The organism is Bacillus sp. AFS073361, from assembly GCF_002567005.1.
Taxonomy (GTDB): Bacteria; Bacillota; Bacilli; order Bacillales; family Cytobacillaceae; genus Neobacillus.
This window is the reverse complement of record NZ_NUZU01000046.1, coordinates 1-57,671: the sequence shown is the minus strand read 5'-3', so window position 1 is coordinate 57,671 and position 57,671 is coordinate 1. Positions and strand designations below refer to the sequence as shown.

46 protein-coding genes and 1 pseudogene (1 of these 47 running past the window's edge) are annotated in these 57,671 nt (G+C 33.8%); 31 read left to right on the top strand and 16 right to left on the bottom strand.

The window, feature by feature from the left end; all coding sequences use genetic code 11:
* Nucleotides 1-296 carry the 3' portion of a hypothetical protein gene (locus COJ96_RS28885; RefSeq protein ID WP_180230239.1) on the top strand. The gene continues 181 nt to the left of window position 1, outside the view, so 296 of the gene's 477 nt are visible here — the last part of the coding sequence; its start codon lies beyond the left edge, outside the window; it ends in the stop codon at nt 294-296.
* 46 nt (nt 297-342) lie between these two features.
* Here the strand turns inward: COJ96_RS28885 and dnaB are convergent, their stop codons facing one another.
* From dnaB to COJ96_RS24175, 4 genes are all read right to left on the bottom strand, one after another.
* Complete coding sequence (gene dnaB / locus COJ96_RS24190; protein ID WP_098576360.1) at nt 343-1,665, bottom strand: replicative DNA helicase; 1,323 nt, start codon at nt 1,663-1,665, stop codon at nt 343-345.
* Entirely contained in the window at nt 1,655-1,915 is a 261-nt protein-coding gene (locus tag COJ96_RS24185) for a replicative helicase loader/inhibitor (RefSeq protein WP_098576359.1), read from the bottom strand. The genes dnaB and COJ96_RS24185 overlap by 11 nt, the downstream gene beginning before the upstream one ends.
* Nucleotides 1,908-2,435, bottom strand: a complete 528-nt coding sequence (locus tag COJ96_RS24180; protein ID WP_098576358.1) for a hypothetical protein — start codon at nt 2,433-2,435, stop codon at nt 1,908-1,910. The genes COJ96_RS24185 and COJ96_RS24180 overlap by 8 nt, the downstream gene beginning before the upstream one ends.
* 434 nt (nt 2,436-2,869) lie before the next feature.
* Nucleotides 2,870-4,660 (bottom strand): hypothetical protein, encoded by a 1,791-nt coding sequence (locus tag COJ96_RS24175; protein ID WP_098576357.1) that lies wholly within the window; start codon nt 4,658-4,660, stop codon nt 2,870-2,872.
* Nucleotides 4,661-5,146: 486 nt separating this feature from the next.
* Here COJ96_RS24175 and COJ96_RS24170 point away from each other — a divergent pair, with 486 nt between their 5' ends.
* The 6 genes from COJ96_RS24170 to COJ96_RS24145 all read left to right on the top strand — a co-directional run bounded on the left by COJ96_RS24170 (nt 5,147) and on the right by COJ96_RS24145 (nt 13,597).
* Nucleotides 5,147-6,718 (top strand): type I restriction-modification system subunit M, encoded by a 1,572-nt coding sequence (locus tag COJ96_RS24170; protein ID WP_098576356.1) that lies wholly within the window; start codon nt 5,147-5,149, stop codon nt 6,716-6,718.
* On the top strand, nt 6,702-7,862 hold the full coding sequence (locus tag COJ96_RS24165) for a restriction endonuclease subunit S (protein WP_098576355.1): 1,161 nt from the start codon (nt 6,702-6,704) through the stop codon (nt 7,860-7,862). Before COJ96_RS24170 ends, COJ96_RS24165 begins: the two co-directional genes overlap by 17 nt.
* Nucleotides 7,863-7,865: 3 nt before the next feature.
* Nucleotides 7,866-11,018 carry a type I restriction endonuclease subunit R gene (locus COJ96_RS24160; RefSeq protein ID WP_098576354.1) on the top strand — a complete coding sequence of 1,051 codons (3,153 nt, stop codon included), beginning with the start codon at nt 7,866-7,868 and terminating at the stop codon, nt 11,016-11,018.
* Nucleotides 11,019-11,163: 145 nt separating this feature from the next.
* On the top strand, nt 11,164-12,183 hold the full coding sequence (locus COJ96_RS24155; RefSeq protein ID WP_098576353.1) for a hypothetical protein: 1,020 nt from the start codon (nt 11,164-11,166) through the stop codon (nt 12,181-12,183).
* A 41-nt stretch (nt 12,184-12,224) separates the two neighbouring features.
* Nucleotides 12,225-12,485 carry a hypothetical protein gene (locus COJ96_RS24150; protein WP_098576352.1) on the top strand — a complete coding sequence of 87 codons (261 nt, stop codon included), beginning with the start codon at nt 12,225-12,227 and terminating at the stop codon, nt 12,483-12,485.
* Between the two features lie 266 nt (nt 12,486-12,751).
* Nucleotides 12,752-13,597 carry a DUF4268 domain-containing protein gene (locus tag COJ96_RS24145; protein ID WP_180230238.1) on the top strand — a complete coding sequence of 282 codons (846 nt, stop codon included), beginning with the start codon at nt 12,752-12,754 and terminating at the stop codon, nt 13,595-13,597.
* A 143-nt stretch (nt 13,598-13,740) separates the two neighbouring features.
* Here COJ96_RS24145 and COJ96_RS24140 read toward each other — a convergent pair whose 3' ends face one another.
* Nucleotides 13,741-19,311, bottom strand: a complete 5,571-nt coding sequence (locus COJ96_RS24140; RefSeq protein WP_180230237.1) for a sacsin N-terminal ATP-binding-like domain-containing protein — start codon at nt 19,309-19,311, stop codon at nt 13,741-13,743.
* A gap of 220 nt (nt 19,312-19,531) precedes the next feature.
* Between COJ96_RS24140 and COJ96_RS24135 the strand changes: the two genes are divergently transcribed.
* From COJ96_RS24135 to COJ96_RS29020, 5 genes are all read left to right on the top strand, one after another.
* Nucleotides 19,532-20,299 carry a hypothetical protein gene (locus COJ96_RS24135; protein ID WP_098576349.1) on the top strand — a complete coding sequence of 256 codons (768 nt, stop codon included), beginning with the start codon at nt 19,532-19,534 and terminating at the stop codon, nt 20,297-20,299.
* A gap of 13 nt (nt 20,300-20,312) precedes the next feature.
* Nucleotides 20,313-22,769, top strand: a complete 2,457-nt coding sequence (locus COJ96_RS24130) for a DEAD/DEAH box helicase (protein ID WP_098576348.1) — start codon at nt 20,313-20,315, stop codon at nt 22,767-22,769.
* Between the two features lie 96 nt (nt 22,770-22,865).
* On the top strand, nt 22,866-23,285 hold the full coding sequence (locus tag COJ96_RS24125) for a hypothetical protein (RefSeq protein WP_098576347.1): 420 nt from the start codon (nt 22,866-22,868) through the stop codon (nt 23,283-23,285).
* Nucleotides 23,285-24,325: a hypothetical protein gene (locus COJ96_RS24120; protein ID WP_098576346.1), complete on the top strand. Its 1,041-nt coding sequence runs from the start codon at nt 23,285-23,287 to the stop codon at nt 24,323-24,325. The genes COJ96_RS24125 and COJ96_RS24120 overlap by 1 nt, the downstream gene beginning before the upstream one ends.
* Before the next feature lie 287 nt (nt 24,326-24,612).
* Complete coding sequence (locus COJ96_RS29020; protein ID WP_218936524.1) at nt 24,613-25,056, top strand: hypothetical protein; 444 nt, start codon at nt 24,613-24,615, stop codon at nt 25,054-25,056.
* 45 nt (nt 25,057-25,101) lie between these two features.
* Here the strand turns inward: COJ96_RS29020 and COJ96_RS24110 are convergent, their stop codons facing one another.
* On the bottom strand, nt 25,102-25,287 hold the full coding sequence (locus tag COJ96_RS24110) for a hypothetical protein (RefSeq protein WP_098576345.1): 186 nt from the start codon (nt 25,285-25,287) through the stop codon (nt 25,102-25,104).
* A gap of 682 nt (nt 25,288-25,969) precedes the next feature.
* On the opposite strand from COJ96_RS24110, the gene COJ96_RS24105 reads away from it, so the two are divergent.
* The 4 genes from COJ96_RS24105 to COJ96_RS24090 all read left to right on the top strand — a co-directional run bounded on the left by COJ96_RS24105 (nt 25,970) and on the right by COJ96_RS24090 (nt 30,516).
* The gene (locus COJ96_RS24105; RefSeq protein WP_098576344.1) at nt 25,970-27,148 is read left to right on the top strand and encodes a hypothetical protein; all 1,179 of its coding nucleotides are present in this window, start codon (nt 25,970-25,972) and stop codon (nt 27,146-27,148) included.
* Nucleotides 27,149-27,160: 12 nt separating this feature from the next.
* Nucleotides 27,161-28,942 (top strand): anti-phage-associated helicase HerA, encoded by a 1,782-nt coding sequence (gene herA, locus COJ96_RS24100; RefSeq protein ID WP_098576343.1) that lies wholly within the window; start codon nt 27,161-27,163, stop codon nt 28,940-28,942.
* A gap of 110 nt (nt 28,943-29,052) precedes the next feature.
* Nucleotides 29,053-29,667 (top strand): hypothetical protein, encoded by a 615-nt coding sequence (locus tag COJ96_RS24095; RefSeq protein ID WP_098576342.1) that lies wholly within the window; start codon nt 29,053-29,055, stop codon nt 29,665-29,667.
* A 624-nt stretch (nt 29,668-30,291) separates the two neighbouring features.
* Entirely contained in the window at nt 30,292-30,516 is a 225-nt protein-coding gene (locus tag COJ96_RS24090; protein ID WP_098576341.1) for an alpha/beta-type small acid-soluble spore protein, read from the top strand.
* Nucleotides 30,517-30,835: 319 nt separating this feature from the next.
* On the opposite strand, the gene COJ96_RS24085 is transcribed toward COJ96_RS24090, so the two are convergent.
* Nucleotides 30,836-31,825, bottom strand: a complete 990-nt coding sequence (locus tag COJ96_RS24085) for a DUF3231 family protein (protein WP_098576340.1) — start codon at nt 31,823-31,825, stop codon at nt 30,836-30,838.
* A gap of 680 nt (nt 31,826-32,505) precedes the next feature.
* Here COJ96_RS24085 and ltrA point away from each other — a divergent pair.
* A complete protein-coding gene (ltrA, locus tag COJ96_RS24080) occupies nt 32,506-33,834 on the top strand; it encodes a group II intron reverse transcriptase/maturase (protein WP_098576339.1) in 1,329 nt (442 codons plus the stop codon).
* A 170-nt stretch (nt 33,835-34,004) separates the two neighbouring features.
* On the opposite strand, the gene COJ96_RS24075 is transcribed toward ltrA, so the two are convergent.
* Nucleotides 34,005-34,886, bottom strand: coding sequence for a processed acidic surface protein (locus COJ96_RS24075; RefSeq protein WP_098576338.1), 882 nt, complete (start codon nt 34,884-34,886; stop codon nt 34,005-34,007).
* A 182-nt stretch (nt 34,887-35,068) separates the two neighbouring features.
* Here COJ96_RS24075 and COJ96_RS24070 point away from each other — a divergent pair, with 182 nt between their 5' ends.
* Nucleotides 35,069-35,386, top strand: a complete 318-nt coding sequence (locus COJ96_RS24070) for a hypothetical protein (RefSeq protein WP_098576337.1) — start codon at nt 35,069-35,071, stop codon at nt 35,384-35,386.
* Nucleotides 35,387-35,455: 69 nt separating this feature from the next.
* On the top strand, nt 35,456-37,267 hold the full coding sequence (locus tag COJ96_RS24065) for an MMPL family transporter (protein ID WP_098576336.1): 1,812 nt from the start codon (nt 35,456-35,458) through the stop codon (nt 37,265-37,267).
* 254 nt (nt 37,268-37,521) lie between these two features.
* Here COJ96_RS24065 and COJ96_RS24060 read toward each other — a convergent pair whose 3' ends face one another.
* The gene (locus COJ96_RS24060) at nt 37,522-39,279 is read right to left on the bottom strand and encodes an amylo-alpha-1,6-glucosidase (RefSeq protein WP_257148622.1); all 1,758 of its coding nucleotides are present in this window, start codon (nt 39,277-39,279) and stop codon (nt 37,522-37,524) included.
* Between the two features lie 346 nt (nt 39,280-39,625).
* Here COJ96_RS24060 and COJ96_RS24055 point away from each other — a divergent pair, with 346 nt between their 5' ends.
* The 3 genes from COJ96_RS24055 to COJ96_RS24045 all read left to right on the top strand — a co-directional run bounded on the left by COJ96_RS24055 (nt 39,626) and on the right by COJ96_RS24045 (nt 43,571).
* Entirely contained in the window at nt 39,626-41,047 is a 1,422-nt protein-coding gene (locus tag COJ96_RS24055; protein WP_098576335.1) for a PTS transporter subunit EIIC, read from the top strand.
* 37 nt (nt 41,048-41,084) lie between these two features.
* On the top strand, nt 41,085-42,734 hold the full coding sequence (treC, locus tag COJ96_RS24050) for an alpha,alpha-phosphotrehalase (protein ID WP_098576334.1): 1,650 nt from the start codon (nt 41,085-41,087) through the stop codon (nt 42,732-42,734).
* 108 nt (nt 42,735-42,842) lie between these two features.
* Nucleotides 42,843-43,571 (top strand): UTRA domain-containing protein, encoded by a 729-nt coding sequence (locus COJ96_RS24045; RefSeq protein ID WP_098576333.1) that lies wholly within the window; start codon nt 42,843-42,845, stop codon nt 43,569-43,571.
* 122 nt (nt 43,572-43,693) lie between these two features.
* On the opposite strand, the gene COJ96_RS28880 is transcribed toward COJ96_RS24045, so the two are convergent.
* Complete coding sequence (locus COJ96_RS28880; RefSeq protein ID WP_180230235.1) at nt 43,694-43,840, bottom strand: hypothetical protein; 147 nt, start codon at nt 43,838-43,840, stop codon at nt 43,694-43,696.
* A gap of 106 nt (nt 43,841-43,946) precedes the next feature.
* On the opposite strand from COJ96_RS28880, the gene COJ96_RS24035 reads away from it, so the two are divergent.
* The 3 genes from COJ96_RS24035 (at nt 43,947) to bla (ending at nt 47,362) form a co-directional block, all read left to right on the top strand.
* The gene (locus COJ96_RS24035) at nt 43,947-44,333 is read left to right on the top strand and encodes a BlaI/MecI/CopY family transcriptional regulator (RefSeq protein ID WP_098576332.1); all 387 of its coding nucleotides are present in this window, start codon (nt 43,947-43,949) and stop codon (nt 44,331-44,333) included.
* Nucleotides 44,333-46,135: a BlaR1 family beta-lactam sensor/signal transducer gene (locus COJ96_RS24030; RefSeq protein WP_098576331.1), complete on the top strand. Its 1,803-nt coding sequence runs from the start codon at nt 44,333-44,335 to the stop codon at nt 46,133-46,135. Before COJ96_RS24035 ends, COJ96_RS24030 begins: the two co-directional genes overlap by 1 nt.
* Nucleotides 46,136-46,468: 333 nt before the next feature.
* Nucleotides 46,469-47,362, top strand: coding sequence for a class A beta-lactamase (gene bla, locus COJ96_RS24025; protein ID WP_373561744.1), 894 nt, complete (start codon nt 46,469-46,471; stop codon nt 47,360-47,362).
* 219 nt (nt 47,363-47,581) lie between these two features.
* Here bla and COJ96_RS24020 read toward each other — a convergent pair whose 3' ends face one another.
* A complete protein-coding gene (locus COJ96_RS24020) occupies nt 47,582-47,788 on the bottom strand; it encodes a DUF1657 domain-containing protein (RefSeq protein WP_098576330.1) in 207 nt (68 codons plus the stop codon).
* A gap of 273 nt (nt 47,789-48,061) precedes the next feature.
* On the opposite strand from COJ96_RS24020, the gene COJ96_RS24015 reads away from it, so the two are divergent.
* From COJ96_RS24015 to COJ96_RS29405, 3 genes are all read left to right on the top strand, one after another.
* Entirely contained in the window at nt 48,062-51,154 is a 3,093-nt protein-coding gene (locus COJ96_RS24015; RefSeq protein WP_180230236.1) for an EAL domain-containing protein, read from the top strand.
* Between the two features lie 88 nt (nt 51,155-51,242).
* Complete coding sequence (locus tag COJ96_RS24010) at nt 51,243-51,503, top strand: hypothetical protein (RefSeq protein WP_098576328.1); 261 nt, start codon at nt 51,243-51,245, stop codon at nt 51,501-51,503.
* Between the two features lie 654 nt (nt 51,504-52,157).
* Nucleotides 52,158-52,292 carry a hypothetical protein gene (locus tag COJ96_RS29405; RefSeq protein ID WP_257148620.1) on the top strand — a complete coding sequence of 45 codons (135 nt, stop codon included), beginning with the start codon at nt 52,158-52,160 and terminating at the stop codon, nt 52,290-52,292.
* A gap of 387 nt (nt 52,293-52,679) precedes the next feature.
* Here COJ96_RS29405 and COJ96_RS23995 read toward each other — a convergent pair whose 3' ends face one another.
* Nucleotides 52,680-53,123 (bottom strand): cell wall hydrolase, encoded by a 444-nt coding sequence (locus COJ96_RS23995; protein ID WP_098576327.1) that lies wholly within the window; start codon nt 53,121-53,123, stop codon nt 52,680-52,682.
* Nucleotides 53,124-53,595: 472 nt separating this feature from the next.
* Between COJ96_RS23995 and COJ96_RS23990 the strand changes: the two genes are divergently transcribed.
* Nucleotides 53,596-53,925, top strand: coding sequence for a hypothetical protein (locus COJ96_RS23990; protein WP_098576326.1), 330 nt, complete (start codon nt 53,596-53,598; stop codon nt 53,923-53,925).
* A gap of 401 nt (nt 53,926-54,326) precedes the next feature.
* Here the strand turns inward: COJ96_RS23990 and COJ96_RS23985 are convergent.
* From COJ96_RS23985 to COJ96_RS23970, 4 genes and pseudogenes are all read right to left on the bottom strand, one after another.
* A pseudogene (locus COJ96_RS23985) lies at nt 54,327-55,186 on the bottom strand (DUF421 domain-containing protein).
* Between the two features lie 14 nt (nt 55,187-55,200).
* Entirely contained in the window at nt 55,201-55,623 is a 423-nt protein-coding gene (spoVAC, locus tag COJ96_RS23980) for a stage V sporulation protein AC (protein ID WP_098576325.1), read from the bottom strand.
* Between the two features lie 20 nt (nt 55,624-55,643).
* The gene (locus COJ96_RS23975) at nt 55,644-56,117 is read right to left on the bottom strand and encodes a YhcN/YlaJ family sporulation lipoprotein (RefSeq protein ID WP_098576324.1); all 474 of its coding nucleotides are present in this window, start codon (nt 56,115-56,117) and stop codon (nt 55,644-55,646) included.
* Between the two features lie 73 nt (nt 56,118-56,190).
* Nucleotides 56,191-56,397: a DUF1657 domain-containing protein gene (locus COJ96_RS23970; protein ID WP_098576323.1), complete on the bottom strand. Its 207-nt coding sequence runs from the start codon at nt 56,395-56,397 to the stop codon at nt 56,191-56,193.
* A 580-nt stretch (nt 56,398-56,977) separates the two neighbouring features.
* Here COJ96_RS23970 and COJ96_RS23965 point away from each other — a divergent pair.
* Both COJ96_RS23965 and COJ96_RS23960 read left to right on the top strand, forming a co-directional pair.
* On the top strand, nt 56,978-57,181 hold the full coding sequence (locus COJ96_RS23965; protein ID WP_180230234.1) for a hypothetical protein: 204 nt from the start codon (nt 56,978-56,980) through the stop codon (nt 57,179-57,181).
* A 105-nt stretch (nt 57,182-57,286) separates the two neighbouring features.
* Nucleotides 57,287-57,619 carry a hypothetical protein gene (locus COJ96_RS23960; protein WP_098576321.1) on the top strand — a complete coding sequence of 111 codons (333 nt, stop codon included), beginning with the start codon at nt 57,287-57,289 and terminating at the stop codon, nt 57,617-57,619.
* Nucleotides 57,620-57,671: the final 52 nt, after the last annotated feature.

Below are 57,671 nucleotides of genomic sequence, written 5' to 3'. Positions count from 1 at the left end.
TTCTAGAAGATGATAAGTGGGAAATATTCCTTGAAGATTATTGGAGAGAAATTGAGGAGGAACTGAAAAAAGAAGAAACAAAAATTACTGATGAAGTTATTACTGAAGTAATTAATCTGTTTCTTGAAGCAGGCATTAAACAGGAAAACTTAGACGATAAAGTTTCTACTAACATTAGAAGATTTTATGTAGTTGAGAGTAGATGGTTAACTACGGAGGCCATAACTGACCTGATTAAAAATTTCTCAAAAGAGGACAGATTACAATTATTTTATAAAATAAATCAAGGTCTGTGATAAGTGAAAACTTAACACAGACCCAAAAAAAGGTTATACTCCAAATTTATCTCATATGAAATTTACCACTGACTTTCATTTTGGACAAATCAAGAAATGTTCCTGTTTCTTTGATAAATAGTAAATCAACTGGACCGACTGGACCATTTCGTTGCTTTGCTATATTAATTTCGATTAAATTCTCTTGTTCACTGTTGTTGTTATAGTAATCATCACGGTGTAGCAAAAGGATTACATCAGCGTCTTGTTCAATGCTCCCTGAATCCCGTAAGTCGCTCATATAAGGACGTTTGTCCGCTCGTTGTTCAACATTTCGATTAAGCTGACTTAATAGAATGATAGGTACATTAAGTTCTTTTGCAATTAGTTTTAATTCGCGTGTGATCGCAGCTATTTTAAGGTCATGTCTATCATAGTTATTATCAGACTTTATTAGTTGTAAATAATCAATAATGACTAAAAAATGCTTTTTATTTGAATTTCGTAACTCTCTTCGTATGGATAAGCTAATATCGAAGGTTGTTTGCCCCGGATAATCATCTATCACTAAATCCCACTTATCAACAATTCCCGTAGCATATGCAGCGCGTTTCATTTCGTCTTCAGTCAATAGTTTTTCGCTATGTCGTAAAAACATAGAATTTATATTGGACACTGAACTTAGCATTCTGTAAAGCAACTGTTTCTGAGGCATTTCAAACGAAAAGAAGATAACTTTGGTGTCCTTTTTGCAAGCATTCATAGCAAAGTTTAAGGCAAGTGCCGTTTTTCCTACAGATGGTCGAGCGGCAAGTATTATAAGATCTCCAGATTGAAACCCGTCAGTCATTAAATTTAAATCTAGAAAACCTGTATCGATGCCACTTAGTCCTTCTTTTTTAGTTGAGATTTCTTCATAAATATCCATCAGAACATCTTTTTTTGAGACTTTTGATAGATTTCGGCCTTCATCGGTCAACTCATTTAATAGTTTCAAAGTGTGATTTAGGCTTTCTTCACTTGGGGTAATTTCAAAGGATTTACAGATTTGTAATGCCTTTCTAATTTTAAACGCTTTTTTAACGAGACTTTGATAGAAGTTAAATGGTTCCGTACTAGGAACAGAATCAGTTAGTTGCAGGAGGTAGCTTGCAGCACCGATTTGCTCGATTGTAAAATCATCTAATTTCGTAATAATAGAAACGTAATCAATGGGTTCTCCTTTCGCATCTATTTCTCTCATCGTTCTAAAAATGATTTGATGTTTCTGTAAATAAAATTCCTCTGCACTCAAGGTAGATTCTTTAATTAATTCAGACTTTTGTAAGATGCAGCCTAACACCACTTGTTCTGCTTCGATATTATATAGTTCACGTTGGTTATTCTGCATTTAAGATTTGTTTCCTTTCTACTAGGTGCTTTAGGAAAACGTTTTGAGTCTTTTCTTGAACGGCAATTTGACTTATTGTCGGAGGAAAAGAGCTTGTTCGGATATGGTTGTTTAGTTTTTTTTCGACAGCTTCATATGGCATATCAACTAAATGAATAATCCAAAGGTCCAATTTTTCTTGATTCATATCAAAGCTAGGATAAGCAATTGTAATGCTCCGGATAATTGTAATGGCTTGATTTCTAGTCATTTAAATCCTCCATTCTATTCAAATTATTGTTTAGTAAACTATCAAGAACGGTCAGATTGGATTGTTTTTTACTAGATGAAAATAACTTCTTATCATTATTTTCATTCTTTTCATTATTGTTTGTGGACAATTCATGGATAGATTCGGGACTATTGCTGGACAACGGATGGCCATTTCTTTGGTACAAAATCCAGTTTACAATAGTGATGATGCTATATTTATTAGTCGATTTAATTGAAACAAATCCTTGTGTTTCTAGTACTTTTAACCATCGCCAAAGTGTCTTCCCGGAGACTTGAAACTTCGTTTGAAGTTCTTTATTATAATCCTCTTCAATTGAATGGCGACCAGTAATAAACTGTCCGGGGGATAAAACAATTACTTGGTTTTCAATTAAGAACTCTTTCTGTTGATGAGATGCTTTTAATAAACACAAAAGCCACAGACGGAGTTTTTGTGGATCCTGCCAAATGTGGTTATGTGTAATTTTACGGTAAAGTTTGATATATCCTTCTTTCATTTTAGATAGTCCTCCCTATATGAAAAGTTTTAATAATGATGGCCAACTCGGAGAACATAATATCTTCAATTTTTTATATTTCTAGGAGCTAGTGTGTTTTTTAAAAAAAATTTTGAGTTTATTCGTTTTAAAAGTTTCGAAGGAGATTATAAAAATACTTTTACGTGAGACTAGACTCTCATGAAATGAGGGTGTAAAGTATCCATCTTTTTAAAAGAAATAGTAGATAGGGTTAATGGAGTAAGTATGTTGTTCCAATTAGGGGTGAGATGAATTGGAGGATATGAAGTTGGTTGTCTTTACTAAGTCATTATCTAATAGCGATTTCGTTCCCTATTTAAACTAATATGGGTAGATTACAAACACAAATAAATTTAAAATAAATTGAATCCTTGTTTTTTGTTAAAACAAGGATTCATAGAGTTTCATTGAGGTTACTTAAACTGTTTGCGAATTTGCGCAAGGGTTGAAGGTGTTGCATTATTCCCATAAATTATTATGTATTTATTTTTATATATCTTGTTCTTACGTTTAGGTACCGTGTATACAGCATGAGAAGGGACAATTCCTGAGTTTATTGCTGCACGGGTGTTGGGGAAGCTCATTATAAAGCTGTCTTTAGAATAAATTCTTATTTCCTCTTCTATGTGTTCTTTGCATTCTTTAAATTTTTTACTCTGTTCTCTTGCTATATCCAAAATAGCATTTATCTTTTTGATGTTATACTCGCTATCAGGAATGATAATTAAATCACGTGAAGGAATATAGTATTTCTTGGATTTCAAGGCATAACTTGTAGTGAATATTTTATGGTGATGATATAGTTCGTATTGACTTTTAGCTATTCCTAGTGATTCCCCTTCAAGATTTAATAAATGATAACGTTCTTTTTGAACCCGATTTTTTATAATCGAATTTAAAAGTTCATCGTTAAATTCATCTTCGTAAATAAATATATATTTTTCTTTATAAATGGTATTTTTCATTAAACAGCGACTAATGTTGCTTACGTGAATTCTAAAAAAACGGGCGCATTCATTAATTACTATCCAACGAGAGCCTATTTGTTTTCCATCAATGTCAAATGAATAAAAAGGCCTTTGGTTTGCCAGCTCCATCTTGCACTTTAGCAATTCAGGGTGAAATTCATCATCGTAGATAAAAATATAACTACCACTATAGGAAGACTTATGATACAAACATTTATAAATTGGGGCATTATGGACGAGATTAAGCTGCTTTATACAATCTCCCATGCTCGTAAAGGTTTTAATTTTTTCTCCGGTCTTAATGTTATATGCACTAAAGGCTCTAAAGCGCTTTTTATGCTTTGCTACTAGTAAAGGAAGATATGTTTGTTCAAAGGCATATCGGTTATTTACCTTTGTAAACGCGAAATGGTCTCCAACTATTCCTTTTTTTCCTGCTAATGCATAATAAATATATTGCGCTCTAACGTTTTTGGGTAACGCAGCAGCGCATTCTGTTGCGCTTTTCCACAATTGAACCCTTTCCTCTGGGTCATTCTTTCGTAAGTCATAGCAATAAAAATCATTATCGGATTTCAAAGATTTAGGAGCGTAATTCTTCCAAATCTGAAATTCTTCATCTAATACATCTTTATGGTTTATAACAACCTCTCTATAAGTTACTCCGTATACAATTCCATGAATACAACCTAAACTGCACTTCATTAAATCCGCAATATCCTTATAAGTTAAAGAGGTATCTCTAATTAATAGTCTAACTTGCTTTGCTTGATAGTTTGTTAACTGGGCAGATGGTGAAAGTTCACCTCTTGGAACACCACCACTATTTCCGTAACCACCTAATGTTCCATTAAAGCCTCTTGAGTCTTTAAAATGTTCATAACTACGATATTTTAATATGTAGAATTTTTCTTTTTCATCAAGCTCTTCTTGGGAATTTACTGAACAAAGTATGTTAACTTTTAAATAACATCCAGCAGTATCTAGATCTTTAATCTCGTTATCATTACTCCAGATAATTTTCTTCTCTTTGTCTCTTATACCATATTTTCTAATTTCTCTTGCAACTCTATAATTGTTTTCAAAATTGCCATTACTATCTAACTTCCAAGCTCTATTAATGTGTCCATCATTTATTCTTGTCTTCAATGGTTGAGTTGTTTGTCCTACATAATAATAGTCTTTTTCATGTGGCTTAATAAATGTAAGAAGATAAACGAGTCCATGTGCCTTCATAGGTTTTTATACACCTTTTTCATAATGTGTTTTTGTTATATTATCAACAAAATTGTTTGTAGAAAGTTATATCAATATTCAGGTAAGATTTACCATAATATTTTTAGGGCTAACGACTTTAGTAAGTAAGGGTACATTAAGGAAATACATTTACAATAGTGGAAGGTACAAATAATTAAGCTGTGAATCTACAGATTCCTGCTGTTCTAGTTTCAAACTTGAAGAATTATTATTATTTTAGGTAAAAGGAACTATTATATTTAATTTACAAGCATTGATAAATTAATTTGGGTACTACGTTTAAGTTGGCTTAATGGAACTCTTTTGGGTTGATTGCGATATAGTTATTAAAGTTTTCTTGGTTATTTTGATGTATAATTAATATTGGAAATATCATGGAAATGGAAACGTTAGTTGGGGAGTATTTCCTAATTTATATAATTAATTTATCTGTAGATGATGTAGAAGACAGGGGGCTTTATTTTTATGGCTATAAAGAAACAGGTTAAAGAAAAAAGTATGGAGGAAACATTATGGGATTCTGCCAATAAATTACGCGGATCCGTTGAGGCTTCAGAATATAAACACGTTGTTTTAGGGTTAATCTTTTTGAAATTTGCTAGTGATAAATTTGAAGAGCGAAAAGCGGAGTTAATAGATGAGGGTAAAGAAAAATATGTTGATATGGTTGAGTTTTACACCATGAAAAATGTATTTTATCTGCCTGAAATTTCCCGATGGAGTTACTTAGTAGAGAACGCAAAACAAGAAGATATTGCATTAAAAATTGATACAGCACTTTTTACAGTTGAGAAAAATAACCCATCGCTAAAAGGTGCTTTACCTGATAATTATTATTCTCGTTTAAATTTTGATGTAAATAAATTAGCATCCTTAATAGATACGATTAATAACATCAATACGCTTAAAGACAAGCAACAAGATATTGTAGGTCGGATTTATGAATACTTCCTTAGTAAATTCGCATTAGCAGAAGGAAAAGGTAAAGGAGAATTCTACACTCCGAAAAGTATTGTAAATCTTATTGCAGAAATGCTTGAACCATATAAAGGTAAAATTTATGACCCTGCTTGTGGTTCAGGCGGTATGTTTGTTCAATCAGTAAAGTTTATTGAATCACATCAGGGAAATAAGAAAGATATATCGATTTACGGACAGGAATACACAACTACAACCTACAAACTGGCAAAGATGAACCTAGCTATAAGAGGAATATCGGCTAATCTTGGAGAGACAGCTGCTGATACTTTCTTTAATGACCAACATAAAGATTTGAAGGCGGATTTTATAATGGCTAACCCTCCGTTTAATCAGAAACAATGGAGAGCTGAGAATGAATTAACTGATGATCCGCGTTGGGCAGGTTACGAAGTACCACCTAGAGGCAATGCTAACTATGCTTGGATTCTAAATATTGTATCAAAACTATCTGAGAATGGTGTAGCCGGCTTTTTATTGGCGAATGGCGCATTAAGTGGTGGTGGCGATGAATATAAAATACGAAAAAAACTGATTGAAAATGATTTAGTCGAGTCTATCATTGTATTACCGCAAAATATGTTTTATACAACTAATATAAGTGTTACCCTTTGGGTACTCAATAAAAACAAAAAGGCTCGTACTATCGATCAAAATGGAAATTTAAAAAAGTATCGTAACAGAGAAAATGAAGTATTATTTATGGATTTACGAGAGATGGGTATTCCTTTTGAAAAAAAGTATACGCAGTTTTCAGAAAATGATATTGCAAAGGTTACGAACACATACCATAACTGGCAACAAACTGATTACGAAATTAAATATCAAAACATCCCGGAATTTTGTTATAGTGCAACATTTGAAGAAATTGCAAAAAAGGATTTCTTGCTAGTACCTAGTAATTACATCGAGTTTGCAAATCGTGATGAAGATATTGATTTCAATGAAAAAATGAGATTGTTACAAAGTGAAATTACTGACTTACTTAAAGCTGAAGAAGATTCTAAAAAGGATTTATTAAATGTTTTTAAGGAGTTAGGTTATGAAATCGAATTATAAGAGAATTGGGGATTGCATTAGGTTAGTTGACGAAAGGAATGTTAATCTTGATGTAACAACCCTTTTAGGACTAAGTATTACAAAAGAATTCATCCCATCTGTTGCGAATATTGTTGGAACAGATTTAAAAAACTATAAAATTATAAGAAAAAACCAATTCGCTTGTAGCACTATGCAGGTAAGGCGAGACAAGAAAATGCCAGTTGCTTTGTTAAAGGATTTTGATGAAGCAATCATATCTGCAGCCTACCCTGTTTTTGAAGTGGTAGATACAGATGCAGTATCACCAGAGTATTTAATGATGTGGTTTAGTAGGAGTGAGTTTGATAGGGAAGCATGCTTTTATGCTATTGGTGGTGTTAGAGGAAGCATAGAATGGGAAGATTTTTGTGATATGAAACTTCCTGTTCCCCCTATTAAAAGGCAAAAGGATATAGTAAGAGAATATAAAATATTACTTGATAGAATAAAATTGAACAAGAGCATACATCAGAAATTGTCAGAAACAGCGAAATCTATTTATAATGAATGGTTTGTTAATTATGAATTTCCAGATGAAGAAGGAAATCCCTATAAATCTTGTGGTGGTGAAATGAAAAATAGTGATTTAGGAGAAATCCCTAAGTCGTGGAATATTGGAAGTTTATTCGATTTATTAGAACTTCAAAGAGGTTTTGACTTGCCAACACAGGACAGGAAAAATGGAGGGTATCCAATTTTCGCTTCAACAGGGATAGCTGGAAGGCATAATGATTATAAAGTAAAAGGGCCCGGAATTGTTACAGGACGGAGTGGTTCACTAGGAGAAGTTTTTTATGTCGATGAAGATTTTTGGCCCCTTAACACTACATTGTGGGTAAAGTCTTTTAAACACGCCACTCCAATATTCTCGTATTATGTTCTTAGTTCAATAAATATTATGGATTATAACAGTGGTTCTGCTGTTCCAACACTTAATAGAAATCATATTCACTTACATCCTGTTATAGTTCCAGACATAAATACAATCAATAAGTTTGAATCAATAGTAAAAGGCCTATTTTCTTACCAGAAGCTAATTACACAGGAAGAGAAAGCTTTGGATAAATTAAGAAATATATTACTTTCAAAACTCTCAGTTAATCCCCTAGATGTGGAGGAATAGCCTATGAATTTCACTGAAGAAACCCTAGAGCAAGCTGTAATCGAGCTTTTTGAAACTGAAGATTATCAACATAAGAATGGAAACCAAATTCATAAGGAAATACATGATGTACTACTAGGTGATGATTTAAAAGCATTCTTACTCAATCGTTATTCGAATGAAGAAATTACACTTAATGAGGTAGATAGTATAATCCGGCAAATGGAAGTGCTACCTGCATCGACTTTGTACGAAAGTAATAAAGCCATTATCAAAATGATTTCTGATGGATTTATTCTTAAACGAGAGGACCGTAGCAAAAAAGATTTATTTATTCAATTAATAGACTTTGATCCAGATAATATTGGCAACAACTTATTTAGAATAGTGAACCAATTAGAAATACAAGGGTATGAAAAACGTATCCCTGATGTAATTGTTTACGTTAACGGTTTACCTTTAGTAGTAATAGAGTTCAAGAGTGCTGTTAAAGAAAATACGACAATAAAGGATGCCTATACTCAGCTTACTGTTCGTTACCAGAGGGATATCCCTGAGCTTTTTAAGTATAATGCATTTTGTGTTATTAGTGATGGAGTAAATAATAAAGCTGGTTCGTTATTTGCTCCCTATGATTTCTTTTATGCATGGCGAAAAATTGAAGGTAATGAATCGTTTGAAAAAGATGGAATTGATTCACTTTATTCAATGGTGAAGGGTTTATTTAACCAAAAACGTTTCCTAGAAGTGGTACGTCACTTCATCTATTTCCCTGATACAAGCAGCAAAAAGGAAAAAATTGTGCCTCGATATCCACAATATTATGCGGCAACAAAATTATTAAAAAGCATTAAAAGAAATATGCGGCCGGAAGGTTCAGGTAAAGGTGGTACGTATTTTGGAGCGACAGGCTCTGGTAAAAGTTATACCATGCTTTATCTTACAAGACTTTTAATGAGAGATAAAGATCTACAAAGCCCTACTGTTGTCTTGATATCGGATAGAACTGATTTAGATGATCAACTTGCGGGACAATTTACAAATGCTAAGTATTTTATTGGTGATGATCAAGTCATAAGTGTAGAAAGTCGGGAATATTTAAAGGCTTACCTACAAAATAGAAAAAGTGGTGGCGTATTTTTAACTACTATTCAGAAGTTTAATGAAGATGTTGATTTGCTAACTGATAGAAACAATGTTATTTGTATTTCGGACGAAGCCCATCGTTCACAAACAAATCTTGACCAAAAAATAAAAATTACTAAAGATGGTGTCGAGAAAAAATATGGTTTTGCCAAGCATTTACACAATTCTCTGCCTAATGCAACTTATGTTGGTTTTACTGGAACACCGGTGGATGCAACCATAGATGTATTTGGGGAAGTAGAAGATGCTTACACAATGATCGAGGCTGTATACGATGAAATAACTGTACGGATTGTTTATGAGGGAAGAGCTGCTAAAGTAAATCTAAATGATTCAAAATTACATGAAATCGAAGAGTACTATAAAGTATGTGAAACCGCCGGGGCTAATGAATATCAGATTGATGAAAGTAAAAGAGCAGTAACGCAAATCGAGGTTATTCTTGGTGATCCTAAACGGTTAAAATTAGTGGCTGAAGATTTTGTAGAGCATTATGAAAAGAGAATTGAAGAAGGCGCAACGGTAAAGGGTAAGGCAATGTTTGTCGCTGCCAACCGACATATTGCCTATGACTTGTATAAGGAAATTATTGCACTACGACCAGAGTGGGCAGAAGTTAGAATCTGTGACGAAGGTGTAGAGCTTTCTGATAAAGAAAAAAAAGAAATTAAACCAATGGAAAAAATTAAAATGGTCATGACTCGTAATAAAGATGACAGTAAAGAACTGTATGACCTGTTAGGTACGAAAGAATATCGTAAGGAGCTAGATAGGCAATTTAAAAATGAAAAATCAAACTTCAAAATAGCCATCGTTGTTGATATGTGGCTAACAGGATTTGATGTACCATCACTTGATACCATATATATTGATAAACCAATTCAGCAGCATACCCTGATTCAGACTATTTCACGTGTAAACAGAGTTTATGAAGGTAAAGAAACTGGATTAGTTGTCGATTATTTTGGAATAAAGAGCAATTTAAACGTAGCGATGAAAAAATATGGTGTTGTAGAGGGAGAAAATTTCGATGGTATCGATAAGGCAGTCGTTATTGTAAAGGATCAGCTAGATTTATTAGCAAAAATCTTTTATAAATTTGATAATACTGCATATTTTCAAGGAACCCCATTGCAACAGTTACAGTGCTTGAATCAAGCAGCGGAATTTGTGCAACAAACGGAGCAGTTAGAAAAACGTTTTATGGCAATAACCAAGAAACTTCGCTCTGCCTACAATTTATGTGTGTCTAGTGAAAATATAAGCCAAATGGAAAGAGATTATATTCACTATTTTCTAGCTATAAGGTCTATCATTCATAAGCTAACCAAAGGTGATGCTCCGGACACTGCTCAAATGAATGAAAAAGTAAGGCAGATGATGGAGGAAGCGTTAATAAGTGAAGGGGTAGAAGAAGTATTCAAACTTGATAAAAATGATCCGAAAAATAATGCGGACTTATTTAGTGATGAATACTTAGCTAAGATCAATAAAATCAAACTACCAAACACTAAGATTAAGCTTCTACAAAAACTATTGTCAAAAGCAATTGAGGAATTTAAGAAAACCAATAAAATTCAGGGTGTCGACTTTTCAAAGAGATTTAAAAAATTGGTTGAGCAATATAATGAAAGAAAAGATTTCCAAGCTTTGCAAAGTGATGTTTTGGATGATGTTGCAGAACAATTTGCTGATTTGTTCGCAGAACTAATGAAAGAGCGGGATTCTTTCAAGGATTTAGGAATTGATTATGAGGAAAAGGCCTTCTACGATATTCTCAAAGCAATTTCTGAGAAACATGAATTTGAATACCCACACGACAAACTTATTAAACTATCACAAGAAATAAAGACAATCATCGCAGATAAAGCTAGATATACAGACTGGTCAAGTCGAGATGATATTAAGGCAGAGCTAAAAGTTGATCTTATATTAACGCTTGCTGAAAACGATTACCCTCCTGTTCCTAAAGACGAGATTTTTAAAGAGATATTTGAGCAGGCAGAGAACTTTAAGAAGTATAGGGAGTAACCATAGACATACCCGCTATATTTACAAAATTAAAAGAAGAGATGCTTGTGCATCTCTTCCCTGTCTGACATACAAGTTGCACTAACAACTTATTTTAAGTATGGACAGAAATAAACCAAAGTATAAGGTGTTTAAGGGGGAAAGTATGGATAGAAAAAGTTTGATTGAATTTTATAAAGAAACGGATTATAAGTCTAAAAGTTTATCTATAAGAGGAATACCTCCTAGACCTAGCGAGTGGAATGTTCCCCTTTTTATTAAAAAAGTATATCCTGAAAACATAGACCTATTTAAAAATTCTATTAATAATAATCAGGTTGAAGTTGAATTAGAACAGGAAGATTTAGAATATTTTAAGGCGTTATTGTTACATGAATCGTTATTTAACTTTTACAAGGCTTTTTATAATTACTTATGTGCATTAAAGCTTTATGACGGCGGATTACAGCATTGGATTGAAATTACTGCGTATTATTCAAAATTCTATTTAGCCAATAGCATTATTGCTTTAACGGGAAAATCAAGATATATAGTTACCGGGAGTAGCAAAAATTTCGTTGAAGATATCTATAAGCTAGTAAATAATAATGGTTATCAAAATAATATAAGGAAGAATGGTAGTTTTGTGGCTAGTTATGCTAGGTACGGCATAGAAATCAATATCAATCCATCTTTAAAGGAAGGTAAGCTGATAATTACTAAAGATTTAGGTAGCGGTGGTTCACATGGTTATGTTTGGAATAAGTATTCGGCTTTAAATACAAAAGAATTCGGTATTACGGAATTGACCCATAGCTACCCGCAGCACCTTACCGAAGAAAGAAATCTTGAGAATTATTCTTTTGAAGGTTATAGACAATTGGACTTTAATTTGGATTTGGATAATTTTAAGAGTTACTTCCAAAGAGAATATATCAAAAATCAATCAAATCTAATTTATACTAGTGAAACAGCTATAATACTTGGAGTAATTGGTGAATTGTTTAATTTATTTGAGGAATTAAAGGTACATGACTTACCAATTGAAAAAGAAAAGTTAATACATATGTGCAAATACACATTAGTTGAATCTGAACAATCCAAGAAATTGTCAGATTTAATTAGATCCGGTTTTCCAACTAAGAATAAATATTTAGACGAGTATCATTGGTATGAATCAAATTAGAATCTTTTGCGTAGATAAGCAGAAAACAAATGGTGATATAAATGAAACTTTTATTATGCCTTGAGTGTAACGATATATTTAGCCTCAACCTAAAAATGAAAAAATGTAGCTGTAGTAAGACAAAGGGGCAATACATAGACCATCTTAATGCAATTTATGAGGGAGATAGTGCTATGCCTATTGGTGTTAGTAATCCAAGTTTAAGAGAAGCTATCATTAACCAGCCAGAAGAAGGAGCGGGTAAAGAGTTTACTTCATTTACAATACCAAGAAATTGTCCAACATTTATCAAAAAAGGATAGTAAATGTGGGAGCTATTGATGGTTCCTTTCCTTTGCAAATTTTAAAATAGTAAAATTATCCTGCTAGACTTTAATTGCTTTCCCATCCCCCAGATTAGGGAAAGGTACTTAATTCTATTTAAATTATAAAGCTTGTTATTGTCATTCTGAGGGGAAGGAAGACTACTTCATGCGACATTAAAAAGTTAGAGTTTATAAATGTCAGAGACATATGGAAGAGTGAGCCAAGGCACTTTACAAAATGGCTTGCAGAGAATATTGATTTTTTGAATGATAAACTAGATATTACATTAAATGTTATTGAAACTGAAAAACAAATAGGTTCATTCAATGTTGATATTTATTGTGAGGATGAACAAGGAAATAGCGCTATTATTGAAAATCAGCTTGAAAAAACAGATCACACACATCTTGGACAAATTCTTACTTATACAGTGGGTACTGCTGCCAAAACTGTTATTTGGATTAGCCCGGAACCAAGGGTAGAACATATAGAGGTTTTTGAATGGTTAAATGAAGTAACCCCTGTGGATAGTAGTTGGTTTTTATACAAAATTGAGGTTTTGAAAGTTAATGATACTACTGTTTCACCGTTGTTTACAAAAGTGGTAGGCCCTAGTCAAGAGGTGAAAAATTTAGGAAGCGAGAAAAAACGGATTGCAGAAAGGCATCAAAAACGTCGTAAATTTTGGGAAGCCCTGTTAGAAAAGCTTAATGAGAAAACAAATATTTATAGTAATGTGAACCCAACAGATGATAACTGGTTGAATGCTGGAACTGGTGTGGGTGGGGTTTATTATTCAATAATTGTTAGGAAAGAAAGTTCTTCTATACAATTAGTAATTGATAAGTCTAACATTGAACTCAATAAAAAAATCTTTGAGTATCTTTTTGAATTTCGTGAAGAGATAGAAAAAGAGTTTGGTGAAAAAATAATATGGCGAAAAATGGAGCAAAAAAAGTCAAGTAGGATACAAGTAGATATAAATGATTGTTCATTAGATACAGAAACATGGGAGAATGGGTTAGACCAAATAACCAATAAATTTATAATATGGGATAATGTTTTTAGTCCATTTATTAAGAAGATTTCCACCCAGATATGGGAATAAAATGACCTAGATATATATTTAGCATTATGATTCCAGTAATACTATATAAGCAAAGGAAGTCCTGTTTTCTGTCATTGTTATTGACAGGCAACAGGACTTCTTTAATTATTTGGTTAAAATAAAAAGGTAATTTTCGGGAAAGTCTATATATGGAAACTAATCTTTACACCAGCATCTTTAATGTTAAAAACTGACTTTCCTTTATTTGAATATGGATTTGGAAGCCAATAGATTTCTGGATTTTCAAATACATTCGTAATGAAAACAATCATGTACTCAATATTCTTCTTTTTAGAGTCTTTGAAGGCTTTTTGAGTTTCTGAAGTACCCATATTAAAAGAGAAGTCGTTACCTATCGTTGCTTTTACTTCAATATGGTATGTCTTATTATTCTGTTTTAATTCAAAATCATAGCCTAATGAATCACTTACCAAATTATCAGAGTAAATAGATAGGCTATTTTCTGATTTCCACCACTCCGGTCTGAAGCCTTTGTTATTTTTCTTTAGATGGTTATAAATGATTAATTCTCCAGCAAGCCCAATAACATTCTCAATGTGTCTACTTAGTCTTTTGGTTTTCCCTTTTCTAATACTACCCCCAAGTTTGGTTTGAGGTTTAACAGTTTTCTTAGAAACTTCTTTAAGTGATAGTGGGTTACCTACCGACCCATTGATATTAATTTGTTCGAAATCAAAACTACTAATAACGTCATTTAACTTGTCAATGTTACTTTCATCGGTATCGAAGTATTGGCCGTTAATCTTAACGAGTCTTTTTTCTTTACGCTTTTTCTCTTTTTCTTTTTCAATAATATCGTCTATCGTTGCTACATTTGCCTCTTCATCATTAAGGTAGTTTAATAGGTCATGATAGGTTGTAATGTTGCCGATTAGTTCTTTTAATTCTTGAAAGGCATTTAAAAACTTTTCGCCTTCAAAAATGTAAGCATAAGCTTCGTCATTTCCCCAATTTCTAATTTCTAAAATTTCTTTATCCCTATTGCTCTTTATGTGATCCAAAAATGTTTGTTCTGTCTGCAACCAATATGATGGTATGTCTACTTGCCTTTTTTGACATAGTGCGATGGTTGCTCTTTGGATTTGATTTAAACAATCTTTTATTAATAAATTATTGTGTCTTGAGATTTCTAGACTAGGAGTTAAATCAATATTCTCTTCTAAAATGAACTCATTGAGAGTATCTTTGTTTGACAATTCTAACTGGAATTCTAAATCTTGTTCTTTTAGGAACTCCCATAAACTCTCTAAGAAAATATTATCATTAATGTCCCACCACAGATATTTCCATTCTAATGGCATAAGCCAATTAGCATAAGCTGTTTTTACATCAATGTAGTTTTTTAAGGAAATTGATTGTTTATTTACTTTGTCTCGAATGATTCCATACACAATTGTTTCATAAATATCCTTGAAGTTTAAGAAGAGGTTTGTTAATTCCTCATTATATATTTTAAGAGGATTTTTATGTGTCAATTCAATAGCGTAGTTCCACGCCTTTAAAGATATATTGTATGCCTCATATAGTTTATATCCCATTTCTTTTAGATTTTGAGATTCTTTGGAGAACCTAATTAGCTCATCTAAAGCAAGAGGGTCAGGAATAAATTTACTAAAATGTTGCTTTAATGTGATTTCACTGTCAATGATTGGGAAATTAATAACCCTAATATCATGATTATCTTTTAAAGCAATAATGGCTGGAGTAATTAACTCAATTACCCATTGGAGGTTATCATTCACCAGTCGTTTAATTGTTTCAAAATTTTCCTGAGTGATTTTTATATGTTCTAAGGATGAAATAATCGCTAATTCCTCTGGTTCGACATCAAAGTCGGTAACCAACTTTGACAAAGCAAACTTTAGAGGTAACTCAATAGGTGCAATTTCCAAATACTCACGAATTGAAGTTGCAAACTCTTCAAGTGAAATAGATTCTTTACAGGAAATAAAAAATGTTTTTGTCTCTTTACATACTGCAACGTTTTCAGTTCTTTGCTCGATAATCTCTCCATCCTTAGATTCAAGTGAAACAATTAAATCTTTACACTCATACCATTTAGCACTTTTAATAAGTGAAATAAGCTCGTTAAAACGATTGCCACCAATAGATAGATTACTATCTTCACGGTAAGAAGCTATTGTCATTATATAAGGTAACAACCAACTTCGTTTGCCATCTAAAATACTAGTTTCAAGACTTTCAATTTGTAAAGGTGACCATTTAATTCCGTCTACATAAAAAGATTGCTCTAAATCAGACAATCTTGTTAATCGCTCACCAAATACATCTCTTAATAACGGAACATATCTTCTACCCGCATCTATCAAAAGTATTTCGAGAGAAGGGTTACTTTGTAATTGTATAAATAACTTTTTATGGTCAGGTACATAAATTGGTGTCTGCTTATCTTCAATATCTAAGGTTTGTAAGTAACCTCCTTTTGTTATTACTAATGATTTAGGTTTATATATATTATTAGGGTCATAATCATCATCTTCGTAATACTTAACAACCTTTTCCCAAGCAAAGCGATAGTGATGTTTGAAGTAGTTTGTTAATTCACTAGCAACCATTCCATCCTTAAATATGTTTGCTAAATGGTCAAGAAGCTTTCCTCCCTCTGATAGCGAAGATACTTCAAAGTTACCAAGTCCAATTTCCTGAAGATCGTTAAGAGAATTCTCATTTTCCAAAAGCTTTGCAAAATCATATTCAATATGTGGAATGAAAGCATAAGTGTATGCAGCACTTCTTAGGCTAACTGAAGGAATATACCATACTTCTTTTGGTGAATTATATGAAACCTTACGATTAATGTAATATGGTATCCAAGGAATTTCTTGTAACGATAGTTTAATAAGAGAAGGTATGTCCTTCCACCAAAACGTCCCTTCGGGTTTTCTAATTCTACAAGTTTGCCAATCAGACCATTTAGGAATAGATACAAAAATTAATTTTGCAAATAAGCTTTTTCCTTCATCTGTTAAATCATGATATCTATCAAAACCTTCAACTGTTAGTAAATTTACAACTTCATATTGAAAATTGCTAACATATTCACCTCTAAGCCCGTCAAAATAGTTTCGATAAACCTCAATTTGTTCAGGGATAAGGTTTCCAATAATATTAGTTGGAAAATTAAAGGAGCGGTTTCCGCCATTTATAGTTAATTTTCCATCAGGGACAGCAGGTACTAGATGCAGATGATCTACAACACCACAGAAATGTAGAAATTCAGCGACTTTATCAATTCCATATGCTTGTATTCTATTATCAAGGTCATTAAAGTCTATAATTAGTTTCTTATAACCATTGATAATGGGACCATTTTTTGGATTATTAAAAAATTCTGTTATGAGCTGGCCATGATTTACAAAGGACGACTTATCCCATGTCATAGAAAAATATGCTTGATCTGCCTTCCGCCACCCATCCCTACAGGGTACATATATATCTTTAAAATTCTCTCTAAGTGATTCGGGTTTATTTCTTGCACCGTAATATAGAGAAATTGACCATTCGAGTAATTGATACAGTTCATTTGACTTCTCGGAATGCAGAGGAATAGACGTGCTAGGCATTTCTGGCAGTATTACTTTTTCAATAATATTTTCGGTGCTAAATTCTTCAATGATATTTCGTAAATAGTTATAGAATTTACTTCTTACTCTTCTACTATTCTCCGTAGTGTACAATTGAATATTAGTATTTAAATAGGCTATTTTACTTGATAAAAAATTCGGTACATCAAGAGTAGAGATGTTCAAATCTTCGTCTTTGACTCCTTCAACTTTTGACTGTGCAGGTGGAAAAAATACATATGTCTCTGTTTCATTGTTAGGAACAGCATGAATCTGTTCATCCTGTCCTAAAATAATATATTTTTCTACTAACTCATTAGCATTGTTAACTAAAGAAGGCAATTCTTCATAAAATAATTGCCATTGATCAATGGGAGCCTTATTAGTATGGAGATATTGAGCCATTCTCTCTACCCAATTGGCCTTATCAGTATCATTGGGTTCCATATGATAATTCCAGAGCGTAGCAAGCTTATTAATAGAACTAATGCGATCCACTGAAAGACTCGAAATAAATTTAATAGAAAGTCTCTTAATTAGATTCTCTTTCGAAAATATATTGTAATTCCAGTCTGAATTAATTAAATAAACCTTCGTCAAAGGTCCAAGTAATAACTCTTCATTATTACTTTTATAAGGCAAGATATTCCACTCAGGGAAATTGAGATTATTTTCACTAAGTATATTTTTAAATGATTCAAATAATATTGATGTCATGTCACTAAAATTATTACTAAAGCTTAATAAATCAATAATAATATTCTCACAATTCTTAGGCTTAGTTTGAATAATGTATTTAATTGAATCGAACAGTAGTTGTGCAGTTTCTTCTATATACAATTTATTAAGAGGTAAAGAAAAGTCAATATCCTTTCTATTCATCTGACCAAAGAAAGGAGCGTTTATATGGAACCCTAATCCACTATGCTGTTTAGTTGGTAAGAAAATAAACATTTTACCTTTTTGTTGATTGTTAGTTATCGGTACTGCGATATCTATTCTTGCTTCACTCACGCTCTCCCACTTTCCGTTTAGTTGCTTGGAAGCATTTAAAATCTTTTGTTTCTTTGACTTATCATTTTCTCCGCCGATGCTTTTTGAAAATACTACAAAATTATAATGGCGATTAGTAAAAAGGTCATTTATTTCTTTATTTTTTATTTTGATTTCATGATGATTTGTAACTAAATTAGTTTGGATTAAATGTCGTGACAAATCATCCTCTTTATTATTACCAATATGAACAATTGCAAGTTCTGATAAGTGATCTAGAAAAATTATAGAGTCTAAAGATAATTCCTTTAGAGCATTCTTTGTATTTAGAAGCGCATCTGGTTCATTTAATTCTAACTTTATAACCGAAACGAACCCCTCTTTACCTAGCTGATATAATATTTCATCGTGTTGTTCATCAATAGGGAATGGTAATTGATATGGTGATAATTTGTTAACAGTAGTTTCTATAAATTTTTCGGGTGTTTCTGACTGATTCATAAGTTTTGTCTTAAAGGCATTAAGAGTAATAGAATCCCATTCAACCAATGGAAGGTTTACTTGGCAAAGATTATAAAAAGATGGAATTTCAGTCCCTTCAAGTAAATCCACTATAATATGCGATAAATTTTTAACTTTCTTTGGATTAAATTCAAAGCAATAGCCAGAAAAACTATTTTCTAGCCACTTTCCGGAATATATTTTAGGTGAATTACTGACTTGTAAGACACTTTTAAAACCGATTCCTTTATTACCTATCGTTTCTTTTGGGTCTTTATTACTTAAAGCAAGGCTGGAAATGGCTTCAAAGTTACTATGAGAGAAAGGTAATCCTGTGTTTGCAAAATATAACGTCGAGGGCCCATCATCTTTTTCATCCAATATGATTTTTACTTTTCCAGTGTCAGAACTAGTATCTAATGAAATCGCATCGTATGCATTTTGTAAGAGTTCAATAATAAATCTATTTGAATAATCATGAGTCATTTGCTCAGTTAGATTAAACATACTCTCATAGTTGCGTGTTCCATTTAGAAGCTCAGAAAGAAATGTTCTTATTTCATTTATGGTCTTTTGGGCAATTATTTTTTTCTTAGCATTAAGAACTGTTTCCATTAGAATCTCCTTTTTTAACATTTGGTAATTTAATTTTACCATTTTTTAGAAAGAAGTAACCGTCAAGATTCAAAACCAAATAGTAATTTTTAACCATGAGTAAGTATATAGAAGGCTCTTATATTAGATGAGAAGTAATATGTGTAGAAGGATAAAAGTGGTATTATTATAGGTAGTAGGAAAATATGGGAATTCAATAATATTAGGGCGAAGTGATACTATGGAAGCAACAATTAATCTATTTAATGCTAAATCCTTTAAAGATGAAAATATTGAAATTCATATAATTGATGTTGAAGACTATACAGGGGAATTCCTAGGATATATCAATAATCACTTTGTAACAATATGTGAAGGTGATAGTGGAAATGATATAGAGACTGTTAAGCAGAGGGCTAGGCAGTTTTTTGAGAGCAAATCTGAAAATACAAAAATGGGTGGAGTTGCTGAGTTTTTTGTTCATTTATATTTAATGCATCAAGGGTTTAAACAAGAATGTACTTTCTTTAACTTAGAAGAAGGATCAATTAAAAAAGGGTTTGATGGTTATTATTCTAAGGACAAGACAGAGTGGATTATGGAGAGTAAATCTGGTAAGAAAGACAGCAAAGGTAGCACACATTGGAACAAAGTAAAAATAGCTTATGATGACTTAACTGATAAATTCAGCGGGAATGTAAAGAATAACCCGTGGCAAAATGCCTACAATCATGCCTCAAATATCGATGTTGGGACAAGCAAGAATATTAGAAATAATATTAAAGAATTATCAAAAAATTTTACTAATAAAATTTTTTCTTCTATTAAAGACTATAACATTATACCTGCATCTACCATTTTCCTTAACGAACAATGGGAGAATTATGATGTAGATGAACTGAAAACAAATATAGAAGAGGTTATTTCTAATTTTGAGTATAAGGGAATTATTGTAATTTGTGTTACAAAAAAATCAATCGAATTATTTTTGGATTTTTTAGAATCCTGAAGAGAGGAAAGTTATGAATAGTACTGAGAAGACAATTCTAACAAATATAAATAAGATAGAGGAATTTGGGGAGATTATCAAAAAGCTAACAATAAATGAGGAACTAACCAGTGAAGAGAAAAGTTATATTCTTGGATGCGCAATCTTATTTATGAAGCATTATGAACTAGATCGACGTTATACGAGTTACTTGGATATTGCTTATTATATTATATTAAAATATTCAATCACTTATGAAGATTATTTACCCCTATATGATTTTTCTATAAACTTTGGTTTTTATCCTATTGCAAAAGATATTATTAGTTATAATTTGCTTAAAGAAGAATTAAGTCTAAATGATAGTTTAATGGAATTGAAGATTGAAAGTTATAAAAACCAAAATTACATTGAGACTTATCAACAGAAAAAGGTTAGAAACAGTTTGTTAAATGATAATTCTCAAGAAGTTAGTTATATTGCCCCAACTTCTTTTGGGAAAAGTTCCCTTGTATTAGACCACATTATACAAAATGAATCAAAAAACAAAATTGGAATAATAGTTCCAACTAAATCTCTATTAGTACAAACATATAGAAATGTGCGACAAGCTACCATTAATAGAAGAATAATTATTCATGATGAAATGTATCAAGGTGATGAAACATTTATAGCTATTTTCACTCAGGAAAGAGCTTTAAGATTATTAGACAAACATGATGTAAGTTTTGATTTATTGTACATTGATGAAGCCCATAACCTATTCGGTAAAGATCCAAGAAGTATTTTATTATCTAGATTAATAAGACGAAATAGAAAGCTTAATCCTAATCAAGAAGTAGTTTATTTATCACCTCTGATATCTGAAAGTCATAACCTAAAGCTAGACAAACAACAAGAGATTAGTGAACAAAAAATATCAAATAATCTAAAGGAACCTGAAATATTTGAATATAGATCATCTATTGAAACTCTTCAATACAACCGCTTTGTAAATGAGTTTTATAAACTTGATTTTAATGGAGATATGTATTCATATATTACCCACCATAAAGGACAGAAGAATTTTATTTACATTCGGTCTCCAAAGAAGATTGAAATGTTTGTTAAAAATTTTATTAATAGATTAAATGTAGTATATGATTCAGATTCGAGCATTCAAAAACTTAAAGAAGATTTGAGAAATTTTGTACATGAGGATTTTTATATGATTAATTTGCTTACAAAGGGTGTAGTATATCTCCATGGAAAATTGCCAGATATTGTTAAAGAATATCTAGAGTTTAAATTCAAGGATATTTCTAATTTAAGATACGTAGTTGCAAATTCAGTTATTCTAGAAGGTGTAAATTTACCCATTGATACCTTATTCATCTTAAATACACACAGCATGAATGGGAAGACTCTTACAAATTTAATTGGAAGGGTTAACAGGCTTAATAATATTTTTAATGGTTATTCAAACCAATTGCATAAGTTACTTCCACAAGTTCACTTCGTAAACAATGATATTTATAATCGAGCGAATGGGAAAATGGAAAATAAAATTAAAACACTTAGAAGTAATATATTTGAAGATAGAATTGAAAATCCAACATTAGAGTCTTTTAACTTAGATGATTTAAAAATTGACAAGAATAATAAACAGGCAGCAGAAGAAAAGTTTAGATTAATTAAAGAGAATGAAGACTTATTAATGACAACTGGAGACGATAAAAACGGTGAATTGAAGAGATATCTAATTAATTCTGGTTTAGAAAGTGTATATGATATTACAATTTCACAATTTTTAACAAAATTAAATAATCAGATAGAGACAGCTGCCAAGGGAAATATTGAAAATTGGTCGGAATTAGGTATTATAGACAAAATATACACTGTGTTTATAAAGGATGTTAAGGACTATATTCAGGATTTTGAATTTTTACGCTTAACTAACGAACATGCAAGAAACTACTATAAGATGTACCTTCAAGTTAATCGAACCAATTCATTAAAGGAAAATATAACCTTAACCTTTCATTACTTTAAAAAGCGAGTGAGGGAAGGTAATAGTCTTTTTTACATGGGTGCTTCTTATGGAGAAGTAAAAAGGGAAACTGGGAATTACGCTGAGAACAATAAGGAAGTCTATGTAGATTTATCTAGCAAATCTGATTCAGAAATAATTAATCTAGCAATTATTAAACTGAAAATAGAGGATGACTTTGTAAATTATCATCTAAATAAACTAATTGTTGCACTTTATGATTTTTCACTAATAACCCAAGATGAATATCACCTTGCTGTTTACGGGACTAACGATGAAAAGAAAATAAATTTAATCAAAACAGGATTGTCTTTGAGTCTTATTACTAAGCTTCAAAAAGATAATCAACTAAATAACATTTCTTTAGATAGCAATAACAACTTAATGACTAATTCAGCTTTTGAAATCTATAAGAAATCGATGCAAGGGTTTTATAGATTTGAGCTTGATAAATTTTTATAAACAAATTGTTAGTGGTTGATGAATTTAAGCAAAAAAAACAAAGATTTCACCGATGTAATCGAAATTTGGAAGTTAAATTAAAAAGGAGTTTTATAATTGCCTAATACACATCAAACTAAAAAATATAATGACTGTACTTACATATTTTCAGACCAACATAGAAACTTACAGAATCGTAATAAATCAGAGTGGAAAATTAGTCAAGATGAAGAATTTAACTCATTTACTTTAATGTGTGATGAGAATTGGATTTTTAATGAGTATAAAGGATGGTCTTTACATAGAATCAATTCTAGTAATGAGAGACTAGGAAAAAACAGATCACAAGAATGGGTCAAAATTGCTAAATTTGTTGATAGTACAAAAAATTCTGAATGGCATGGTTATCCCGTAGATTATCGAGAATCCATACACGATAAGCCACCTACTAAAATTTTAAAGAAATGGGTCGATAAAGGCATAATAAGTAGAAGCCAAATGGGAAAAATCGTGGATAATAGAGGTTGTGATATTTAATGAGAGCTGTGAATCTTAGAATTGAAGGAGAATATTGGGAGTTTTTAATTAAATATAATAAATTATTTTTATGGAATCTTATTGGGGAAGTTGAGATTTATAATTGGGAAGAAATTTTAAGAGATACTTCTATTAAGTACGGCGATTCTATATATAGTTTGTATAATGGGTCAATGAAAAATAAAATATTTATAGAAAAAGATATTAATTGTTTTAATAGAGATAATAATGATATATACCTTTCTAAAAATTATTTAGAAAGGTATCTTGAAAAGAAAGTATTAACTCCTAATGAAGAAGTAATAACTTCCATTAATTCTTTTAATGATAATTTAATAATAAATACAGATGATGGGTTGTTTATTTCTTTTTTAGACAATATGGAAAGGTTTGAAAAAATAACAGATATGCCATTTTATAACATAAGTGTCGGGACATATGGGAGAGTTGCTTTTGCTGCCGGAGAAGAAGGTATATTTGAACTTTTATTACCACCAAATCATAATAAAGATTATAAGGGTTATAAAGAAAATTTCAGAAATGTTATTAAGAAACATTCGAATAAAACAAGTTGGGTTAAAAATAACATCTACAGCTCTTCATATCTTGAAGAGTTTATATTAAATCCTCGAAATCTAAATAAAAAATATTATGACGAAAATCAAATATTCAAACATTCTGTTAATGAAGAGAAAGCTAAGGTGACTTGGGTAAATAATAATAAAATTTATCGTAAACTGAATTCAAGTACATTAGAGGAAGTAACGGTATTAGATTTAGGGGCTGGAGAATTGTCTTTTAAATCTAGAATATTAAATTTCCAAGTTTGGAAAGGTGAAATTATATCAGGAGCAGGAACTGCTTTTGGAACAATAGTTGAATGTGAAAATGCTATGGTTATTATTTTTAAAGACACAAGTGTATTGAATATACCGGGTGAAGTTGTAAGATGGAAAAGTTATAGGTCAAATGAGAGGTATAGTAATATTCTTGGAATTATTTATGAAGAAGAGTTAGTTTTATCTGCTTTTAACTATTAACAATTCCATAAGAAACGGTAAAAAGACGTTAAAGATGCAAAACTTCTTGCATTAACGATATTACACACTCTCAGCTTATATTGCCTTTTACATGTTAAATTGAATATTAACTAAAAAGGTATTAGGTAAACACTACTACATCTATATATCTGCCATCATCATCCAAGCCACGTGGAGCGCGTCTCGCAGTTGATCCTAAAATAAGATGAGGGGGCTGAAAAAGACGGGACAAAGTGCCTGTAGACTGTACCCTATAGAGGAAGCAAAGTTGAAAGGAGAGAACTCTTATGAATAAAGGAATCCAGAATGAACAGGAATTAGAAGAAGTTACTGAAGATAAGAATGGAATTTTGACTTGGATGAAAGCACATAAAAAGCAGCTTGCTCTCATTGGAATAAGCATCCCTACACTTATTGCTATCGTGCTTGGATTGAAGAATAAAGATGCTATAAAAGAATTATTTGATAATTTGAAAGATGAGATAGAAAAAGCAAACCTTTATAGTAGTAAATGGTTTGAGAATGCAACAGATGCAGAACTTGATACAGCACGAGAAAAAGTAAGACTAGACTATTGCTCATCAGGTGATGATTTTAAAGCGGCTTGTAGCCTACAGAACTTACTTGGAAGATTCGATAAAGAGATGAGTAAAAGAGCATGGGGCAATGAAACTCCACATGCACCAAGTATTCATCGTGAACACGGATGGTATTTACCTAACGATGACTAAAAAGAGCAGGACCACCTAAATAATTGTAAGAAGTCCTGCTTTGCTTTATCCTTCAATATCTGCATCAACACCAGATTTGAATTCCAAATTTAAGTAGTTTTCGAAAATGTTGATTTTTTGTATCATTCTTCGGGAGAGGATTTCATCAAATTCAGTATGCAGCGCTGGCTGCTGATTGATGAAATCGTCCATCTCCGTGATACGTATGATTTGAAATTTGCCAACTGACATCAGTTGGTCGAACTCCGGCCACTACGAAGAAGGGTGAATGCCGCCAGAAGAGTAGTATATGGTGTCGATATGTTCCCAAGAACCATAAAATCATTAAATGTTCCCGCTTACTGATGGTGCAGAAATTGCCATGGATATGTTTCCGAGAACAGGCAGATTGAAAAACATCAATGCCGTCCTCTCAACCCTATTAAGTGAGTAAAAATAGGCGAAAGTTTTTCATTCCTAATTTGCTAACATTTTGCTAACGTCTTCCCAACGCACACACATAAAAAACGGTAAATCCCCGTTAAAGATGTTACAACCAAAAACATCCAAAACATTGATTTCCCGCACTTTTTGCACTCAATGTTAACAATATTACACTCTAGCAGACTACGGGCGGCATGATGTGATAGCTGATTAATTCCTTGATATATAAGGATCATTAAATGATTTGCTAACATTATGTGGAATAGAAGAGGCTTCTCATTAGTTGACTAAACTTTTGGGAACTTCTTCTTTTTTTTATTTCTTGCGACATGGAATAGACATCCGAATGGTCAGGTCGGTCTATTATGATTTGTTCGTGAGAGGAACCTGTCCCGCGGTTTAAAGATACTTTGTCATAAAAGGAGGGAATTTCCAATTTGGTGTCGAAATAGGAAGAGAATGTAGTTTTCCTTAATGGAGGGTTTTATGAATGAGTACAGTCTTAGATGGTGGCTATTATGCTATAAAAGGATTTAATTTTCAATATGACTATACAATTATTAGGATTTTGGAGCAAACAAATGAGGTAAATGAAATTGAAATTGAACAAACAGAGGATTATAGTGATGAAAACCTTATTGTTCAAGTTAAATATAAAGAACGGACAAATTTCTCAAAGTCTCAAGTGAAAAAGCCGATTTGTCAGTTACTAGAAATTTTTAAAACTGATAAAAGAAAACCAGTTTTATACGCTTACTTTAAAAACAAAGAAGAGCAAGAAGTTTCTTTGAGTTTACAAGATTTAAATGACATTATTGGAGACTGTAAGATAAAAAATAAGCAATATAATTTTGAAGAAGAGCTAAAAACAGAATTTATAAGTCAATTCAGAATGACTTTTACTGGTAAATATCAAGAGCAATTTGAGTTCTTAATTGAGAAGATAAATAAGGAATTTAATTGTGGAGAAGAAGAAGCGTTTATCTATTATGCTCAAATTTATAAGTATATTGAGAATAAAGTAGTAAATAATGCTCCAGAAGATAAGCACAAAAGAGTATGTTCTAAGAAAGAGGTAAAGGATCTAATAACAAATAGTAGAGAAGTTATTTTTCATTCTAGTTATACTCAATTTTTAGGTAAAGAAAAATATTATAAATTTATTTATAAAAGATTTTTTCGTGAAACGAATATTAATTTCCATGAAAGAATCTTTTTATTTGAGTTACCAGAAAACTTTGATGATACAAATCTGTTAATTCAATTATCCCGAAAAATTATTGAGAGGTACTATAAAAAAGGTACATTTGGTGGTGCAACTATAATAAAATCTCCCGCACCATATATCTTTTTTCAAAATGTAAAAGATACCGTGCTAAAGAATATGAAGTCCGAACTATTATCTGAAGGAATAATTTTTAGAGACGGTTTTTGCTTTGAAGGTGCTGATTTTTTCTTGAGCAATTTATTAGAAGAGAGTACTCCACAAAATAATATAGAACTTAAATTTATTAATAGATATGAATATATCAAAGACATTATTTTACAACTACAAAGAACAAAAAAAATATATAACCTATATTTAGATAAAAGAATTGAGCAAGAGGATTTAGGTATAAATCACATTAAGATTGAGGACTTTAGTGATATTAATGAATTTTTATTTTAGGGGTGATAATTTATGGAAAAAATTAATGCTGAAGTAATCTCCGTAAAACCGGATAAAGTTAAGATATCTGTCGAAAGATTAGAGGATTTTAAGATTGCTGAAGAGGACTTAAAAGTTGGTTCTTACTTACAAATTTCCGATGATAATGATGTTATCTTAATAGCGATTATTGAAAGTTTTTCTATTGATTTATTAGAGGTTAAAAAGTCTGATGATAAGGGTTCGAATTATTTTGAATTGCAAAGAAAATACATAATAGAAGCAAGTCCTGTCGGTGTATTAAAGGATAGCAGGTTTATACGAGGAGGGGATACCTTATCAATTCCTCCAAAGGCTGTTAAACCCGCTGAAACTAAATACATAAAACAAATCTTTGAAAATAGCATTGAAACTGATAAAAAATTTAGCTTTTCAAAATTGGCAAATAACCCAGAAGTTAGTGTGCCGGTGGATGGAAATAAATTTTTTAATAAGCATCTAGCAATCGTAGGTGCTAGTGGATCAGGAAAATCACATACAACAGCAAAAATAATACAAAATGCAAATAGTATTAAAGAGAGTGAGTATGAGGGATTAAATAACTCTCATGTAATTATTTTTGATATTCATTCTGAGTATGAAAGTGCATTTCCTAACGCAAACAAAATAAATGTAGAAAATTTAATATTACCTTATTGGTTATTAAATGGTGAGGAGCTAGAAGAAATATTTCTAGAGTCAGGTGAATTTAATAATTATAATCAAGCTTCAATCCTTAGAAAATTAATAATAGCAAATAAAAAGAAAAATAATACACACTCGGGTGATGTTTATTTTGATAGCCCGTTAAAGTTTAATATTCAGGAAGTATTAACGTGTCTAAAGAATCTAAAAAGCGAAACAAAGAATGCAAAGTCAACAGATAGAATAATGATTGTGGATGATTCTTATGAATTAAATGATGGAAAGACAGAAGTTAATTCTGGAATTTTATTAAATGATGAGGAAAAGATATTAAAGTTTTTTGAAGAAATATTTGACTTTCATCCGACCAAAAATCAAAACATTAAACATGGCGACTATGCTGATGGAACTTTAGACAAATTCATTTCTAGATTCGAAAATAAAATTAAAGATAAAAGATTGAGCTTCCTATTTGGAGATGCATCACAAGAAATTTCTTTTATTGACGTTATAAAAAACTTTATAGGTTACAAAGACGAGAAAAAGTCAAATGTAACTATTATCGATTTAAGCGGTGTCCCATTTGAAGTTTTGAGTATTACTGTATCATTAATATCGCGCTTATTATTTGAATTTGGTTATTTTACTAAAAAGAAGCAAGGTGAAAATAACACACCATTACTTTTAGTTTATGAAGAAGCCCATAAATATGCTCCAAAAAGCAACCTTGTAAAATATAGAAGTTCAACTTTAGCAATAGAACGAATAGCCAAGGAAGGTAGGAAATACGGTGTAACATTAGCGATAGTCAGTCAGAGACCTTCTGAGATTTCTGAAACTATATTTTCACAATGTAATAATTTTGTCGCTATGAGATTAACAAATCCAGATGATCAGAATTATGTTAAACGTTTATTACCAGACACCCTTGATGGAGTGACTGAAAGCTTACCATCACTTAAAAGTGGTGAAGCATTATTAATTGGAGATGCTGTGGTGATGCCATCAATAGTCAGTATAGAAAGATGTGCCAATGAACCATCATCAAATGACATAAGATATATTGAGCTGTGGAAGGAAAAATGGAGAGATATTGATTTTAATAATACATTGGAATCTTGGCTTGATTAGTAATTAAAGAAAATAATTGATCATATCCAAACCATAGAAAGCATTTTAGTAGATTAATATTAATTAGTCCATATGTAAAAGTACATTTATTTAGTTAAGGAGTAATAGGATTGAAACATTCCTTTAATTTTCCAGAACACGTTAGAAAAAGTGTAAAAGATTATGTTAATGATAAGATCAATAAGACTGATTCAAAACGTTATTATCAAGAACCTACTTATACCTCTGCCTTACTCTCTAAGTTGGAAGGTGTAGTTTATAGTGACTCAGACATACATATTGAGCTTATCCCTACTGTTTTTAATGATAGGGGAAGAAACTCCGCAGAATCCCGTTCAGGTGCTGATTTTGCAATCACAGCAGATATAAGGGATAAAAACAAAAAAGTAAAGAAAGCTATTTTAGTGCAAGCGAAGATGGATGAATCTGATCTGAATAGTGCTGATTTAAAAAAGCAAATAAAAAAGATGAAAAAGTTGACTAGATCGCCAAAAGTATTAGTTCTTAATCGAGTTGGGGAAAGAAGAGATCCCTACGTATGTAGCGGAACGAAAATCTTGGATGGTCAAAAATATAATAAACAAAAATTGGCTGATTATTTTACATCAAGAATTTTAACTACATTTGATGGAGATACACGGGAGGACTTTATTGATAAAGTGCAAGATAGTGGACTACCTCTATTGCATGTAGTTGCAATTAAGGATAAAAAGATTGCAAAATAATGTTTTGTTTTTAATTATCTAATTTTATCTTGAAAAAGGCGTTAACATATTGCTAACATTTTGCTAACGCCTTCCCATAAAAAACGGTAAATCCCCGTTAAAGATGTTACAGCTAAGAACATCCAAAATGTTGATTTACCGCACTTTTTGCACTCAATGTTAACAATATTACACTCTAGCAGACTACGGGCGGCATGATGTAATTAGGGTTTTAAAACCTTGTTATATCAACGTCTAAAATGATAATATGCTTTTCTTGTCCTCGGATTTGTCCTCGTTTTAAAAAAACAGGGCAGCCTATGACTAAAAAGCTAACTATAGGAGAAGGTCTTTCATCAGTTTGCTAAACTGTTGGGAGGCCTTTTCTTCCATATTGGCGGTCATATTAGCCCAGTTTCAATTACTTTTCTTAATTGTGGGTAAGCTCTTCTATGACGTAGTCATAATCCCTTTATCAATAACTTCAGTTTTAATATCCCTTTTAAATCAAGCTGTTCCTGCTTATTTAATAGAACTTTAATCATGCAGTTGAGCTAGGACTTATTAAAATTAATCCCACGGAAATTACCAAAGTATTATTAATATAATATGAGGAATATTAAATTTTATAGGAGGTGAAGACAAATGTCACGTAGCGGTGGAAATCGTCAAAAATTAGTTCAAGGTGCTGAACAAGCGATTGATCAAATGAAGTATGAAATTGCTTCTGAATTTGGTGTACAATTAGGCGCAGACACAGTATCTCGTGCTAACGGTTCAGTTGGTGGTGAGATCACAAAACGTCTAGTTGCAACAGCTCAATCTCAATTAGCAGGTCAGTTTGGTGGTTCAGGAAATACTTCTCGTTAACAGTATTGATGTGTTAACACTTTTCTAAACCTTAAAATGTATGAATAAAATAATATGGCTACAGGCTACTTGCGATTCGCAAGTAGCCTTTCATAATAAGAACTGCCATAAAGCTTGAAATATACATATATTTGCCTTGGAGAAATTAAAAGCAATAATAAAAAGAAGAACTAAATGTTCTCCTTTTTATTATTGCTTTGCAAGATTCAACGCTGTATTTGTTGCTGACTTGGTCAGTCATACCGCCCATTCCAGTCATGTTTTGTACAATATGATTGACAGAATCACCTTGTTCATCTTGCAGAATTCGGTAAATTTATCAATTAGAGAATTCTCTACGATCAACCGAATGAGGTGGTTTCTCGAACCATTCATTAGCAATCATGATTTCCGCACAGTCTTCCGCGAGTTTGACATCATTTTTAATTGCAGAAGCATATCTGAGTCCTAGATCGCGCCGCATGGAACCGGATAAGGCAGTTCCATAATATGCCATGGCAGATTGAATAAGAAAGGCACAATGGAAAATCATTAATTTATCGGAAAAAGGTGCTGTCTCGGAATCGGTGATATGGGTATCCCAGGAAATCGACGAACTGATAAAGTCCTCATGCAGGATTGAACGAAAAATCGTAAGATGCTCTTCTGTCTGTTCCACCACCCGTTGGAAAAATGTCCGAATTTCTTTCGACTCCGCAGTTTGGCTAAAACCTAAGATTAAATCTTTTGCGAGTGTACTCTTCTGTAAATTAAAATAAAGACTGCTGATTTCAATAACGTTCAAGGGTCGATGGTCCCCTAACCACCCGGCAAGAAAACTTTGTTTTTTAGCAAATTCCACTTCTTCTGGCAAGGTGATGGTAGGAACCCGATCCAATAGTCCCTTAGATTTTAACATGTCTAAGGTCGTATCATATATCTCAGAAGCGCCTTTGAATGCTTCTAAATAAAATCTTCGTACGTCCAGCCTGTGAGATATGGTCATTCCGAGTGAATAAGCGGTTAATCCATGGGTAGTCATTCCGTGAAGATAAAACAGCCAAAATTCATCAGAAAATAAGCGAGGGGCATCAAGATGGACATCTTTCTCCGTAAATCCATGCGGAATCGGAAACTGTTCTTTTTGAAAAATCTCAGTAATCATTTGAAGGAGATGATTGGACAGTTGTTGTGCTTTATCAAAAATGGAATAGATGTCGGAATCCATAATGGTTTTTAAAGCATAGGAATTAACGCACCGTGCCATCGAGTTGGTGAGATAGGGGCTCCAAAGATTCGATACATCCAGTTCTACGATTTTTTTATTCACTGCTATGCCTCCAAAATAATTTTTATAACCCTATCAAAGCCATGATAAAAACCAATTTATTTTACACTTTTTTATTAGCTTTTATAGGTATTAATTTACGGCTACTTTCTTTATTGACAGGACATATTGTACACAATTATGTGAAGTAATATACTTAAACAAACGGGTGCTTGTGCGGCCGAGCATAGGTCGTATCATATAGCGGGTGGGATTCCCGTCGAGTAAGAACTAGCCATTCGCTCGTAGCGAGTCTTGGAGGGCTAAAGGTAACTTTGGTCTTTAAGCGTAGACAGTTAGGTAGCGGGCCGAAAGCCAAATGGTTGAAGGGATTGAGCTCCATAATGTTAGTAAATCGAGAGGGCTGATGCCTTAAGCACAGCAGAAAGCTACATTTTATCTTTCGTTAAAGGCAAGAAGGATAAAACCTCTCTGGAGTCAGAGACCTTGGCACGTTATACATTGATATGATACGGCAACTCGGGAGACCCTACCGGTCTTTTCTTTTTTAGAAGAGTATGGTGTACAAGCGATAACAAGCGAGGAAACCAAATGCCGATGTAGGGAGTCGGATAGCAGCGTAGTACCAATGAAGTTGGGTAATGCCGACGGAGGAAAGGCTAGCTACCAGTTATCACCCTTATTAGGGACACATTTACTACACACAGAGGTAGGGATAATAAATGGAAACAAAACTACTAAGGATAGCAGAATTAGCAAAATCTGATTCTAAAATGAAATTTACATCTCTTGCACATATATTAAATGAGCAATCACTAGCTCAATGTCACCAGGAGCTACCTACCAAAAAGGCAACTGGGGTTAATGGTACAACTAAAGAGCAATACAGTGAAAATCTAAAAGAAAACATAGAGGATTTAGTAAATAGGCTTAAAAGCAAAAGTTATCATCCTGTTCCAGTAAGAAGAATGTATATTCCAAAGCTCAATTCAAACAAGAAAAGACCATTGGGAATTCCGGAACATGAAGATAAGATTGTTCAAAGAGGCATTACGAAAATATTAAATACCATCTATGAAAATGATTTTCTAGACTGTTCATTTGGATTCCGTCCAAATCGTAACTGCCACGATGCTTTGAAAATACTGAACCATTATATTGAAAAGAGATCAGTAAATTATGTAGTAGATGTAGATATTAAAGGATTCTTTGACAACGTTGACCACACATGGATGATGGAGTTCTTAAAACTGCGAATCGCTGACCCTAACTTACTTAGAATCATTGGTAGGTTTCTTAAAGGTGGATATTTGGAGGAAGGTAAGAAATATAAAACAGACAAAGGCACACCGCAAGGTGGAGTAATATCTCCGATATTAGCCAATGTATACCTCCATTATGTCCTTGACCTATGGTTCGAGAAATGGGTTAGGAAACAGTGCAAGGGACAAGCATACATAGTGAGATATGCAGACGATTTTGTTTGTTGTTTTCAAAATAAATGTGAAGCCGAGCAATTCTTCCATTCATTAAAGTTGAGATTAAAGAAATTTAATCTAGAAATAGCTGAGGATAAAACCAAAATCATACCCTTCGGGCGGTTTGCGGAGCAAAATGCAAATCAACAGGGAAGAAGTAAACCGGAAACTTTTGATTTCCTTGGATTTACACACTATTGCGGTAGGAGTAAACAAGGGAAATTTCGAGTAAAACGGAGAACAAGCAAGAAGAAAGTCCAAGCTAAACTAAAAGAAACTAAAGAATGGTTGAAAATTAACAGAAATAAAGACATTCATATGATTATGGATAGATTTAAACGCTCACTAGTAGGTTATTACAACTATTATTGCATCACAGATAATACCCAAAGTGTAAACAAATTCAGAGACAAAATCGGGTACTTACTGTTTAAATGGCTCAATAGAAGAAGTCAAAGGAAATCATTTACTTGGGATAAATTCAGACTCTTTCTTAATAAATATCCATTACCTTACGCAAGAGTTAAGGTTAATATATACGACTTAAGAAAAGAAATTAGCTATATTTTGTAAATGATAACTAGGAGGAGCCGTGTGCGTTAATAGCGCAAGCACGGTTCTGGGAGGGGGGAGGAGTACAATTTACCGCAAGGTAGAAAGGCTCCCTTCTACTCGACTAATTGAGGAAGTCCAATCAAAAAATAAGCCCTTCCAAACGGAAGAGCCTAACAACAATTACAGTTTTATTTTAAACCTTTCCGTCCATCTTCATATTTTTCTTCATGCATATGATCTACATAATCATCGGAAATCTCACCCAAATGAAGTATGTCTTCACCTTCATCAACTACTTCCAGTGATTCAAAATACTCTTTAGGGATATTAAAATCGATTAGAAGTTCCCCTGAAGTACTGTAGATACTACCAGACAAATTACCTGCTGGAGGTTCTTCCATTTTCAATAAATCCTTTAACGTCACAGCTTGGCCATTAACCTTAAAATTCATTTTAACTTCATACAATGCAATGGTTTGCTCTAATATTCTAACCATTTCATCCAGGTCTTCATCGCTTAATTGGGAAGGATCTTCAACATTCGCAACTTTTTCCCAAAGTGTATCGTTTGTTGCTATTTGGTCCAATTGGTCTTTATTTTTTTCTTCTACTTCAGTTAAATAGGTGAAAAATCTCTCTGCTTCTTCTTCTGTTATGCCAAATTCCTTTAAACCACTTTCGATTTCAGCCATATATTTGTCATAGTTGGCGTAAAATTCAACTGTCGCATCCAAATCCTCAATAAATTTATATTCATTCAAGTTATCACCAAAATGATCCATTAACTCATTTAATTCTTTCTCAGTCAGACCATATTTAGTTAATAACTCCTGTAAATTTTTTGAGTTAATAGGGGTACCCATAATTTCTTTTAGCTCTTCCACTGTACTAAAATCATCTAAAGGGATTTCGTAGTAGTCTAGATAATCCATTAAATCCTGTTTTGTCCATCCGATTTCGGTTAAATATTGATTTAATTCATTTTCAGAAGGAGCAGCTTGAGCCGAAGGAACATTGAACAGGAATGGGATAGTAAGCATGCACATTAACATTGCTTTTATATAGACCATTGGTATCCTCCTTATAATTTGGTGCAATAATATTTTTCCCTTTTTGAAACTAATTAGAAATGCAAATAATTCCTAAATCTTTATAAATAAGCACTAATTCTAGTGACGTTCTTTCTTTATGATAAAAAAGTGAGAAATGAGTAATCCTATTCTCAGTGGAAACAAAAGGGGGGAAGGAATAGATGAGAGAAATTAATAAAAAAGGACTATTCTGGCATTGGGGAATAAAGATGTACAAATTTCGCTGGGCAATAGCAATTTTTTGGATATTGTTATTCATCCTTTCAGCATTTTTTGCCCAACGGCTGCCTGATAGGCTAAATGATAGTGGTTTAAATCCAAGGGGGAGTGAGTCGGACATCGGTGTATCATTAATGAAAAAGGAATTAAGATCCTCCCCGTCAACGATCACTATTGTTTATACTAGTCGTAAGTTGGACTTAACTAGTGAAAAAGCAATGAGGGACATAATAGAATCGTTAGATAAATTAAAAAAGTAGAAATATGTTGAAAAAATTCAAATAAACAAAACACCGCGTTTAATAGTAGATAAGGGAATTCAGTCTGTTGTGGTTGAACTAAAACTAAATAATGAAGAGGCCCTCAACAATTTTCCAGAGATGAAAAGGCTAATAAGGAAGCCCCAGGGAATGGATACATATGTTGATGGAGAAATAGCTACAATTCATGAAGTTCAGTTGGCGACAAAACATGATATGGCAAAATCAGAAAAGATTGGCCTTCCTATTGCCTTAATTGTTCTTTTATTTATATTTGGGACTTTATGGGCAGCTATTCTACCTCTGCTGGTTGGGTTGATGAGTGTATCTCTGACAATGGGTATTACGTATTATCTTACTGGTTATTATTCGCTTTCGAATTTTCTTCCTAATATAGTGATGATGCTGGGACTTGCGATTGGAGTTGATTATGCTCTTTTTCTTGTCAGCCGTTTTAGGGAGGAATTAAAGAGGCAACAGTCAGTAGGGGACGCTGTAGCCATGGCTACACAAACAGCAGGACAATCTGTTATCTTTTCAGGATTTGCTGTTTTGATTGGTATGTTTGGCATGTTATTTATAAAACTGCCTATAATTTATTCGTTATGTCTGGGTGGAGTGCTAGTGGTCTTTTCAGCAATGATCCTTTCATGCACACTTTTACCTTCTTTATTGGGTATTTTTGGACATCATATAAATTCTCTTCAAGTGTTTCCTGGTACTCAAAAGAAACTGGAAAATTCAATTATGTGGGAGCGAATCGCCAATTCTGTAATGAAAAAACCAGCGATATTAGCTATCTTGATAAGCACTTTACTAATATCACTTATGCTGCCAATTTTTCGGATGAAAGTAGGGGTTCCTACTACGGAAGTACTCCCCCCTGCTTATGAATCTAGGAAAGGGGCGGATTTATTGAAAGGAAATTATGACGTACGGAAATCAAGTCCACTTTACATTATTGTGAAGGCAAAGGAAAATGTCACAGAAGTAGCATCTATTAGGAAGATTAAAAAATTGGAGGAAAAAATTCGCCAAATTCATGGTGTGTTGGAGGTACAAAGTTATATAGACATACTTGGAAATCGAACACCAGAAGAAACCTCACATCTATTAGAGTTAAAAGGTACACATGACCGAATGCAAAACGAAAATTTATTAAGAGGAAATTTTGCCTTGCTGACAGTAGTGCCAAGGTCGAAGCCGGATTCAGCAGAATCTTCTGATCTTGTTAATCGGATAAGAAATAAATCAATGAGTCAATTAGAAACGTATGTTACTGGGCAAACAGCTTTGCGTGTAGACCTAATCGATCGAATAAATTCAGGATTACCCCTGATGATGTTGTTTATTATCATCGTGACTTATTCCATATTACTGTCGGCTTTCAAGTCTGTTCTAATTCCGCTTAAAGCCGTTATTATGAACGTCTTAAGCCTTGGAGCAAGCCTGGGCATTGTGGTAATTGTTTTTCAATATGGGTGGCTGGCTGATTTTCTAAATATTACCTCAACTGGATATGTTAGTGTCATTATGCCTGTTACAATCTTTTGTATTGTGTTTGGTATATCAATGGATTATGAAGTATTTTTAATTTCAAGGATTAAGGAAGAATATGATAAGTTAGGTGATAACGTAAAAAGTACCGCTATAGGGCTACAAAAAACTGGTCGTCTAATTAGTAGTGCTGCATTAATTCTACTAGTTGTCGTTGGATCGTTCATTTTTACAAACATTGAAATTACAAAGGCACTGGGTGTAGGTTTATTTTGTGCTATTTTCATTGACGCTACCCTTATTCGGATTATCCTGGTTCCTGCATTAATGAAGCTGCTAGGTCCTGCGAATTGGTGGGCGCCTAGATGGATTATAGGAAAGTAAGTTTCGGAGTGTAGTTTCTTGCCTTAACTGTTCGAGGGTTTGGGAACCACAATGATGGAGGCAATTCTATAAGTTCAAAGTTATCAAAGAATAATTGTTCATGGATGTAAAAATACACAGTGGTACTATGTTAGTTGAAATTCATAATGAAACAAATTAGATAGCTATGCAAAAAGCCTTCCAGTTGTTGGTTTACTCAGGAAGGCTTAACAATAATGTTACATGGCTTAATTTACACTCGTTTTTTTATTCATTTACTTGACTAATTTAGCTCCTAAGTAAAGAAAGGTACTAGCTGTCCAGGCAAATGAACGGTCTCTCAATGGTTCTCCTGTAATGGCATTGAAGTTTTCTGGAAATCCGCTCTTGGATGTCAGTCGGCAGTATCGGTCTGCAATTTCCATAGCCAGCCCTCGTTTTCCACAACCCTCCAAAGCATCCACTACGAGAAGGGTAGTCGGGCCCCAAATAGCTCCGCGCCAGTATGCATCATTCTCATACAATGGACTATCAATCGCTTCAGTAGCGATACCCCATTGTGTTAAATAACGCTCACTGGAAAGCAGTTCGATAATGTTTTCCTTAATCTCTTCAGGAAGCCTATTCTCCAAAATGATTGAGATGAGAGGAAGGATACTGTAGCTTTCTATTATTTCTCCGTTTGCTGTAATTCTAGCAACTGGTAAGTTGTCTTTAATAAAATAGGCACAGAAGGCTCTCGTTAAATGATCGGCCTTTTCTTGCCATTTTGTCTGCTCAGAGCCCATGCCCAATTTGCTGGCAACTTCAGACAGCATATCCATTGCTTTTATGAGAAATGCTGTCAGATCAGGAGAATCAACAACAATGGGCGAATTAAATACCGTGCTGTTGTCCTGTCCTGAATCGTTACCGTGATGATATTCACAAATCCCATCCTCATTTGAGTCCTTGTAGGATGAATAGAAATTCACCTGTTTGCTTACATAGTGATAAACCTGTTCTAATTGTTCAGGGGAAAAATCCATTTTTTTCATCATTTTAGAGAAAAACAACCCCTGTACCGGCGGTTTCGTAAAGTTCCAGCGTATGGTCGAATCAGAAACGGATCCCGGAATTTGCCCAAGTTCGTCTTGATGATCGAACAATACGGCCATTTGATCCCATGCCAAATCATTATCGACTCCCGCCAAAGCTACAGCATTAAAGCAGTGATCCCAGCTCCATGCTCCAGGAAAATGATGATTCGAAGCGTACATCGTATACCTTTTTAAGTATCCTTCGGGTCTTACGATCGATGACCATGTAATATAAGCCGCTGGTTTAAGAGCTGCTTGATAGGCTGCAGGAACTGCCAGCTGCTTATCGCAAAAGCTCTGGAAGTTCTCCCGGCTTTTTTCCAGCGATTGCTCGAAATCATATTCTTTCCAGTCTGGTTTCAACACATGGGTCGGGATGTCCTGAATAACGCATAGAAATTCATCCTTAATGGATGACACTTCAATAATAGATATGTTGTCAGCCTTGTTCATGCTCCCGGTTTCATCGATGTGGATGTTCTGCTTAAGATCCACTGAACCCTTGGAGCAAAAAATAAGATATTTAGTTAAGTTTTTATAGCTGTTGACGATGCAAAATTTCCTATCATCCTTGCCAAGCAAGTAATTATATTCGAAATTATAGAGGGGCTGCGTGTCGAGCCGGAATCCTATCTTTTCTCCGGTACCTTTTACCAGCAGCTTCGATTCTCCATCAAAACAGATAGAAATATCTCCTCCTTCAAATGTAAGAGTAATGAGGTTGTAATCAGCTGTGTAGCTATAGTCTACCGGTATTCCATTTTTTAATGGTATTAATTTAAGTGAATTCATGTGAGGTTTTGATTTACCGTGCAAGGAACGTAAAAAAAGGCCATTTTCGGAATCGTTTTCACTTTCTTGGTAAGAAAGCGATAGATAGGATCCGAAGTAGCTGAATGGTGTGTGGGCTAGGTTCATGAGTGAAAACTCCCTTCTTTTAGCTTGTTTAAACAAGTTTTACTACTCCTCATTATAAATATAAAATATCCCTAGTCAAGAAGATAAAATGCTAAATTATGGGATGAAATTTCTCGGCTCGAATCTTTTAGTTGTAATTACACACCTTTAGTCTTTTGCATTAATTTTAAAAAAATGTTGAATATGTAAGGGATTTCAGTAAAACACTCACATAATTGATATAACCCAAATGAAAGCGCAAAAATGATGGTTGACAAATCTTGTTTAAACAAGTTAAGATGAAGGCATTAAAACTTGTTCAAACAAGTTGTCCTAAATTCATTCTAATAGACCAACCCTTTCGTCTAATCGAATAGGAGTTCAATGGAGAGGTTGAAATCAAATGCAGGATTTGAAACAGAGTGTTGAGCAGATTATTGAAAGCGTCGGCGGGGCAGATAATGTCCAAAGTGGTACACACTGTGTCACAAGATTAAGATTGATTTTAAATGACCAAAGCTTAGTTGATGGTAAAAAGCTAGAAGAGATTGATATAGTAAAAGGAAGTTTTGAAGCAAGCGGTCAATTCCAGGTGATTATAGGCCCTGGGCTGGTAGAAAAGGTATATGGAGAATTTATCTCTCAAACTGGGATTTCGGGAAACACCAAGGAAGAAATAAAAGAAATGGTTAATCAAAAGAATAATCCTATCCAAAAAGCCGTTCGGACTTTGGCAGATATCTTCATTCCAATCCTGCCGGCTATCGTCGCTGCTGGATTGTTAATGGGGTTAAATAATGTCCTGGCTAACCCGGGAATTTTCTTTAAGGATAAGTCCTTTTTAGATGTTTATAGCTCTTGGGAGGGTGCAGCCGGCATCATTAATGTCATTGCAAATACAGCGTTTACTTTCCTGCCGGCTCTGATAGGCTGGTCTGCCGTAAAAAAATTTGGCGGCAACCCTGTTCTCGGGATTGTGTTAGGGCTAGTACTGGTTCATCCTTCTTTGATGTCTGCCTATGAATTTGCTGCTGATCCAAGTAAAGCAGAAAATTGGTCCCTTTTTGGAATACACATACCGAAAGTTGGATATCAGGGACAGGTTATTCCAGTCATCTTTGCAGCATATATCCTATCTTTTTGTGAATTGAAATTGAAAAAAATCATACCTGAATCCATTCAGTTGATATTAGTTTCACCAATCGCTCTTTTGGTGACGGGATTTATTACTTTCGCAGTGATCGGTCCTATTACGATGGCTGGTGCCAACTTGATTACAGACAGCATTGTTTCCCTATTTCATACAGCACCAGTATTAGCGGGAGCTATCTATGGTTTAATTTCCCCGCCTTTAGTCATTACAGGAATGCATCATTTATTTTTGGGAGTCAATCTTCAAATGGCCGGATCACTTGGTTATGTAACACTTTGGCCGATTGGGGAAACGGTAACAATGGCTCAAGGTGCAGCTGCATTAACTATGTTTTTCCTTCTTAAGAATAACAAGAAGTTAAGAGGAGTCGCGCTCACTTCGACTGCATCAGCATGGATGGGAATCACTGAGCCGGCTATTTACGGGATTAACTTAAGATTCCGTTATCCGTTCGTTGCAGTCATGATTGGAAGTGCGGTAGGGAGTGCTTTCCTTGCCTATCAAAATGTTAAGGCAACTTCTGTCGGCGTGGGAGGCGTCTTGTCTTTCCTTTCTGTATTCCCTGAACATTGGGCTTCCTATTTTATCGGAGAGGGAATTGCGTTTGCGATGACCGTTGGTTTAACACTTATATTTTATCGCTTTAAAATCTTTCACTCGAAAGACAATTAACAGTGGAAGGAATAATTTGAACTGATAGGAGTTTATTATGAGTGATTTTAAGGCAAGTACAATTTATCAAATTTACCCAAAATCTTTCCATGACTCCAATGGAGATGGGATTGGAGATCTAAAAGGGATTACAGAAAAATTAGATTATCTTCAATCGCTAGGAATTGAATACCTTTGGATCACACCATTTTTTACATCGCCACAGAAAGATAATGGATATGATGTTGCGGATTACAGGAATATTGATACTCTCTTTGGAACGATGAAGGACTTTGAAGAATTGGTGGAAGAAGCGAAGCGCAGAGGAATAGGTATCATGCTGGATATGGTGTTCAATCATACCTCGACGGAACATGAGTGGTTCCAAAAAGCGCTGGCGGGAGACCAATATTATAAGGATTTTTACATTTTCAAGGATGGCAAACCAGGCACTCCACCAACCAATTGGGTATCCAAGTTTGGTGGAAGTGCATGGGAATATGTATCAGCTTTTAATCAATATTACTTGCATTTATTTGATAAGACCCAGGCAGATTTGAACTGGGAAAACAAAAATGTGAGAAAAGAGCTTGTCAATGTACTAAAATTCTGGATGGATAAAGGTGTTAAAGGGTTCCGTTTTGATGTGGTGAATCTCATATCGAAACCTGAAAAATATGCTGATGACCACGAAGGCGATGGACGAAGATTTTATACAGATGGCCCTAAAGTTCATGACTACTTGAAGGAACTATGCCATGAAAGTGGACTGAATGATGATGGGATGGTGACGGTTGGGGAGATGTCTTCAACTACCATCGATAACTGCATTCGTTATTCAAATCCGGAAGAAAAAGAACTGTCGATGTGCTTTAATTTTCATCATCTGAAGGTGGACTATAAAGATCAACAAAAGTGGATTCTGCGGAATTGTGATTTCATGGCGCTGAAAAAATTGCTAAACGATTGGCAACTTGGATTGCAAGAGGGCAACGGATGGAACGCATTATTCTGGTGCAATCATGATCAGCCAAGAATTGTGTCTCGTTTTGGTGATGACAAACAATATCATAAAGAATCAGCAAAAATGCTTGCAAGTATGATACATTTTTTGCGCGGAACACCTTATATTTACCAAGGGGAAGAAATCGGTATGACCAATGCGTATTTTGAACATATTGAGCAGTACCGGGATGTTGAAAGCATTAACTATTTCAAAATCCTGAAGAAGGAAGGTAAAAAGGAAGAGGATATTTACCGCATTCTTCAGGAGCGTTCAAGAGATAACTCAAGAACCCCTATGCAGTGGGATGATTCACCTTATGCAGGCTTCAGCGAAAATAAACCTTGGATCGAAGTTACTGGAAATTACAAGGAAATTAATGTAAAAAACAGTGCTGTTGAACCAGATTCCATTTTGGACTATTACAAGAAGTTGGTCAGACTAAGAAAGGAATACAAGGTTATCTCTGAAGGATCCTATATTCCAATCCTTCTTGACCATGAGTCAGTTTTTTCCTACAAGAGAACATATGATAGTCAAACCTTGATTGTTATCAATAATTTCTACGGAACAGAAACAGAGGTTGAACTGGAAGAGAACATGGAAGGATACCAATGTATCCTATCCAATTATGAAAGTAGGGACCCTAGTAATCGTTTGATTTTGAAACCATATGAATCCCTTACTTTTCTTAAAAACGAATAGGTCAATGTTGCACATGGGTTTTCCATGTGCAATTTTTTTAAATTTTTCTAGTAATAACCTTTATGATAAAATGAGATGGATAAAATTGAATAATTAGGTGCGTGAAGAATGACAAGAACAAAATACGATAAAATCTATAGAGATCTGAAGGATAAAATTGAAAATAAAGTTTATGCTTATCAGGATTTATTACCTTCAGAGTATACGTTGGTCGAACAATATGAATGCTCTCGGAACACAATCCGCAGGGCGATAGCAAACCTTGTTTCAGAGGGATATGTACAAAGTCTCCATGGCAAGGGTGTACGTGTTATTTATGATCCATATCAACAAGCTGAATATATACTTGGAGGGGTAGAGACCTTCAAGGAATCTTCTATCAGGAACAAGAAAGTGTATGGAACAAAGGTCGTTTGTTTTCAAGAATTGATAGTAGATAAAGAAATAAATAAAATGACATCCATTCCTGAAGGAACAGAAATCTATTATATCCAGCGACTAAGGCTGCTGGACGAAAAAGTATTAATCATTGATCATAACTATTTTAGGAGAGATGTTGTAAAGCATCTAACGGAAGAGATAGCCAAGGGCTCAATATATGAATATATAGAAAATGAACTCGGCGAAAACATCGTAACTACCAAACGATTTATGACAGTTGAAAAAGCCAATGTAAATGATGAGAAGTACATTGGGTTGAATGGTTATAATTGTGTAGCGGTAATCAACAACTATACATTTAATGCTAAGGGAATCATGTTTGAGTTCACTCAATCACGCCATAAACCGGATTCGTTTGTTTTCTTTGATCAAGCGCAAAGGATTAAAAAACACTAATTAATTGTTGTGAATTATCCATTTATTCCTAGAGTGGATTGTTTCATTTTGTATAAAATGATATAATGCTTTTCTTGTTCTCGTTTTATAAAAAACAGGGCAGCCCATGACTAAAAAGCTAACTATAGGAGAAGGTCTTTCATCAGTTTGCTAAACTGTTGGGAGGCCTTTTCTTCCATTTTAGAGGTTATATGAGCATAGATATTCATTGTCGTATTAATATCCGTGTGTCCAAGCTGCCTGTGCTTCTCGTTGTGTTTTAAAGTCACCTTTAGATATCTCCTTGCGTTTTTTAGTGAGTGGACGAATATTCTTTATGTATTTGAACCGTCTTGCTATAATAAATACTACAGTTGTAAAAGTAGGAGGGTTATCATGAAGGAGATTCCACAAATATCAGAAGCAGAATATGAAGTGATGAAGGTTATATGGAACTATGAGCCGATTTCGACTCCTGAGGTAGTGGAGAAATTATCGAATAAGAGTGATTGGAAGCCAAATACCATTCACACCATGCTGGCGCGCCTAGTTAAGAAAAAGGCTTTGCACGCAAGAAAAGATGGCCGCGTGTTTATTTATACTTCACTGGTTGAAAAGCACGAATATGTTGAGCAAAAAAGTAAATCCTTTCTGCAGCAGTTTTTCGGCGGCACGTTAAATTCCATGATATTAAATTTTATTGAAAATGATAAGTTATCGAATGACGATATTTCGGAATTAAAGAAAATATTATCCATGAGAGATAAGAAAGGGGAAAAATAATGGATACCATGCTGCTGCGGATTTTAGTAAGTACAATCGTGGTATCCCTCCTTATTTTCATAATTCTGTTAATCAAAAAGCTATTAAACAATCATATGACAGTGAAAGCACATTATCATATTTGGTATTTTCTTTGCATTCCAATCCTTGCTGCCTTTTTACCTTGGAATTATTTTCGCCTTAGAGAAGGAACTCGCTTTTTTAAAAGCTTACTTTTTTTCCATAGAGAAACGCCATCGAAGAGTGAAAGGATTAATGGAATGGATGCCTCTCAGGCGCCAAACAGCGATTTATTACATGATTTCACGGTATCGGTAAATAAGTCAACGCCCGATTTCGTCTACCATACATTTTTTACAGTTTGGATCATTGGAGTGGTTCTTTTTGTTGGGGCTGCTGTTTATTCAAACTATCAACTCTATCAAATTAAAAAGTCGGCTGCAGTTGTTCATAACCAAAAGCTAATTAAACTATTAGAAGCGTGTAAAGAGATGGTTGGGGTGAAAAGAAACATAAGGTTGCGGGAGACCTCTCTTATTTCCTCGCCGATCACGTTCGGGATTTTTCAGCCCTTTATTTTTTTACCAAGCAAAACACGAGAAGCATTCTCGTTAAATGAATTAAAATACGTGTTTTTGCACGAGCTGCACCATCATAAAAGCAAAGATTTGTTCGTGAATTACGTCATGTGGATGTTTCGTATTATTTATTGGTTTAACCCGTTCGTCTGGTATGCCTTAAAAAGGATTCGAATGGATCGGGAATTGGCCTGTGATGCATCCGTTTTAAATCTCTTGGATGAGAGTGGATATATCGAATATGGGCATACCATCATTCGTTTTGCAGATAAAAAATATGATCGTACCCTTGAACAGCTTGCTCCAGGTATAGGTGGGACAAAAAAACAAATCAAACAAAGAATCCAGTGCATTGCAAGCTTCTCTAGTGATTCTCTAGTATTGAAATGGAAAAGCAAGGTCATCTGTTCTGTTTTAGGAATTGTTGTGCTATTCCTTGCTCCGATTACCACCGTCATTGCCAGCCCAGATGATGTGTATCAGGTTAGCGGGAAGAATGCAGTCTATGAAGATCTAAGCTCCTATTTTAAGGGCTACAAGGGCAGCTTTGTTTTATATGATCCCTCTAAAAACCAATATCAAATTTATAATCGAGAGATGAGTGAACAGAGAAATTCTCCTGATAGCACCTATAAAATATATTCTGCCTTATTTGCATTGGAATCCAATGTGATTTCCACGAATAACAATAAACAGGTTTGGGATGGGAAGATTTATCCTTATCCAGAATGGAATCAAAATCAAAATTTAGCCACTGCCTTAAGCCGTTCCGTGAATTGGTATTTCCAGAATACCGATCGAGAGGTAGGGAGGAAGCCGCTGCAAGATTATTTTCACAAGATAAAATACGGAAATGAGGATCTTTCAGGGAATTTGGATAGTTACTGGATGGAATCTTCCTTAAAAATATCACCTATTGAACAAGTCCAATTATTATACCAATTAGAAGAAAATCAATGGGGTTTTAAAGGGGAAAATATCAAAGCGGTAAAAAAGGCAATTTTAATAGATGTGCAAAAGAATGGGCGGTTGTATGGTAAAACGGGAACCGGTATGATTAATGGAAAGAATGTAAATGGCTGGTTTATTGGCTTTGTCGATAAAGGTGATGATCGTTTTTATTTTGCCGTTAATATTCAAAATAAGGATGGTCAAGCTCAAGGAAGTAAGGCAGCGGAGATTGCCAAGCAGATCCTGCATCATAAAAAGATATATTATAATTAACCCCAGAAAGGATTACCCTTCCTTTTTGGGACTTTCTGGTACCAAATACTACAGTTGTAATATTTATAGCTACCTTGTACACAAACTTCCCAGTATGAAAGGGCTGATGTATTTTGAAGCAGAAACCTACCGGGAAACGTACCGGATGCCAAACGGGGCCAACTACAAAATGATATTGACATCTTTTTATTACACGTGTAGTATTACATACGTAATTAAATACTACATACGTAGTATTATGTGCGTTATCTAATATTACGCATGTAATCAAATTGGAGAAAAGAGGTTAAGATCTTGAGGAAAACACATGATATTTACAGCATTAATAATTTTATATTGGCCCTGCTTGTGCTAGTGGCTGCCATTGTACCCCTCGCCGGTTGGTCAATGACCACCCATAACCTTTCTGATCAGCACGGAAAGGCAGTCAAGAAAACATCAGTACCCCATATACACCGTGAGTTTGCAGAACTCGAGAGCAAATTTGACGCCCGGCTCGGGGTCTACGCTATTGATACAGGTACAAATCGTACCGTCTCCTATCGGCCTCAGGAGCGGTTCGCTTACGCATCTACATACAAAGTTTTAGCAGCAGGTGCATTGCTGCAGCATTACTCAATAGATCAACTAGACGAGTTAGTCACATACAACAGCGAGGACATCGTTTCATATTCACCTGTTACACAGCTTCACGTAGATACCGGGATGACTCTTCGGGAAGTGATTGAGGCAGCTGTTCGATATAGCGACAACACCGCAGGGAACCTTTTATTAAAGAAACTGGGAGGTCCTGAGGGATTTGAAACAGCACTGAGGCAGATTGGCGATAACATTACCCAAGTTGATCGCTACGAGACGGATTTGAACTCAGCTGTTCCTGGAGATACACGTGACACAAGCACACCAAAAGCACTTGCTGCCAGCCTCAAGGCCTTCGCTGTCAGTGACTTGCTCCCTGCTGAAAAACGTACAATCCTGACAGATTGGATGTGGGGAAATACCACTGGGGATGCATTGATCCGTGCTGGTGCACCAACAGGCTGGGAAGTCGGTGATAAGAGCGGGGCAGGTAGCTATGGAACGCGGAATGACATTGCTGTTGTTTGGCCGCCGAATAGAGCTCCCATTATCATTGCAGTTCTATCCAAGCGCGATACACAGAATGCCACCTATGACAATGCGCTTATCGCAGAAGCCGCCAAGGTAGCCCTTAACGCTCTGAAGTGAACAGATAAATAAATTTACTCATCACAATTCTCAATTGCATCAGTGAACAGGCATATCATTCAGTCAACATATACAATCATTAGAAAAATTTAGTATGTGCTGACTGATATTTTTTTCTATATAATAATAGGAATGGATAACATTTAGGCAACGGCTGTAAATAATTAGTCGTGTAGATATTTATCTAGAAAAAGCATATTTAAGAAAAACGTTTACAATTTATTGCTGTTTGTACTGAGGTTCTTCACTTTGAATTTCTTGAAGACGTGGTTCAAGACTATCAAGAACCTGTTGTGTTTGTTGTGCTGCCTGTTGATAAAGCTGCTTGGCATTTTGGTTATCGGTTGCTAGGGCGAAGCCTTCAAAGCTAGCTTGTGCACTTTTTAAACCTGCAAGTGCTTGTTGAACTTGTTTTCCAACTGTCATTGGTAAATCCTTCTTTCGTATGATTTTAAATTTCAAAAGTAGTATGTGGAAATCATTATTAACTTATGTAAAAAAATTAAGTATGAATGTAGCAAATTACATTTTAGTAGTTTTTGAATTTATTCTTTTAAAACAATCATATCAATTGATGGGTTAGTTGGAGCCACTTGGTGGCTTTTTTTCTTATGGAGCTAACCTAGCGGGAAATTTAATGGTAACTATGTTATGTTGGGGATGAATAATCAATACTCTAATGGAAAGGAGTTTAGGATTTTGAGCAAGACAAGAAATACTGAGATTATCTTGGAAAGAATTTCCGATGCTTTTTACTCGTTAGATAAAGATTTAAAATTTGAATACATAAATAATGTAACCGAAAGTCTCTTACAAATTAACCGTGAAAAGGCGATTGGACAATATATATATAATGTATTACCACACAGTGATATACAGAATTTTGTAAACCGATACAAAAGGGCTTTATTAAAACAAATTACGGTAGAATTTAAAGAGTATTTTAACAATAGATGGTATGAAATAAGGGCTTTCCCATCTGCTGAAGGTTTGTCCGTATTTTTTAGAGATATTACTGAGCAAAAACAAGAGTATCAAAAAATGAACTATCTAGCTAATTATGATGTTTTAACAGATGTACCCAACAGATATTTTTTCTATCAATACTTAAATGATAAGTTACAATCTCTCGATGTGTCTATTGCAGTCGTATTTATATCCATGAACAAAATAGAAAAAGTAAATGATACATTTGGTCATGAAACAGGCGACCAATTAATAAAACACACTGCAGAACGTCTAAAAAGGATTGTAGACACTTTCGGTTTTATTGCTCGTTATTCTGGAAATGAGTTTATTGTCACTTTCGAATACCGAAATGAAAAGGAGATATCTTCTATTATTGATCAAGTAATGGAATCGGTCTCTAGTCCATTTTTAATAAATGGTTTTGAACTAAAAACGTCATTAAGTATTGGCGTAAGTCAGTATCCAAAGGATGGACAAAGTGTAGAATTACTAATGAAAAATGCAGCATTCGCTATGAATAGAGCTAAAAAATCAAGAGGAATTAATTTCAAGTTTTACTCCTTTAATGAGGGAGAAGGAAGTATTGACCCATTAAAGCTGGAAGTGGAGCTTTATAAAGCTATAGATCGAGATCAGTTATTCCTCCACTATCAACCTAAAATAAATTTAAAAACAGGGAAAATAGTAGGTGTAGAAGCGTTAATCCGTTGGGAACATCCAGAGTGGGGATTAGTTTCACCTCGGACATTTATTCCAATAGCTGAAGAAACAGGATTAATTATACCAATAGGTGAATGGGCTTTGAATGCTGCTTGTAAACAAAACAAATTATGGCAAGAACAAGGATTTAATACAGTTGTTTCTGTTAATTTGTCAGCGATTCAATTTAATCAATCAAATTTAATTGATACAATCGAAACGATTCTTCAAAAAACAGGACTTGAACCACATTTTTTAGAAGTTGAACTTACGGAAAGCATCACTGCTGATATTGACAGTACAATTTTAATGTTACAGCAACTAAAAAAGATTGGTATTCAAATAAGTATTGATGATTTTGGAGCTGGATTCAGTTCTCTTAGCTATTTAAAATACTTCCCTGTAGACACCTTAAAGATTGACCAATCATTTGTTAGAAAACTTCACAACAATCCTAACGATGAAACAATTATTAAAACAATCATTTCAATGGCACATAATTTGAATTTGAAAGTAGTTGCAGAAGGAATTGAAACAAAGGAGCAACTTGTTTTTCTGCAGCACCATTTATGCGACGAAGGGCAAGGTTATTTCTTAAGTAAGCCGTTATTAGCTAATGAATTAGAACAAAAACGTTTTGGAATGGAACAAATTGTTGAAGATCAAGGGATCCCTGGGGATCTAAAAGAAAATTTGTGGATGAAAGAATTTTATGAAAAAGCTAAAAGAGAGTTACAAGATACTGTTCGATTACAACAAGGTATGATTTTCAAGTTTAAAAAAATTAATAATCGATTTATTCATACACTCTGCGATGGGGAATTACTCTACCGATTTGGAATGATTCCTTCTCAAGTTATTGGCAAAAGTTTAGAGGAGTTTCTGCCTCAACAAAGTGCTATCGAAAAAACTTCTTTCTACAATAGATCATGGGATGGAGAAGAATTTGTTACTTATGAGGACGAGTTAAATGGAATTTGTTATTTAGCCCATTTACGCCCATTAAAAAAGGGAGGAGAAGTAGTTGAAGTTATTGGGTCCTGTATTGATATTACTGCACGAAAAAAAGCAGAGCAAGCTTTAAAAGAGAGTGAGTGTAAATATCGCCTTATTGCTGATAATATGACCGACGTAATCATGTTATTGGACATCCATGGAAAAATATTATATTCATCACCATCCTTAGCAAAAATAATCGGTGACCCTTTAAAATCATTTGTAGGTGAAAGTTCATTTGATTTAATACATCCCGAAGACAAACAAAGCGTAATAATGGAGTTTCAACAAGTAATAGACACGAAAACACCAGCTAGGATGGAAGCTCATTTTTTGACAGGCAGTGGAAATTCCGTCTTATTTGAAGGTGTTGGTACTCCGGTACTTGGGAAAAATGGAGAACCAGAATACTTTATTGTGGTTGGAAGAGATATTACCGAAAAAAGGATCACAGAAGAACAGCTCTCAAAAGCTGAAAAACTATCTATTGTTGGTCAACTTGCAGCAGGAGTGGCCCATGAGGTTAGAAACCCTCTAACTTCAATAAAGGGGTTTATTAAGCTTCTTGAGCAAGGAAGCAATAACAAAGAATATTTTGAAATCATTTTTAAAGAATTTGATCAGATTGAGGGAATTCTAAAAGAATTTTTAACTCTTGCAAAACCAGAGGAGATTCAGTTGGAAAAGGTTAATATTCCAACTATTTTTAATGACGTTACTATATTACTTAATTCCGAAGCAAATTTAAGAAACGTAGAGATTTCTCAAGAATTTCAACCAAATCTTCCACAAGTTTTGTGCGATAGGAACCAAATTAAACAAGTTTTCGTTAATATTATAAAAAATAGCATTGAAGCAATTCCTAATGGAGGATATGTGAAAATTGAGGGTTCTGTAGAAGATGGAAATCTCTTAATGAAAATTATTGATAATGGAATTGGTATAAATAAAGAACGTATTAAACGATTAGGTGAACCGTACTACAGCAATAAAGAAAAAGGCACTGGTCTGGGTTTGATGTTATGTTATAAAATTGTTCGGCATCATAATGGGAGCATAATAGTAAAAAGTAAGGAAAGCCATGGTACCACGGTTGAAGTAAGGTTACCGATAAATACATCACAATAGAAAGGTGCCTATTCGATTTATATTATGTTAAAGCCCCTGACAGTAAGTAAATTTCTTCACCATCCTAGCCAGAAGAATTTCCACCCTATTGAATAAAAAACATTTAAAAATCAACACTAAATTCAATAACTTCGGAAAGGCTGTGTTTTTCTTGAATCAAGAAACAAAAGTAGCTAATGAACTTCAAAAAATGATGACCTGGAACCTAGTTCCTGTATCAGTTCAAGAAGATATAAATAAGATTTGCGAAAGTTTAATGAATGGATCTGCAACATTACAAGATTTGGAAAATCGAGATCCCTTTGTGATAGAAATGATTCATAAGGCAATGAATCAAGCAGGAAAATAAGGCAGTGCAATCAAGGAAGAATATTTAAGTTTGCTTGAGCAGATTGAACAGATTGAACAGATTGTTGTGCAGCTTGTTAGACTAAAGATTTTAATCACAGATTCCCCCATTAAATAAACAGAAAAACGCTTCCCATAGGAAAGCGCCCATTTGCTGAAGATCAAAGACTATTGAAACTGTCTCACTTAGAGAATGCCTTTAATTTTGCATAAATGATTAATAAATAAAGTATGGGGGGTAATAGGGGTTTGGAGGATATGGATACCAGTAAACATATCTATAAGGTCCAACTAATGTACTGACCAATAAACCGCCTAATACTCCACCGAGTAATCCTGCTAGGAAGGGGTTCCCAAAATAGGGTCTCCAAAATAATGGCGGTCTCCAAAATAATGGCGGTCGAAAGAAAAAAGGAGGTCGCCAAAAAAATGGTCTTACAAAAAACGGTCTCCTAATAATTCGTTCCTCTTTATTTATTTTATCAGCTTGCTGTGGCATAACCTGTACTTCTGTATTCATAAAAACATCCTCATTTCTTTTTGCTATAAAGAGTATGCGTTTACCTATCCCGTCTCTTGTGCTTTTGTCATTGTTTAAGAATAAATTCCTAAATTGGGATAGATTTAGATCCGTAAGCAGCATGTCACCACTATATTGGAAAAGATTTTGGCTCGGGTAATGAATATTACCAGTAGAATAAAAATTGATGAAAATAATGTAAACATTGATACAGAAGAACCAATTGAAGATCCTAAAGACGCAGCAGATCCAGATAATATTGATGAATAGGTTAAACACCGTTTGTTCTCAAACGGTGTTCTTTATGTATCAAAATTCGAGGATGATAATAAGAAATTTGAGAACAATACCAATGGAACTTATCGGCCAATCAAGCAGAAGCAGGCTGGGATATCACAAAAGGGGATGAACATATTATTATTGCTGTTATAGACACTGGCGTTGATAGTTACACAGGACAACTGTGCTCTCTATATATAAAATTATATTTTTTTAGTACTCTGTAAATCAGGTATTTTTGTTACTGATATTCAGTATTACTTACCACCAGTATTTAGTATTACCAAATAGTGTCACTTGTCAATAATATTACTAAAAGTTTTATTTAATCTTGTGTAAATATCCTAAATATGTAAAAATCTTACACAAAGTTCAAGCTTAACCTCTATAAACACTATCACATGTTCCAGGTTTTGGTTCATAAAAACAATGTTCTTTAAATTGACCAGCAAAAGGTTGATCGTACCATGTAGGAGGACACGCAGGCGCCGTTGGATTAAAATACCATAGTGCATATTTCGCCGGGAAATCTCTCCAATAATTCAAATTTTGGGTTGCTAATCTTCTTTCAGATGTTCTTGATCTTTGATAAAAAACATTTCCTTTTTGAACTGCTTCAAAAGAAAAATTTCCTCCTTGAACTTGAAATATTACATCATGAATCGATCTTACTTGTTTGAAGTCTAAACAGTCTGCTACTGCACGATTCACTATAACATTTCCAACATATAACATCCCTTGTTTTCCTTCACCTTCGGCCTCTGCTCTCATCATCCTTGCCATTTCGTCTACTTCATGACTTCTATAATTTACTCTTGGCATTTTATCACCCCAAAAATATAATATGAAAAAAAGCCTCCATTCATGTTATTGTTTATCTAATAAATCACGAGAAACCCTTGTTGGATTCAAGGGTTTTTTTTATTATCAGAATTAATATCTTGCCTGTTTGTTATAAAAAGAGTGGCTCTACCTACATGTATGTTGTTTCCACGCAAATGTTACTTTTGGTAATTTAGCCCAAATAAATAAATTTTAACGAAAACACCTACACCTAGGACAAAAGTTTTACGTAGTATAGGCTAAAGGTCTTCATGAAGATCAAATTATCATGGGGAGTTGTTTTTTGAAGGAAAACATAGAGATGTCCATTTGTTTTGAGTATTATTCCTGGAAAAGTCAGCTTTGTGGTTCTAAACGATTGGTCTCGTCTTAATCGGAGATACTGCCTAAAATGCTTTCTTTATATGTTGAAAGAATAATAAATATAAATTTAACTAAGTGAGGGATATTAATGGAAAAAGAACAAAAACAATATCTTGAAAAGTTATTAGATTGGTGCAATGATACTTATTCCGATTGGGAAAGAATGAAACCGAGGTTTTCAAAACAATTTGATCTAAAAAGTTTAGAGGAATGGGAAGAATCATACAACGAATTAAAAGGAAAATTAGTGGCAGATTTAAAAGAAGACTTTGATCACTATCAGAAAGCTCAAAATCTATATAATCAGTATAAACTGTTATATAGAGAATCACAACCTTGTAAAGAAGATGATGAATCTGATGTGAGGAAGATAGGTGAGTTATCCTCTAACATTGAAATACTAGGTCAGGAAAAATGACACATTAGAAGAACTTGATAATTGAACTTATCCAAATGGCTTGTAATTTAGAAATACCCAAACAGGAATTTCACAAAAATTTCTTAGCACTACCAAGAACAGCTATTAGGACCAGGAAAGGAAATCTAAGTAGAATATGAACACACCCCATATCTAGGGAGCGAAAATTGATTTCTTAAAGGCGCTAACCAATCAATGAGTATAGAAGAAACAATCAATCCTAGAAAGCATTTGTTTACCTGGAGGGATAGGCTTTGCAATTGCCGATTTCCCTAAAATTTTCACGGCTCCATTAAACACAATATAAATAAAAATTGATTTAACTAAAATCGTAAAGAAAGTTCTCCCTTAGTCCAAAATTGGAACTAAGGGCTTTATTTTTTTATCCTCAATTAAATGTATTATCCTTTTAAAATTGGAAATACTTTATCAATGGCTTCCTGTAATTTTTTACTATTTTTAGTAAACATTTCCTTAGCCTCCTTTACTTCTGTTCCAAGGGCAAACATTTCTAAATCCGCTTGACATTTTTTCAGGGTCGAAAAAATTAAAGGTCTTTCTTGAGGAGATGCCACTTGTAATTTATCATCAAAAAGATCAACCGTTAACTCCCCATAAGAATTTACCTGTCCAAGAAAAACATTTTCAATCGTTACCCCCAGCTTTTCCAATTCGATATGTAACCAAGCTCGATTTCGTCCAATTGTCGAAAGTGGTTCATCCAATATTTCGCCATCCATAATCACGTTTTGAGGCTCCTTGATTGATGCAACCGATACGTTTACATCCTTTGCTGTTAAAGGTTGATTTTCCTTTTTCAACATGACGGATAAATCACCGGTTGCTTCTAATATCGCGAATTCTACATCAGAAACCTGGTAAACATCCTTTTTTCGGAGTAATTCTAGTAATTCATCTGTTGTGTATCTTTCCTTTTTTAAGTTATCTTCCATAATTTTTCCATCTTTAATAAAGATAGTTGGTTTCCCTTCTATAAAATCACGGAATTTTTTACTTTTTAAAGCAATAAGACCACCTATATATGTATAGCTGCCATAATTAGAATGGCTAATCCTCCTATAATGATACTATGTTTTACTTCAAGGATCACGACTGCTGCAATTCCTCCTATTGTAATACCTGTTACATATTCGAAGAAGGAAAGTTGGGATAGTTGCTTTTTGCCTAGAAGTTTTGTGATAAAAAACAGAACAATCATAAACAAAATAACTCGAGAAACAACATTCAGCCAAAGAGGCATTAGTAGACCCTCCCTTAAAATCCTTTATACTCCACGGAACCGGCTAATTTAAACATATTGCCACCAACACCTAACACATATCCTTCGGTTCGATGTTCAATGGCTGCTGATATAATGGCATTCCCAAACCCTGTAACAGGTACTGCTGTTCCAGCTCCTCCAAATTGTGCAATTCGATCATACACTCCGAAACCTGTAAGAAGCATTGCAATAAAAATTAACGTTCCCACTGTTGGATTTCCAGCCGTTTGGTCTGTAAAATCAAAATAATATATATATAAATTTTGAATAACTTGACCAATTAGACAGATAAGTCCCCCTATTAAAAATGCTTTGAAGCAATTTTTAACTACTGGCCTTTTTATTTCTCGTTGTTTTTGAATATCTTGATATTCCTGTTGAACAGGTGATAACTGTTTCTTTTGATTATTTGACATCGGTACACCCCCTATCCTCTTTACGTTTGTTCCTTCATTAGACTTTTGATTTTATTAATATCCTTTTTTAATTTTTTCATCGTCGTGTTATCTTTTTTTAATCTTTGTTCTAGTTTATCAAGTTCCCAATACATTTTTTGGTCAGTCGAAACGGTGACTTGATGATTTGGATACATTTTTTCTATGTCAGATTGTACTTCCTTTTTAATTTTCTTTAATTGAAAACGATCAAAATTGTCAACCTTTATCCCTACTAAAAGGTATTTATCCGTATTGACTGCCTTTACATCAGAAATTCCTTCCTTCATGACAATCTTTTCTTTTGTATGATTAGCGACAGATTGGTTGATTGGCTTGCTGGTATGTACTTGTGAAATACTCAAATGATCATTATCCTCAACCAACTGATTTTGAGTACTATTACAACCCGATCCAAATCCAATAACTGTAAAAATCAAGAGAAAAATTTTCAATTTTGTTATGTTATCTTTCATGAAATCACCTCTGATTTTTATCCATTATTAAAAGGCTGGCGAATACTCAACCAACCTTTTTTAACCTTATTTATTATTGTTGTTTGTATTGAGGTTCTTCTTGTTCAATTTCTTGAACACGTGGCTCAATACTGTCTACAACGGATTGAGTTTGGTTAGCGGCATCTTGGTAAAGTTGCTTTGCTTGTTGATTATCTGTACTGAGAGCAAAAGTTTCAAAGCTAGCCTGTGCACTTTTTAATCCCGCTAGAGCTGTCTTAACGTCATTAATAACTGTCATGAATATCACCTCCTATAGTTTTTTTGTTTGGAACCTTTCTTAGAATGTATGAGGATTGAGATATTTATTCATACAAAGGTTTTAAAATTTGAATTATATATTTATTAAATTTTAGGAAATAATACTCTTGGCAAATCAAGGGATGGAGGTAGTGTAAATTGGACAGTTGAACCTTTAAAAACTGATTAAAGCACAATTATTTTACAATTCGAGGGGAATTTTCCTTTTGAGAAGCATGGACTGGTATGCTTTTTTATTTTGAAATGGAGTATTGAAGCAGTTTGTATTTTTCAATAAATAATAAAAATGAGGTAGACGGAGTATGCATAAGGACTATCTTGAAACTATTTTAGGACCAAAACCACGAGCAAGGTATAAACAATTTAATAGAAATATAAATCAGTATTTTTCCAATCCTATCATTCATAAGGAAATTAATGGTGATAAAGTATATGTTGCCTTGGATCTAGACAGAATCTGGAATAGGATAAATTAATATTTAGTTAAGCGACAAATACTCCCCACCTGCTCCGTATAAGTGGGTAGTATTTAATGCCTATGGTGAAACCAAAGGGAGGATATGTGCTGGAATCTACTTCCGATGAAGAAAATGCATTTGACGCCGCAAATGAACGATAGAGGTTTTCTAAACGATGCCTTAACTACGGATTCTTTAATGAATGGAACCTATCAACCGAATCCGGTCCGTCGAGTCGAAGTCCCGAAACCGAACGGGGGAGTAAGATTATTAGGTATACCTACCGTGACAGACCGTTTTATTTAGAATTTTATTGCTGTATTTCATCAAATTTCCTTTTAGACTATCTGAATAATAAAAGAATAAACGAAGAAAATAATTTAGAAAATCAAAATGGAAAGGGCGGTAAAAATGAATCTTAAGTGGTTAAGACTAGTACCAACAGTGTTTCTTTCTATGTTCCTGTTATTGGGGTGTAATAATGGAGATGAGGATAAAAATCCACCACCACCTGAAGTGGATGTAAGTCCAGGGACAGAAGAACCAATTGAAGATCCTAAAGACGCAGTAGATCCAGATAATATTGATGAAAATAATGTAAACATTGATACAGAAGAACCAATTGAAGATCCTAAAGACGCAGCAGATCTAGATAATATTGATGATAACAAAATAAACACTGATACAGAAGAACCAGTTGAAGATCCTAAAGATGTAAAAGACCCAGATAATATTGATGAATAAGTTAAAACACCGTTTGTTCTCAAACGGTGTTCCAGATTGTAGACAAAAGGCA

What these genes read in the sequence shown, in the direction of transcription:
- COJ96_RS24180 (WP_098576358.1), bottom strand. Translation starts at nt 2,435, where the DNA reads ATGAAAGAAGGATATATCAAACTTTACCGTAAAATTACACATAACCAC.
- COJ96_RS24045 (WP_098576333.1), top strand. Translation starts at nt 42,843, where the DNA reads ATGACAAGAACAAAATACGATAAAATCTATAGAGATCTGAAGGATAAA.
- herA (WP_098576343.1), top strand. Translation starts at nt 27,161, where the DNA reads ATGGAAAAAATTAATGCTGAAGTAATCTCCGTAAAACCGGATAAAGTT.
- COJ96_RS24140 (WP_180230237.1), bottom strand. Translation starts at nt 19,311, where the DNA reads ATGGAAACAGTTCTTAATGCTAAGAAAAAAATAATTGCCCAAAAGACC.
- COJ96_RS29020 (WP_218936524.1), top strand. Translation starts at nt 24,613, where the DNA reads ATGAATAAAGGAATCCAGAATGAACAGGAATTAGAAGAAGTTACTGAA.
- dnaB (WP_098576360.1), bottom strand. Translation starts at nt 1,665, where the DNA reads ATGCAGAATAACCAACGTGAACTATATAATATCGAAGCAGAACAAGTG.
- COJ96_RS24105 (WP_098576344.1), top strand. Translation starts at nt 25,970, where the DNA reads ATGAGTACAGTCTTAGATGGTGGCTATTATGCTATAAAAGGATTTAAT.
- COJ96_RS24185 (WP_098576359.1), bottom strand. Translation starts at nt 1,915, where the DNA reads ATGACTAGAAATCAAGCCATTACAATTATCCGGAGCATTACAATTGCT.
- COJ96_RS24135 (WP_098576349.1), top strand. Translation starts at nt 19,532, where the DNA reads ATGGAAGCAACAATTAATCTATTTAATGCTAAATCCTTTAAAGATGAA.
- COJ96_RS24055 (WP_098576335.1), top strand. Translation starts at nt 39,626, where the DNA reads ATGCAGGATTTGAAACAGAGTGTTGAGCAGATTATTGAAAGCGTCGGC.
- COJ96_RS23960 (WP_098576321.1), top strand. Translation starts at nt 57,287, where the DNA reads ATGAATCTTAAGTGGTTAAGACTAGTACCAACAGTGTTTCTTTCTATG.
- COJ96_RS24165 (WP_098576355.1), top strand. Translation starts at nt 6,702, where the DNA reads ATGAAATCGAATTATAAGAGAATTGGGGATTGCATTAGGTTAGTTGAC.
- COJ96_RS24130 (WP_098576348.1), top strand. Translation starts at nt 20,313, where the DNA reads ATGAATAGTACTGAGAAGACAATTCTAACAAATATAAATAAGATAGAG.
- COJ96_RS24110 (WP_098576345.1), bottom strand. Translation starts at nt 25,287, where the DNA reads ATGTCAGTTGGCAAATTTCAAATCATACGTATCACGGAGATGGACGAT.
- COJ96_RS23990 (WP_098576326.1), top strand. Translation starts at nt 53,596, where the DNA reads ATGGAAAAAGAACAAAAACAATATCTTGAAAAGTTATTAGATTGGTGC.
- COJ96_RS24090 (WP_098576341.1), top strand. Translation starts at nt 30,292, where the DNA reads ATGTCACGTAGCGGTGGAAATCGTCAAAAATTAGTTCAAGGTGCTGAA.
- COJ96_RS23995 (WP_098576327.1), bottom strand. Translation starts at nt 53,123, where the DNA reads ATGCCAAGAGTAAATTATAGAAGTCATGAAGTAGACGAAATGGCAAGG.
- COJ96_RS24070 (WP_098576337.1), top strand. Translation starts at nt 35,069, where the DNA reads ATGAGAGAAATTAATAAAAAAGGACTATTCTGGCATTGGGGAATAAAG.
- COJ96_RS24035 (WP_098576332.1), top strand. Translation starts at nt 43,947, where the DNA reads ATGAAGGAGATTCCACAAATATCAGAAGCAGAATATGAAGTGATGAAG.
- COJ96_RS24075 (WP_098576338.1), bottom strand. Translation starts at nt 34,886, where the DNA reads ATGGTCTATATAAAAGCAATGTTAATGTGCATGCTTACTATCCCATTC.
- ltrA (WP_098576339.1), top strand. Translation starts at nt 32,506, where the DNA reads ATGGAAACAAAACTACTAAGGATAGCAGAATTAGCAAAATCTGATTCT.
- COJ96_RS24020 (WP_098576330.1), bottom strand. Translation starts at nt 47,788, where the DNA reads ATGACAGTTGGAAAACAAGTTCAACAAGCACTTGCAGGTTTAAAAAGT.
- spoVAC (WP_098576325.1), bottom strand. Translation starts at nt 55,623, where the DNA reads ATGTCAAATAATCAAAAGAAACAGTTATCACCTGTTCAACAGGAATAT.
- COJ96_RS24120 (WP_098576346.1), top strand. Translation starts at nt 23,285, where the DNA reads ATGAGAGCTGTGAATCTTAGAATTGAAGGAGAATATTGGGAGTTTTTA.
- COJ96_RS23965 (WP_180230234.1), top strand. Translation starts at nt 56,978, where the DNA reads ATGTGCTGGAATCTACTTCCGATGAAGAAAATGCATTTGACGCCGCAA.
- COJ96_RS24160 (WP_098576354.1), top strand. Translation starts at nt 7,866, where the DNA reads ATGAATTTCACTGAAGAAACCCTAGAGCAAGCTGTAATCGAGCTTTTT.
- COJ96_RS23970 (WP_098576323.1), bottom strand. Translation starts at nt 56,397, where the DNA reads ATGACAGTTATTAATGACGTTAAGACAGCTCTAGCGGGATTAAAAAGT.
- COJ96_RS23975 (WP_098576324.1), bottom strand. Translation starts at nt 56,117, where the DNA reads ATGAAAGATAACATAACAAAATTGAAAATTTTTCTCTTGATTTTTACA.
- COJ96_RS24150 (WP_098576352.1), top strand. Translation starts at nt 12,225, where the DNA reads ATGAAACTTTTATTATGCCTTGAGTGTAACGATATATTTAGCCTCAAC.
- COJ96_RS24030 (WP_098576331.1), top strand. Translation starts at nt 44,333, where the DNA reads ATGGATACCATGCTGCTGCGGATTTTAGTAAGTACAATCGTGGTATCC.
- COJ96_RS24175 (WP_098576357.1), bottom strand. Translation starts at nt 4,660, where the DNA reads ATGAAGGCACATGGACTCGTTTATCTTCTTACATTTATTAAGCCACAT.
- COJ96_RS24170 (WP_098576356.1), top strand. Translation starts at nt 5,147, where the DNA reads ATGGCTATAAAGAAACAGGTTAAAGAAAAAAGTATGGAGGAAACATTA.
- treC (WP_098576334.1), top strand. Translation starts at nt 41,085, where the DNA reads ATGAGTGATTTTAAGGCAAGTACAATTTATCAAATTTACCCAAAATCT.
- COJ96_RS24155 (WP_098576353.1), top strand. Translation starts at nt 11,164, where the DNA reads ATGGATAGAAAAAGTTTGATTGAATTTTATAAAGAAACGGATTATAAG.